This is a genomic window from Microvirga puerhi, from assembly GCF_020089865.1.
In the GTDB taxonomy this organism is placed as follows: domain Bacteria; phylum Pseudomonadota; class Alphaproteobacteria; order Rhizobiales; family Beijerinckiaceae; genus Microvirga; species Microvirga puerhi.
Genome location: NZ_JAIRBM010000013.1, coordinates 55,926 through 112,124 on the forward strand (window position 1 = coordinate 55,926; position 56,199 = coordinate 112,124).

At 63.1% G+C, this 56,199-nt stretch carries 50 protein-coding genes and 2 riboswitches (1 of these 52 cut by a window edge); of the genes, 24 read left to right on the top strand and 26 right to left on the bottom strand.

Going from position 1 to position 56,199, the window contains the following annotated elements:
* The 3 genes from K9B37_RS16650 to K9B37_RS16660 all read right to left on the bottom strand — a co-directional run.
* Window positions 1–69 carry the beginning of an aldehyde dehydrogenase family protein gene (locus K9B37_RS16650; protein ID WP_439651742.1) on the bottom strand. It extends 1,404 nt beyond the left edge of the window, so the window shows 69 of its 1,473 coding nt (coding positions 1–69); the start codon lies at window positions 67–69; its stop codon lies beyond the left edge, outside the window.
* 14 nt (window positions 70–83) lie between these two features.
* On the bottom strand, window positions 84–1,697 hold the full coding sequence (locus K9B37_RS16655) for an ABC transporter ATP-binding protein (protein WP_224314665.1): 1,614 nt from the start codon (window positions 1,695–1,697) through the stop codon (window positions 84–86).
* A 125-nt stretch (window positions 1,698–1,822) separates the two neighbouring features.
* Window positions 1,823–3,862: a sensor histidine kinase gene (locus K9B37_RS16660; RefSeq protein WP_224314666.1), complete on the bottom strand. Its 2,040-nt coding sequence runs from the start codon at window positions 3,860–3,862 to the stop codon at window positions 1,823–1,825.
* 112 nt (window positions 3,863–3,974) lie between these two features.
* Here K9B37_RS16660 and K9B37_RS16665 point away from each other — a divergent pair, with 112 nt between their 5' ends.
* Complete coding sequence (locus K9B37_RS16665) at window positions 3,975–5,786, top strand: ABC-F family ATP-binding cassette domain-containing protein (RefSeq protein WP_224314667.1); 1,812 nt, start codon at window positions 3,975–3,977, stop codon at window positions 5,784–5,786.
* Between the two features lie 97 nt (window positions 5,787–5,883).
* Here the strand turns inward: K9B37_RS16665 and K9B37_RS16670 are convergent, their stop codons facing one another.
* From K9B37_RS16670 to K9B37_RS16680, 3 genes are all read right to left on the bottom strand, one after another.
* Window positions 5,884–6,645 carry a tellurite resistance TerB family protein gene (locus K9B37_RS16670; RefSeq protein WP_224314668.1) on the bottom strand — a complete coding sequence of 254 codons (762 nt, stop codon included), beginning with the start codon at window positions 6,643–6,645 and terminating at the stop codon, window positions 5,884–5,886.
* Window positions 6,646–6,738: 93 nt separating this feature from the next.
* On the bottom strand, window positions 6,739–7,104 hold the full coding sequence (locus K9B37_RS16675; RefSeq protein ID WP_224314669.1) for a VOC family protein: 366 nt from the start codon (window positions 7,102–7,104) through the stop codon (window positions 6,739–6,741).
* Entirely contained in the window at window positions 7,101–8,120 is a 1,020-nt protein-coding gene (locus tag K9B37_RS16680) for a fumarylacetoacetate hydrolase family protein (protein ID WP_224314670.1), read from the bottom strand. The genes K9B37_RS16675 and K9B37_RS16680 overlap by 4 nt, the downstream gene beginning before the upstream one ends.
* Window positions 8,121–8,199: 79 nt before the next feature.
* On the opposite strand from K9B37_RS16680, the gene K9B37_RS16685 reads away from it, so the two are divergent.
* Entirely contained in the window at window positions 8,200–9,288 is a 1,089-nt protein-coding gene (locus K9B37_RS16685) for a TRAP transporter substrate-binding protein (RefSeq protein WP_224314671.1), read from the top strand.
* Between the two features lie 200 nt (window positions 9,289–9,488).
* Here K9B37_RS16685 and hmgA read toward each other — a convergent pair whose 3' ends face one another.
* A complete protein-coding gene (gene hmgA, locus K9B37_RS16690) occupies window positions 9,489–10,856 on the bottom strand; it encodes a homogentisate 1,2-dioxygenase (protein ID WP_224314672.1) in 1,368 nt (455 codons plus the stop codon).
* A gap of 116 nt (window positions 10,857–10,972) precedes the next feature.
* Between hmgA and K9B37_RS16695 the strand changes: the two genes are divergently transcribed.
* From K9B37_RS16695 to K9B37_RS16710, 4 genes are all read left to right on the top strand, one after another.
* Entirely contained in the window at window positions 10,973–11,473 is a 501-nt protein-coding gene (locus tag K9B37_RS16695) for a MarR family winged helix-turn-helix transcriptional regulator (protein ID WP_224314673.1), read from the top strand.
* Complete coding sequence (maiA, locus tag K9B37_RS16700) at window positions 11,470–12,096, top strand: maleylacetoacetate isomerase (RefSeq protein WP_224314674.1); 627 nt, start codon at window positions 11,470–11,472, stop codon at window positions 12,094–12,096. The genes K9B37_RS16695 and maiA overlap by 4 nt, the downstream gene beginning before the upstream one ends.
* 80 nt (window positions 12,097–12,176) lie before the next feature.
* The gene (gene hppD / locus K9B37_RS16705; protein WP_224314675.1) at window positions 12,177–13,292 is read left to right on the top strand and encodes a 4-hydroxyphenylpyruvate dioxygenase; all 1,116 of its coding nucleotides are present in this window, start codon (window positions 12,177–12,179) and stop codon (window positions 13,290–13,292) included.
* A gap of 505 nt (window positions 13,293–13,797) precedes the next feature.
* Window positions 13,798–15,099 carry a porin gene (locus K9B37_RS16710; RefSeq protein ID WP_224314676.1) on the top strand — a complete coding sequence of 434 codons (1,302 nt, stop codon included), beginning with the start codon at window positions 13,798–13,800 and terminating at the stop codon, window positions 15,097–15,099.
* 253 nt (window positions 15,100–15,352) lie between these two features.
* Here K9B37_RS16710 and K9B37_RS16715 read toward each other — a convergent pair whose 3' ends face one another.
* On the bottom strand, window positions 15,353–16,246 hold the full coding sequence (locus K9B37_RS16715; RefSeq protein ID WP_224314677.1) for an alpha/beta fold hydrolase: 894 nt from the start codon (window positions 16,244–16,246) through the stop codon (window positions 15,353–15,355).
* A 41-nt stretch (window positions 16,247–16,287) separates the two neighbouring features.
* A complete protein-coding gene (locus tag K9B37_RS16720; RefSeq protein WP_224314678.1) occupies window positions 16,288–18,399 on the bottom strand; it encodes a lytic transglycosylase domain-containing protein in 2,112 nt (703 codons plus the stop codon).
* 176 nt (window positions 18,400–18,575) lie between these two features.
* Between K9B37_RS16720 and dapA the strand changes: the two genes are divergently transcribed.
* Both dapA and smpB read left to right on the top strand, forming a co-directional pair.
* Window positions 18,576–19,460 carry a 4-hydroxy-tetrahydrodipicolinate synthase gene (gene dapA / locus K9B37_RS16725; RefSeq protein WP_224314679.1) on the top strand — a complete coding sequence of 295 codons (885 nt, stop codon included), beginning with the start codon at window positions 18,576–18,578 and terminating at the stop codon, window positions 19,458–19,460.
* A gap of 4 nt (window positions 19,461–19,464) precedes the next feature.
* Entirely contained in the window at window positions 19,465–19,938 is a 474-nt protein-coding gene (gene smpB, locus K9B37_RS16730; protein WP_224314680.1) for an SsrA-binding protein SmpB, read from the top strand.
* Window positions 19,939–19,953: 15 nt separating this feature from the next.
* Here smpB and K9B37_RS16735 read toward each other — a convergent pair whose 3' ends face one another.
* The gene (locus K9B37_RS16735) at window positions 19,954–20,529 is read right to left on the bottom strand and encodes a TetR/AcrR family transcriptional regulator (protein WP_224314681.1); all 576 of its coding nucleotides are present in this window, start codon (window positions 20,527–20,529) and stop codon (window positions 19,954–19,956) included.
* Between the two features lie 91 nt (window positions 20,530–20,620).
* Between K9B37_RS16735 and K9B37_RS16740 the strand changes: the two genes are divergently transcribed.
* Complete coding sequence (locus K9B37_RS16740) at window positions 20,621–21,409, top strand: crotonase/enoyl-CoA hydratase family protein (protein ID WP_224314682.1); 789 nt, start codon at window positions 20,621–20,623, stop codon at window positions 21,407–21,409.
* 82 nt (window positions 21,410–21,491) lie between these two features.
* On the opposite strand, the gene K9B37_RS16745 is transcribed toward K9B37_RS16740, so the two are convergent.
* The 7 genes from K9B37_RS16745 to K9B37_RS16775 form a co-directional block, all read right to left on the bottom strand.
* Window positions 21,492–22,151, bottom strand: a complete 660-nt coding sequence (locus tag K9B37_RS16745; protein WP_224314683.1) for a LabA-like NYN domain-containing protein — start codon at window positions 22,149–22,151, stop codon at window positions 21,492–21,494.
* Window positions 22,152–22,393: 242 nt separating this feature from the next.
* Complete coding sequence (gene pyrE, locus K9B37_RS16750) at window positions 22,394–22,978, bottom strand: orotate phosphoribosyltransferase (protein ID WP_224314684.1); 585 nt, start codon at window positions 22,976–22,978, stop codon at window positions 22,394–22,396.
* 90 nt (window positions 22,979–23,068) lie between these two features.
* Window positions 23,069–24,397, bottom strand: coding sequence for a dicarboxylate/amino acid:cation symporter (locus K9B37_RS16755; RefSeq protein ID WP_224314685.1), 1,329 nt, complete (start codon window positions 24,395–24,397; stop codon window positions 23,069–23,071).
* A 235-nt stretch (window positions 24,398–24,632) separates the two neighbouring features.
* Window positions 24,633–25,370, bottom strand: a complete 738-nt coding sequence (locus tag K9B37_RS16760) for an energy-coupling factor transporter transmembrane component T family protein (RefSeq protein WP_224314686.1) — start codon at window positions 25,368–25,370, stop codon at window positions 24,633–24,635.
* Window positions 25,364–27,052 (bottom strand): ABC transporter ATP-binding protein, encoded by a 1,689-nt coding sequence (locus K9B37_RS16765; protein WP_224314687.1) that lies wholly within the window; start codon window positions 27,050–27,052, stop codon window positions 25,364–25,366. Before K9B37_RS16765 ends, K9B37_RS16760 begins: the two co-directional genes overlap by 7 nt.
* Window positions 27,027–27,611 carry an ECF transporter S component gene (locus K9B37_RS16770; RefSeq protein ID WP_224314688.1) on the bottom strand — a complete coding sequence of 195 codons (585 nt, stop codon included), beginning with the start codon at window positions 27,609–27,611 and terminating at the stop codon, window positions 27,027–27,029. The genes K9B37_RS16765 and K9B37_RS16770 overlap by 26 nt, the downstream gene beginning before the upstream one ends.
* Before the next feature lie 47 nt (window positions 27,612–27,658).
* Window positions 27,659–28,267: a YkoF family thiamine/hydroxymethylpyrimidine-binding protein gene (locus K9B37_RS16775; RefSeq protein ID WP_224314689.1), complete on the bottom strand. Its 609-nt coding sequence runs from the start codon at window positions 28,265–28,267 to the stop codon at window positions 27,659–27,661.
* Window positions 28,258–28,369: riboswitch (TPP riboswitch) on the bottom strand. (Overlaps the previous gene by 10 nt.)
* A 135-nt stretch (window positions 28,370–28,504) precedes the next feature.
* Here K9B37_RS16775 and K9B37_RS16780 point away from each other — a divergent pair.
* Both K9B37_RS16780 and K9B37_RS16785 read left to right on the top strand, forming a co-directional pair.
* Window positions 28,505–29,800 carry an SDR family oxidoreductase gene (locus tag K9B37_RS16780; protein WP_224314690.1) on the top strand — a complete coding sequence of 432 codons (1,296 nt, stop codon included), beginning with the start codon at window positions 28,505–28,507 and terminating at the stop codon, window positions 29,798–29,800.
* Entirely contained in the window at window positions 29,800–30,279 is a 480-nt protein-coding gene (locus K9B37_RS16785) for a DUF2269 family protein (RefSeq protein WP_224314691.1), read from the top strand. Before K9B37_RS16780 ends, K9B37_RS16785 begins: the two co-directional genes overlap by 1 nt.
* A 12-nt stretch (window positions 30,280–30,291) precedes the next feature.
* Here the strand turns inward: K9B37_RS16785 and K9B37_RS16790 are convergent, their stop codons facing one another.
* The 3 genes from K9B37_RS16790 to rpoZ all read right to left on the bottom strand — a co-directional run bounded on the left by K9B37_RS16790 (window position 30,292) and on the right by rpoZ (window position 33,759).
* Window positions 30,292–30,996: a gamma-glutamyl-gamma-aminobutyrate hydrolase family protein gene (locus tag K9B37_RS16790; protein ID WP_224314692.1), complete on the bottom strand. Its 705-nt coding sequence runs from the start codon at window positions 30,994–30,996 to the stop codon at window positions 30,292–30,294.
* Window positions 30,997–31,006: 10 nt separating this feature from the next.
* Entirely contained in the window at window positions 31,007–33,187 is a 2,181-nt protein-coding gene (locus K9B37_RS16795) for a RelA/SpoT family protein (RefSeq protein WP_224314693.1), read from the bottom strand.
* Window positions 33,188–33,348: 161 nt separating this feature from the next.
* The gene (gene rpoZ, locus K9B37_RS16800) at window positions 33,349–33,759 is read right to left on the bottom strand and encodes a DNA-directed RNA polymerase subunit omega (protein ID WP_224314694.1); all 411 of its coding nucleotides are present in this window, start codon (window positions 33,757–33,759) and stop codon (window positions 33,349–33,351) included.
* Window positions 33,760–34,148: 389 nt separating this feature from the next.
* Between rpoZ and fabD the strand changes: the two genes are divergently transcribed.
* From fabD to K9B37_RS16840, 8 genes are all read left to right on the top strand, one after another.
* Entirely contained in the window at window positions 34,149–35,096 is a 948-nt protein-coding gene (gene fabD / locus K9B37_RS16805) for an ACP S-malonyltransferase (RefSeq protein ID WP_224314695.1), read from the top strand.
* A 10-nt stretch (window positions 35,097–35,106) separates the two neighbouring features.
* The gene (fabG, locus tag K9B37_RS16810) at window positions 35,107–35,844 is read left to right on the top strand and encodes a 3-oxoacyl-[acyl-carrier-protein] reductase (RefSeq protein ID WP_224314696.1); all 738 of its coding nucleotides are present in this window, start codon (window positions 35,107–35,109) and stop codon (window positions 35,842–35,844) included.
* Window positions 35,845–36,078: 234 nt separating this feature from the next.
* Entirely contained in the window at window positions 36,079–36,315 is a 237-nt protein-coding gene (locus K9B37_RS16815) for an acyl carrier protein (RefSeq protein WP_109597860.1), read from the top strand.
* Window positions 36,316–36,381: 66 nt separating this feature from the next.
* On the top strand, window positions 36,382–37,644 hold the full coding sequence (gene fabF / locus K9B37_RS16820) for a beta-ketoacyl-ACP synthase II (protein WP_224314697.1): 1,263 nt from the start codon (window positions 36,382–36,384) through the stop codon (window positions 37,642–37,644).
* Between the two features lie 91 nt (window positions 37,645–37,735).
* Complete coding sequence (gene mltG, locus K9B37_RS16825; RefSeq protein WP_224314698.1) at window positions 37,736–39,061, top strand: endolytic transglycosylase MltG; 1,326 nt, start codon at window positions 37,736–37,738, stop codon at window positions 39,059–39,061.
* A gap of 77 nt (window positions 39,062–39,138) precedes the next feature.
* Window positions 39,139–40,026 carry a YicC/YloC family endoribonuclease gene (locus K9B37_RS16830; protein ID WP_224314699.1) on the top strand — a complete coding sequence of 296 codons (888 nt, stop codon included), beginning with the start codon at window positions 39,139–39,141 and terminating at the stop codon, window positions 40,024–40,026.
* Window positions 40,023–40,679 carry a guanylate kinase gene (gene gmk, locus K9B37_RS16835; RefSeq protein WP_224314700.1) on the top strand — a complete coding sequence of 219 codons (657 nt, stop codon included), beginning with the start codon at window positions 40,023–40,025 and terminating at the stop codon, window positions 40,677–40,679. Before K9B37_RS16830 ends, gmk begins: the two co-directional genes overlap by 4 nt.
* 128 nt (window positions 40,680–40,807) lie before the next feature.
* Window positions 40,808–40,959: riboswitch (FMN riboswitch) on the top strand.
* An 84-nt stretch (window positions 40,960–41,043) separates the two neighbouring features.
* Entirely contained in the window at window positions 41,044–41,562 is a 519-nt protein-coding gene (locus tag K9B37_RS16840) for a 6,7-dimethyl-8-ribityllumazine synthase (RefSeq protein WP_224314701.1), read from the top strand.
* A 48-nt stretch (window positions 41,563–41,610) separates the two neighbouring features.
* Here K9B37_RS16840 and rsmA read toward each other — a convergent pair whose 3' ends face one another.
* From rsmA to lptF, 5 genes are read right to left on the bottom strand one after another with little or no spacing between them, the layout of a single operon-like run.
* Entirely contained in the window at window positions 41,611–42,495 is an 885-nt protein-coding gene (gene rsmA, locus K9B37_RS16845) for a 16S rRNA (adenine(1518)-N(6)/adenine(1519)-N(6))-dimethyltransferase RsmA (RefSeq protein WP_224314702.1), read from the bottom strand.
* A complete protein-coding gene (gene pdxA, locus K9B37_RS16850; protein WP_224314703.1) occupies window positions 42,492–43,511 on the bottom strand; it encodes a 4-hydroxythreonine-4-phosphate dehydrogenase PdxA in 1,020 nt (339 codons plus the stop codon). The genes rsmA and pdxA overlap by 4 nt, the downstream gene beginning before the upstream one ends.
* A complete protein-coding gene (locus K9B37_RS16855; protein WP_439651746.1) occupies window positions 43,508–46,057 on the bottom strand; it encodes an LPS-assembly protein LptD in 2,550 nt (849 codons plus the stop codon). The genes pdxA and K9B37_RS16855 overlap by 4 nt, the downstream gene beginning before the upstream one ends.
* Window positions 46,058–46,089: 32 nt before the next feature.
* Window positions 46,090–47,175, bottom strand: coding sequence for an LPS export ABC transporter permease LptG (gene lptG / locus K9B37_RS16860; RefSeq protein WP_224314705.1), 1,086 nt, complete (start codon window positions 47,173–47,175; stop codon window positions 46,090–46,092).
* A gap of 2 nt (window positions 47,176–47,177) precedes the next feature.
* Window positions 47,178–48,338 carry an LPS export ABC transporter permease LptF gene (gene lptF, locus K9B37_RS16865; protein WP_224314706.1) on the bottom strand — a complete coding sequence of 387 codons (1,161 nt, stop codon included), beginning with the start codon at window positions 48,336–48,338 and terminating at the stop codon, window positions 47,178–47,180.
* A gap of 203 nt (window positions 48,339–48,541) precedes the next feature.
* Between lptF and K9B37_RS16870 the strand changes: the two genes are divergently transcribed.
* Genes K9B37_RS16870 through K9B37_RS16885 form a run of 4 tightly spaced genes read left to right on the top strand, consistent with a single transcriptional unit; the run spans window position 48,542 to window position 52,537 of the window.
* On the top strand, window positions 48,542–50,032 hold the full coding sequence (locus tag K9B37_RS16870; RefSeq protein ID WP_224314707.1) for a leucyl aminopeptidase: 1,491 nt from the start codon (window positions 48,542–48,544) through the stop codon (window positions 50,030–50,032).
* Window positions 50,033–50,090: 58 nt separating this feature from the next.
* Window positions 50,091–50,543 (top strand): DNA polymerase III subunit chi, encoded by a 453-nt coding sequence (locus K9B37_RS16875; RefSeq protein WP_224314708.1) that lies wholly within the window; start codon window positions 50,091–50,093, stop codon window positions 50,541–50,543.
* 55 nt (window positions 50,544–50,598) lie between these two features.
* Complete coding sequence (locus K9B37_RS16880) at window positions 50,599–52,155, top strand: S10 family peptidase (RefSeq protein ID WP_224314709.1); 1,557 nt, start codon at window positions 50,599–50,601, stop codon at window positions 52,153–52,155.
* A gap of 7 nt (window positions 52,156–52,162) precedes the next feature.
* A complete protein-coding gene (locus K9B37_RS16885) occupies window positions 52,163–52,537 on the top strand; it encodes a hypothetical protein (RefSeq protein WP_224314710.1) in 375 nt (124 codons plus the stop codon).
* A 168-nt stretch (window positions 52,538–52,705) separates the two neighbouring features.
* Here the strand turns inward: K9B37_RS16885 and K9B37_RS16890 are convergent, their stop codons facing one another.
* Complete coding sequence (locus tag K9B37_RS16890; RefSeq protein ID WP_224314711.1) at window positions 52,706–54,583, bottom strand: ABC-F family ATP-binding cassette domain-containing protein; 1,878 nt, start codon at window positions 54,581–54,583, stop codon at window positions 52,706–52,708.
* A 231-nt stretch (window positions 54,584–54,814) separates the two neighbouring features.
* On the opposite strand from K9B37_RS16890, the gene K9B37_RS16895 reads away from it, so the two are divergent.
* Window positions 54,815–56,179, top strand: a complete 1,365-nt coding sequence (locus K9B37_RS16895) for a nucleotide sugar dehydrogenase (RefSeq protein WP_224314712.1) — start codon at window positions 54,815–54,817, stop codon at window positions 56,177–56,179.
* The last annotated feature ends 20 nt before the right edge of the window (window positions 56,180–56,199 follow it).

Consider the following 56,199-nt stretch of genomic DNA (forward strand, 5'->3'; position numbering starts at 1 on the left):
CGAGCGGCCGCCGATGAGATGGTGATGCACCATGTTCGGTGCGACGTTGGCGCTGACCTGATCGTTCACGTCGGCATTCCTCCTCAAGTCATTCTCTGCAGACCCGGCACGGCGGCCAGGAGCTGGCGTGTATAGGGATTCTGGGGGGCGGCAAACAGTTGCGCAGTTTCCGCCAATTCGACAATCCGGCCTTTTTGCATGACTGCCACGCGATCGCAGATCTGCGCGGCCACCCGCAGATCGTGCGTGATGAACAGGATCGCGAGACCCAGTTCTTTTTGCAGGCCGCGGATCAGCTTGAGAATGTCGGCCTGAACCGAAACGTCGAGAGCGGAGACCGCCTCGTCGGCCACCAGTACGTCCGGTCGCATGGCAAGGGCCCGGGCGATTCCGATGCGTTGGCGCTGGCCGCCGGAGAATTCATGCGGATACCGCTCGGCGGCCTGCTCGGGCAGTCCCACCGTCGCGAGAAGCGCCCGGGTCCGGGCCAGCGCGTCCTCCGGCTTTTCTCCCTGCATGATCGGTCCCTCTGAGACGATATGACCGACCGTGCGACGGGGATTGAGAGAGGTGAACGGGTCCTGGAAGACGATCTGGATCTTGCGGCGGTGAGGCCGCAGCGCTCTTTGGGACAGATCGCTGAAAGGCAGGTCGCCGATGGTAATGCGACCGCCGTCCGGTTCGATCAGCCGCAGGACACATCGCCCAACGGTCGATTTGCCGGAGCCGGATTCGCCGACGAGGCCCAGGGTCTCGCCGCGCCGGATGTCGAAGCTGACCGCGTCCGCCGCCTGAACCTCGCGGCTGTTCCTGAACCAGCCGCGCCCGCCATATGTCTTCGTCAGGGCGTCGACCTTGAGCAGGATCGGCTCGCCGGCGAGGGGCTTCGGCGGGGGAGGGATGAGAGAAGGAACCGCGGCGAGGAGGCGCTTTGTATAGGGGTGCTGCGGTCGCGTCAGGACATCCTGCACGGGCCCTTGCTCCACGAGTCTTCCCTGCTGGAGCACAGCGACCCGATCCGCGATCTCGGCGACGACGCCGAAATCATGAGTGATGAACAGAACGGCTGTGCCCTTCTTCCGGCGCAGGTTGTCCATGAGCTTGAGAACCTGTGCCTGCGTCGTCACGTCGAGGGCCGTCGTCGGTTCGTCCGCGATCAGGAGCTTGGGTTCCAGCGCCAGAGCCATGGCGATCATGACCCGCTGGCGCTGGCCGCCGGACAATTCGTGCGGATAGGCGCGGGCGATCAGCTCGGGATGGGGAAGATTGACTTCGGAAAGAAGCTCCAACGTGCGCTTTTCGCGCTCGGCCTGAGTGAGAACCCCATGCGCGCGGAATGTCTCGGCAATCTGATCCGCGATCCGCATGACGGGGTTCAGGGAGGTCATGGGTTCCTGGAACACGGTTCCCACATCCCGGCCCCTCACGTCGCACCAACCGGCTTCGGTCAGCGACAGAAGGTCGGTTCCAGCCAGCTTGATCGATCCGGACAGGATCTCGACTCCGTTCGGCAGGAGACCGATCGTTGCCATCGCGGTCATCGACTTGCCCGATCCGGATTCCCCGACGACGCAGAGCGTTTCGCCCGGCGCGATGGAAAGCGAGAGATCCTGGATCGCGTATTGACGGTCGGCGAGCCGTGGCAATCCGATGGAGAGGTTCTCGATCGACAGCACGGGGAGGCCGTCCGTTGTCATGCATCATCCTTCCTGAATGGGCCGTCGGGTTTTGGTGCGATCAATGGGATGCCCATCCTCGCCATATGGGCGCTCTCGTCAATCCGTTCTCGCTGATGCGCTCCGGTCTTCACGCGTTGCAGAGATCACTCGAGCGGAATGAGAAAATCATAGACCACCCCTGACGGTTCGAAGGCGACGACCATCCGACCGGCCATCTCTCCCTCGATGCTGCGCTGGATGAGACGTGAACCGAACCCTTTACGCTTTGGCGTCTCTGCCGGAGGACCGCCCCGTTCCCTCCAGTGAAAACTGAGAAGGGGCCGCTGCAGGTCGTCCATGATGATCGTCCATTTCAGTTCGACGATTCCCGTCGGGCTGGAGAGCGACCCGTATTTCACCGCGTTCGTCACGAGTTCGTGCAGCACCAGGCCGAAATTGATGGCATAGCGCGCCGAAAGCTTCACGCTGGGGCCTTCAATCAAGACCCGCTCGTCGCCTTTTCGGCGATAGGGCTCCAGTTCCTGCTCGACAATGTCGCGAAGATCCGCTTCGCGCCAGGAACTAAGCGTCAGCAGATCATGGGTTTTCGAGAGTGCCAGGAGTCGCCCCTCGAATGCCTCCTTGAAGGCAGGCAGATTGGGAGACGAACGCACAGTCTGGCTGGCGATGGATTGCACTGTCGCCAGCGTGTTCTTCACTCTGTGATTCAATTCGCCGAGGAGGAATCTCTGCTGGCTCTCCGCACGCTTGCGCCCCGTTACGTCGTGGAAGATTCCGACAAAGGTGATGGGGCGTCTCTCCTTGTCGAAGAAGACACGGCCTCTCGCGTTGAACCAGCGTGTCTCTCCGGCGGGCGTTATGATCCGATACTCGTCCTCGTAATTGCCATCCCCCCTGACGGCGTCCCGCATTTTCTTGAGGACCCGCTCCGCATTCTCGGGATGCATGGCGTCCTGCCATTCTGCGAGGGTGATAGCCGTCTTATGGGCCGGCAGGCCAAGCAGCAAGGCGGCCTGGGCGGATAGGCCGCCGATGCCCGTCGCATGATCGTACCACCATGTTCCCATATGGCCTGCCTCGAGAGCCAGACGGGCTTGTTCCTCGCTGGCTTGCAGGGCTCGCTGACGCTCGGCGACATCATCCATCAGGTCGTTGAAAGCCTCGGCAAGAATGCGCAGTTCGGCCGGTGCGCCTTGAGGATTGATCCGCGCTTGATAATTTCCACGCCGCCAGGAGCGGACAGCGCCGGTCATCGCCTCGAAGGGCTTGGTGATGAAGGCCCGGCTGGTCAGGGCAGAGAGAGACAGCGCCAGAACAAGGGCTGCGGCGATCAGCAGGAAGCCGCGCTTGGCCGCTTGATTGATGGCGTTGAAGGCGGGTTTCCAGGGCAAGCCGAGGGCGATGTACATATCTCGCGGCGGTGCTTCTACAGTCGCATATCCGACGATTTGCTTGATCTCGTCCCGTGTCGCCGTCTCCACCGCCTCCGTTCCGCCGCGACGCACATGAGCAAGGAAGTTTTCCGAGATCTTCTTGCCGACATACTGGGCATGCGACGGTTCCCGGGCGAGGATCGTTCCGTTGGAGTCCGCGATGGTCAGGGATCCCCCTGGGGGGAGGGCGCGGACCTTCAGGTTTTGATCGAGCCAATCGAGATCAAGGGCTGTGGCAAGTACCCCGATGACCTGCCCATCATCATCTATGATCGGAAGGGCAAAGGGGAGAACCGGATGCGTATGGACGTCCCCTTCCGGAAAGTTCGGTGCATGATGCCCGACGACGAATTGTCGCGTCGCCAACGCGTCCTGAAAATAATCGCGATGGGTAAAGGTCCGGCTCGTCGGGATCTCCGAATCCTGGCAGCGAACGGCGCCGTTGAGATCGAGGGCCACGATAGCGAGGAGATGGGGCACCTTCAGCTGCAGGGACTGCAGGTAACTGTTGCAGATCGGTTGCTGGAAGCGTCGCAACGAAGGTGTCTCATCGACGGCGATCAGGAGACTGTGAATTCCATCGAAGACCCGTTCGAGTTCGGACCCTGCCAGCTTTGCCTGGCGAACGACCAGTTCGCTGATCTCGGCTTCGCGGGCGCGGCGAAGGGATACTTCCGTGTAGGTCCAAATTACGATCGCCGGCAAAACAGAAATCAACGCCAGAAGGAGCAATCGCCTCGTCAGAGTCATGCACAGGTCCAGCCAATCAACGGCAGGGGATCATAAAGATCCCGAAGCGTCCACCCTGCGTTCCCCTTCTTCTGATCTTGCATCCGTCGTTCGGAGGTGTCACGGAGCGGAAATGGCTCCTCCCCTTCTTACCCTTCAGGACATTGCTCTCACGTTCGGCGGCACGCCCCTCATCGAGAGCGCGGACCTTTCGGTCGCCCCCGGCGAACGGACCTGCCTCGTCGGCCGCAACGGGTCCGGCAAGTCGACCCTTCTCAGGATCGCCGCCGGTTTGATCGAGCCGGACCGCGGCAAGCGCTTCGTGCAGCCCGGCGCCACGATCCGCTATCTGGCCCAGGAACCGGATCTGACCGCCTATGCCACGACCCTGGCCTATGTCGAGGCAGGACTGAGCGCGAGCGATGACCCCTATCGGGCCCGCTATCTGCTTGAACAATTGGGGCTTTCCGGCGAAGAGCGGCCTTCCGAACTATCCGGCGGCGAGGCGCGGCGCGCGGCGCTGGCGCATGTCCTCGCTCCGTCTCCGGATATCCTGCTGCTCGACGAGCCGACAAACCACCTCGACCTTCCGATCATCGAATGGCTCGAAGGCGAGCTGAAGGGCATCAGATCGGCGCTGATCCTCATCAGCCACGATCGCAGGTTCCTGGAAAACCTGTCCCAGGCGACGATTTGGCTCGATCGCGGCATCACGCGGCGCATGGACAGGAGCTTCGCCTTCTTCGAGGCATGGCGCGACGAGGTCTTGGAGCAGGAGGAGCAGGAGCGTCACAAGCTCGACCGGAAGCTGGCAGCTGAGGCGGACTGGCTGCGCTACGGAGTCACAGCCCGACGCAAGCGCAACGTCCGGCGGCTCGGCAATCTCTATGCGCTCCGTCAGCAGCGTCGCGACCAGACGCGGGCTGTCGGCACCGTATCCATGACGCTCGCGGAGGCCGAGCAGTCCGGAACGCTGGTCGTGGAGGCGGAGAAGATCTCCAAATCCTTCGGGGATCGGCCGATCGTCACGGATCTGTCGCTGCGAATCCTCCGTGGCGACCGCCTCGGCATCGTCGGGCCGAATGGCGCCGGCAAGACGACGCTGATCAATCTTCTCACCGGAATCCTGCCGCCGGACGAGGGGAGGGTGCGTCTCGGGTCCAATCTGCAGATGGTCACGCTCGATCAGCGCCGCATGAGCCTCGATCCCAATTCCACCGTCGCCGAAACCCTGACGGGCGGCCGCGGCGATACGGTGACGATCGGCGGGCAGACCAAGCATGTGATCGGCTACATGAAGGATTTCCTCTTCTCACCGGAACAGGCCCGGACATCGGTCGGCGTGCTCTCCGGCGGTGAGCGCAACAGGCTCATGTTGGCGCGGGCTCTGGCACAGCCCTCGAACCTGCTGGTGCTCGACGAGCCGACCAACGATCTCGATCTCGAAACGCTGGATCTTCTCCAGGAGATGATCACCGATTATTCCGGCACCGTGATCCTGGTCAGCCACGATCGTGACTTCCTCGACCGGACGGTCAGCTCTGTCCTCATGTCGGAGGGGAATGGCCGCTGGGTGGAATATGCCGGTGGCTATGCGGACATGGTGGCGCAGCGCGGGGAGGGCGTGCAGGCACGCGCTGTCGAGAGGGAGGCGAAGCCCAAGGCGGAGAAGGTTGCCGCCACACCGCAAGCCGCTCCGGCGTCCAAGCGAAAGCTGAGCTTCAATGAACAGCACGATCTGAAGACCTTGCCGCGTCGCCTTGAGGAGCTGGAGGCCAAGATTGCCAAGGTGCAGGAGATTCTGGCCGATCCGGATCTCTATGCCCGCGACCCCGCCCGATTCCAGAAGGCCATGGAGACGCTTGCGGCCCTGCAGAGCGACCTCGGTACTGCAGAGGAGCGCTGGCTCGAACTGGAAATGCTGCGGGAAGAGCTGGAAGGATAGCGGGTACTGACCGCTCATCCGGCCTTGCGGGCAGCCGAGAAGGATCGCCGGTCCCTGGAGCAGGACCGGCGGAAGCGATGTTCCGCTACGCGAGCGCTCAGGCCGTCCCCTGCAGGGCGCCCTGGCGCAGGGCTCCGGCCTGCGCGTCGATATGCGCGACGAGATCCGGCGGCAGCTGCATGTTGGCCGCAAGCTGCTGGAGATAGGTTCTTTCCTCAGGCGTGTCCGCGTCTCCGATAGCCATGATGGAGGCGACGTAGAGCTGTGTGGCCTGAGTCTGGGTTCCGGCGAGACGTGCAATGGCCACCGCGTCGGCCGGCTTGCCCATGGCGTCCATCAGGAAGCCTTTCTCCTCGGCGCCGAGTCCTAGCTTCTGGATCTGATCCTGAATGCGGGAACTCTCCTGGCCGTCGAGATGTCCATCGGATTTCGCGGCCGAGATCATGGCCTGAACGACGGCGACGCCGAATTCGCGACCGCTGCTGTCCGTCTCCTCGCCGAGATGGAAGCCGCTGCCAGGCGGAATCTGCGTCGGCAGATTGGCCGGGCCCGCATTGACGCCGGGAGCCTGGCGGTTCTGCCAGTCCTGGTAGGCTTTCATCGCGACTGCCGAGAGAACCGCGAGCCCGCCAGCCTTGAGCAGCGATCCGCCTGCGGAACGCCCGGCATTCGAACCCAGGATCATCGAAAGAAGGGCACCGCCGGCTAGGCCGCCCAGGCCGCCGGGAATCCGGGAGGCAAGATCGCCGGGAAGGTTGCCGAAGTTTCCCTGCTGTTGTTGCTCGATATCGGGAGGCAACTGACCCTGCGCTCCGCCCTGGCTGTTCATAAGACCGTCGAGAATGCTGCCCAAATTCATGTTCGTCCTCCCCTCCGTGCGCTGACATTCGATGCGTCAAGCCAACACGCCCGAAACCGTTCCACGAGGAGATCCCGGCGGGTGCCATTCGGATCAGGGAATGCCCTCGCTCATGAATTCGAGCCTGTTGCCGCATGGGTCTGCCACGTAGAAGCGGCGAATTCCGGGCAGGGCATCGTCCCATTCCGGATGATGTCCGGCATCGGCAAGAACGCTCGCCAGCCGATCGACGTCTTCGGCAACGAATCCGGGATGCGCCTTTCGTGCCGGATGGAAATCTGCCTCGACGCCGAGATGAATCTGCACGTCGCCGCGGCGGAGCCAGAGTCCGCCGCGTGAAGCGAGAGATTCCGGCTTGGGCACCTCGTCCATGCCGAGGAGGCCGATGTAGAAATGCCGGCAGGCATCCTCCGCGCCTGCCGGAATGGCCAGCTGAACGTGATCGAGCCGACGAATCACGGCGCCTCGCCCGGCGCCGTCACGATCTGCTCGATGGCTCCGAAGAGCGAGTGGCCATCCCGATTCTTCATCTCGATGCGGATTTTGTCGCCAACGCGGAGGAATGGAGTCCTGGGCGCGCCGGTGAGGATCGTCTCGACGGTGCGCTGCTCCGCGATGCAGGAATAGCCGACGCCCCCTTTTTCGATCGGGCGTCCCGGGCTGCCGTCAGCGTCTCTGTTCGACACCGTACCCGAGCCGACGATCGTACCGGCCCCCAGCGGCCTCGTCTTCGCCGCATGGGCGATCAGCGTCGGGAAGTCGAAGGTCATATCGATTCCCGCATTGGGCTTTCCGAATGGTTGCTCGTTCAGACTCGAGAGCAGGGGCAGGTGAATCTTCCCGTCCTTCCAGGCATCGCCCAGTTCGTCCGGCGTCACGGCGATGGGCGAAAAGGCGGAGGATGGCTTGGACTGGAAGAAGCCGAAGCCCTTGGCGAGTTCCGCTGGGATGAGGTTTCGTAAGGATACGTCGTTCACCAGCATGACGAGGCGGATCGCTTCGGCAGCCTCCTCGTGTGAGGCGCCCATGGGCACATCGCCCGTCACGACGGCCACCTCCGCCTCGAAGTCGATTCCCTGAGCCTCGTCCATGGCGGGAATCGGATCGCGAGGGCCGAGAAACGCATCCGATCCGCCCTGATACATGAGCGGATCAGTCCAGAACGAGGCCGGCATCTCCGCCCCGCGGGCCTTTCGAACCAGTTCGACGTGGTTCACATAGGCCGAGCCGTCCGCCCATTGATAGGCGCGGGGCAGGGGCGAGGCGCAATCGTGCTCGTGAAAGCGGATCGATGGAACCGAGCCGTGCTCCAGCTGCTCGGCCAGATCCTGCAACCGGGGCGCATACCTCTCCCACTCGTCGAGGGCTTGCTGCAATGTCGGAACGATGAAAAAAGCGTCCGTTGCACGAGTGAGATCTCTGGAGACCACGACGAGACGGCCGTCACGGCCTTGCTTTAGGGAAGAGAGCTTCATAGTCACCGACCAGGTTGTTATGGTTCACTTAAGTTGCAACGAAATGACTTGCGGGGAAACGCTTATGACGACGACCACGATGAAAAGAAGAACCTTCCTGGCCGGAGCCGGCCTCGCGGCCGCGGCCGGAACGGTGGCGGCGCCTGCGATCGCGCAGTCCTCGCCCGAGATCCGCTGGCGTCTGACATCGAGCTTCCCCAAGTCGCTGGATACGATCTTTGGGACGGCTCAGACTTTCGCCAAGTACATGGCCGAGGCGACAGACAACAAGTTTCAGATCCAGGTCTTCGGGCCGGGCGAAATCGTCGGAGGGCTGCAGGCTCTGGACGCGGTCCAGAACGGCTCCGTCGAATGTGCCCACACACCGATCTATTACTATATCGGCAAGGAGCCGGCCCTCGGGATCGGTACGGGATTGCCCTTCAGCCTGAACGCGCGGCAACAGCAGGCCTGGTGGCATTTCGCCGGTGGCAAGGAAATCATCAACGACGTGCTTGCGCGCTACGACGTCACGTCCCTGGTCTGCGGCAATTCCGGCGCGCAGATGGGTGGCTTCTTCCGCAAGGAGATCAACACGGTCGACGACCTGAAGGGTCTCAAGTTCCGTATCGGCGGCCTCGGCGGCATGGTACTCGCGAAACTCGGCGTGGTGCCGCAGCAGATCGCGCCCGGCGACGTTTATCCGGCGCTCGAGCGCGGCACGCTGGACGCGGCCGAATTCGTCGGCCCCTACGATGACGAGAAGCTCGGATTCCTGAAGGTCGCGAAGTACTATTATGCACCCGGCTGGTGGGAAGGCGGCGCGATGCTGCACCTCGTCATCAACCAGCAGAAATGGAACGAGCTGCCCAAGACCTATCAGGCCATCATGGCCCAGGCGTCGGAGGCCGCCAACAACTGGATGCTTGGCAAGTACGATGCCGTGAACGGTCCGGCCCTGCGGCGGATGGTGGCCAACGGTGCCGAATTGCGGACATTCTCGCAGCCTATCATGGAGGCTTCCCTGAAGGCGTCGAACGAGCTCTACGCGGAACTGTCCGCCAAGAGCCCCGACTTCAAGAAGGGTTACGATTCGATGGTGGCCTATCGTAACGACGTCCTGCCCTGGTGGCAGCTCAACGAATACGCCTTCGACACCTTCATGATCCGCACCCGCGGCCGGTCGTGATGCATCACCGTCATTCCGGGATGGTCCGAAGGACCAAGCCCGGAATCCATAGCCGCTGACGCCGCAGGATAAAGCGCAACGATAGTTGCAGCATTTTGTCTTGAAGCCTTGGCGTTTATGGGTTCCGGGCTCCGCTATGCGGCCCGGGAATGACGGCGAGCAACTATCTTTGAGCAGTTGACGTTGGGTTGTCGGCCGCCTCACTTCGGCTCCCGCCGGTTCGGATCGAAGTGTTTCTTCAGATCGCGCCAGCAGGCAATGTAGTCTTTCTGCAGAGCGGCCGACTCCGCCGCAAATTTCGTCACACGCTGCGGGAAGCGCGTCTCGAACATGAAGGCGAGGGTGCCTTCGAGCTTCACGGGTTTCAGTTCGACATTGCTCGCGTGTTCGAATGCCATGGCGTCGGGGCCATGCGGCAGCATCTGGTTGTGCAGCGACATGCCGCCCGGCACGAAACCTTCCGGCTTGGCATCGTACACGCCGTAGACCAGCCCCATGAATTCCGACATCAGGTTGCGGTGATACCAGGGCGGGCGGAAGGTGTTCTCCGCCACCGCCCAGCGTTCAGGAAAGATCACGAAATCGACATTGGCCGTGCCAGGCGTTTCGGACGGTGCGGTGAGAACCGTGAAGATCGACGGGTCCGGGTGATCGAACAGGACCGCGTTCACGGGGGAAAAATGCCGGAGGTCGTATTTGTACGGCGCGTAATTTCCGTGCCATGCCACGACGTCGAGCGGCGATTGGCCTATCTCCGTGCGATATAATTCGCCGCCCCATTTCGCGAAGAGCGATGAGGGCTCTTCCTTGTCCTCGTATGCCGCAACGGGCGTATGGAAATCGCGGGGATTGGCGAGGCAATTGGCACCGATGGGGCCGCGATCGGGAAGGGTGAAGGCGCCGCCATAATTCTCGCACACATAGGCGCGCGCAGGTCCGGCCGGCAGTTCGAGTTTGAAGATGACGCCGCGCGGGATCACGGCGATCTCGCCGGGCTCGATGTCGATGATGCCGAACTCCGTCCGGAAGCGCAGGGAGTTCTCCTGCGCGACGATCAGATACTCACCGTCCGCGTTGAAGAAGTACGCGTTGTCCATCGATCGCGTGGCGAGCAGGACATGGGCCGCCATGCCGACCTGCGTGTCCGAGTCGCCCGCCGTCGTGATGGTGAAAAGTCCGGTGACGAAAGTGGTGTCGTGCGTGGGAAACGGCATCGGATCCCAGCGCAGCTGGCCGATAGGCAGATCGCTTTCATCTTTCGCGGCAGGTGCCGTTCGCATCAGCGCCTTGTCGACCTTCACGAAGCGGCCGGAATGTTTCACCGACGGGCGGATGCGGTAGAGCCAGGTCCGCTGGTTGGTGGCCTGCGGCGCCGTGAACGGCGAGCCTGAAAGCTGCTCGGCATAGAGGCCGTAATTGATCTTCTGCGGAGAGTTGCGCCCGATCGGCAGGGCGCCTTCCAGGGCCTCGGTTTCGAAGGAATTGCCGAAGCCGGACATATAGCCCGGCAGGATCGCGCTCCTGCGCCTGTCGGGGGAGTGAAAACCGGAGACGCTCTGAACGTTCATCGCTTCCTCCTCGATGCTGTCCGCCGTCCCGCTCCGGGCCCAGTAGACCGAGCCCGAGGGTGGTTGCGTTTGCAACCAATATGGCTTATTAGTTGCATGAGCAACGGATTGTGTCAATGACGGCATCAGGTTCCACCGCCCGCGAAGAGGCCTTCGAGCCGCAATTGGTGCTGGAGCGATTTCTGCCTTACCGGCTCAACGTTCTCGCCAGCCTGACCTCCAATGCTTTGGCCCAGATCTATGCTGAGCGGTTCGGCCTCTCGATTCCCGCTTGGCGGGTCGTTGCCACCCTCGGCCAGTACGATGTGCGGACCGCCCGTGATATCGCCGCACATGGGGTGATGCATAAATCTACCGTCTCGCGGGCCGTCTCGGCGCTGGAACAGCGCGGCCTGATCCAACGGCGCCCCAACGACGAGGACCGACGGGAAGCGTGGCTGGCGCTGACGGAAGAAGGACGGCGGATCTATGAATCCATCGTGCCGGAAGCGCTTGGCTTCGAGAGCAGGGTGATTTCCGTTCTGACGCCACAGGAACAGATCCTCTTCGGCAACCTTGTCGACCGCTTGACCGCCAGCGCCAGGTCCCTGGCGCCGGAGGGGGAGGTAGAAGCGTGAAGCTCTATACCTATTTCCGCTCCTCGGCCGCCTATCGGGTGCGCATTGCGCTGAAGCTGAAGGGAGTCCGGTACGAGTCGATCCCGATCAATCTTCTCAAGGGCGAGCAGCTGGAGGCGCCCTATCGGGAGGTCAATCCGCAGGGGCGGGTGCCGGCTCTTGATCTTGGCGAAGACGTTTTGATCCAGTCTCCGGCTCTCTTGGAATATCTCGACGAGGTCTATCCGGAGCCGCCGCTGCTGCCTTTCGGAGCCGTGCCGCGGGCGAAGGTGCGCGCGGTCGCCAGCATCATCGCGTGTGATATCCATCCGCTCAACAATTCGGGAACGCTCGCCTATCTCAAGACGCAACTTGGTCACGGGAAGGCCGAGCTGGATGCCTGGTACGGGCATTGGGTCCGCGAAGGCTTCGACGCCATCGAGAAGCTGATCGCGCCAGAACCTTATGCGTTCGGCAACCGGATCACACTCGCGGATCTCTATCTCGTGCCGCAGGTCTTCAACGCGCGGCGCTTCAACATTCCGCTCGACGACTACCCGAAGATCCGGGCCGTGGACGAGGCCTGCTCCCGCCACGACGCCTTTCGCGATGCCGCTCCGGGCAACCAGCCCGACGCGGTCTGAGACCCCGTGCCCTGTCCACGGACAGGGCGTTCTTGCAACAGCCGGTCTTTCATCGGCCGGGAGATCGAAGGAGGAAAGCCATGGGACCGTTCCCGCACGACGCACCGCCCCCCGCCATCTCGGACGAGAACCCGATGGGCACCGACGGCTTCGAATTCGTGGAGTTCTGCCATCCGAAACCGGAAGAACTCGATCGCCTCTTCAAGATGATGGGCTTTTCCCTCGTGGCGAAGCATCGCTCGAAGAACGTGCTGCTCTATCGCCAGGGCGATATCAACTTCGTCGTCAATGCCCATCCCGGCTCGTTCGCCGAGCGCTTCGCCAGCCAGCATGGCCCCAGCGCTCCCGCCATGGCCTTCCGGGTCGTCGATGCGAAATATGCCTATGACCGCGCCCTGTCTCTCGGGGCGAAGCCAGTGCAGACGCAGACAGGTCCGAACGAACTCGAGATCCCCGCCATCGAGGGAATCGGCGGATTGCAGATCTATCTGGTCGACCGCTACGGCGCGAAGGGCTCGATCTACGATGTCGACTTCGAATGGATCGGCGAGAAGGATCCGAAGCCCGAAGGCGTCGGTCTCTATTATGTCGATCATCTGACGCACAACGTTTATCGCGGCCGTCTCAGCGAATGGGCCGGATTCTACGAAAAACTCTTCAACTTCCGGCAGATCCGCTATTTCGACATTGAGGGAAAGCTTACGGGGCTGCATTCCCGCGCCATGACGAGCCCGGACGGCAAGATCCGCATTCCGATCAACGAGGATGCGGGCGAGAGCGGCCAGATCGAGGAGTATCTGCAGGAGTACAAGGGCGAAGGCATCCAGCACGTCGCCCTCGGCTCCCTCGATCTCTATGATTCCATCGAGAAGCTGCTGGCGAACGGCGTCGACTTCATGCCCGCGCCGAACGAGATCTACTATTCCCGCGTCGACAAGCGCCTGCCGAGCCATGAGGAGCCCATCGAGCGGCTCAGGAAGAACGGCATTCTCATCGACGGCGAGGGAGTCGTAGAAGGCGGCTTCACCAAGGTCCTGCTCCAGCGCTTCGGCAAGACCGCTATCGGGCCGATCTTTTTCGAGTTCATCCAGCGCAAGGGCGATGAAGGCTTCGGGGAGGGCAACTTCAAGGCTCTCTTCGAATCCATCGAGGAGGATCAGATCCGTCGAGGCGTGCTCAAGCCGAAAGTAGCCTGATCGTCGCAAAGATCGGCCGTAACGAATCGAGGGGGCCGGGATTCACCCGGCCTCTTTCACGTCCGGTAAGAGGACGATGTCCACAGGCCTGCGCCGGATTTCCCACACATTGTTCCCTGGCGTCATAGATTAGAATCCACCTGCTCGGGGCGAGATACGTTATATTTCTTGCAAGAAAGTCCTTTATTATTAAGGATTTGTTAGGAAATGGCCGCAAACCTTTCCGATCCGTAAACGGCACCCCGCCAGATCGTTGCCTTTGTGCAACATGCCTATGAAAAGCCCCCACTTCGGCCCGTTTTGCGCCTTCATTCGGTTGCTTGGCCGACCGGTCTCGGTAATGTGACCACAGCGACGGGGGCACCCCAGTCGTGATTTGTCGGCCCCAACACAAGGGTGGGGTTGCCAGGTCTCTAGGGGAAAAGGGACGTGTTTTAGGCTTCGTAGAAGCTGTCGAGGCACAAAACCGGCCCCCCAGGGTCTCGAAAACTTTGGAGGTCAACCAATGAAGCTCGTTAAGAGCCTTATGCTCGGATCGGTCGCGGGTCTCGCTGCCGTTGCCGGCGCTCAAGCTGCCGATCTTCCCGCGAAGAAGGCCGCTCCTGTTGAGTACGTTCGCGTCTGCTCCACCTACGGCGCAGGCTTCTTCTACATCCCCGGCACGGAAACCTGCCTTCGCGTTGGTGGCCGCGTTCGCGCTGACTACCTGTACGGCGAGCCGCTGACCCGCGCTCAGGATGCCATCGGCTTCCGCGCTCGTGGTCGTATCCAGCTCGATGCTCGTACGGCGACCGCTTACGGCCTGCTCCGTACGTTCGTCCGCTTCGAGATCACCCGCTCGTCCGGTACGCCGTTCGGCCTCGCCAACACGGGCAACATCAGCACGTCTCCGAACGTTGCTGAAGCCTTCGTGCAGTTCGGTGGCCTGACCGCCGGTCGCGTCGTTTCGTTCTTCTCGAACGGCGACCTGCCCACCGGTCACATGGGTACGCTGCGCTTCGACGACGCTCCCGACGTCGACCTGTTGGCCTACACCTTCACGTTCGGCAACGGCTTCTCGGCCACGATCTCGGTGGAAGATGGCCTCGAGCGTCGTGAAGGCCTCCGCTTCGGCGACACCTGGGCTGTTGCTCAGTACGGTGGCCAGCGCGCTCCGGACCTCGTCGGTAACATCAAGTACACCGGCACCTGGGGTACCGCTCAGCTCTCCGGCGCGATCCACCAGGTTCGCAGCAACAACCTGATCACGGTTGGCACGCCGTTCGGCCCGGTCTCCGACTATCCGGATACCGAGTACGGCTTCGCAGTGGCTGCTTACGTCGGCGTGAACCTGCCGCAGCTCGCCCCCGGCGATGCTCTGTGGTTGGCCGCGACCTTCGCTGACGGCGCTCCGGCTTACCTCGACGGCGGCAACGCCGGCACGGTCATCACTCCGTTCGCGGCTTTCGAGAATGGCACCCCGACCCTGGTCGACGCTGCTATCGATCCGTTCACGGGTGACCTGAAGAAGACCCGCGCTTGGTCGATCGCCGGTGGTCTGCGTCACTACTGGACCCCGACCATCCGTTCGAACTTCTTCGGTTCGTACCTGAGCTCTGACAGCCGTCAGACGTTCAACACCCCGGCTGACTTCCGCGAGTACCGCCTCGGCGCCAACATCTTCTGGCAGCCGGTGTCGGGCCTCGACCTCGGTGTGGAAGTGATCTACGCCAACACGGATCTGCGTGGCGTCAACCCGACGACGGGCCTTGGCTTCCGCAACTCCAATGGCTGGGAAGGCCGCTTCCGCGTTCAGCGCGACTTCTAATCGGTTCAATCCGATTGGTGAGAAGAACCCCGGTGGCAACACCGGGGTTTTTCTTTGGTCCGAACCATTGCATGCTGTCTCGGCACGCAAACAGTGCCGACATCTTGGAATCGGGAGTTTGCGTTCCTTGCGCAGTCTTCTCGAAATGAGGTGCTGCCTGGGTGTCGGGTCCTTGAGCCCGCTCCGAGAGGCTCATGGAGGCCTTCCACATTCGCTTTCGGGAGATGATCGACGCCGATCTTGCCAAGCGGTGCTAGGCAGGAACGGAGAGGGCTGCCTCCGCGTCCGTCACGAATCCTTCGATGGCGTCAATGAGGTCTCCTTCCAGAGCCGGGGCGTGGCCCTGATCGGGTACCGTGATGGCTTTCAGGCGCGGGTGTCTTTCCTGCATGGCCTGCAGGGTCTTGGCGCTCAGCAGATCGGAATTTGCACCGCGAATCGCCAGGATGGGGATCGATTTCAGCCCGTCGAACAGAGGCCACAGATCCGGCAGAGGCATCTCGAGATCGAGCGCCTCGAGCGATTTCATGAGCTGGGGATCGTAGCGGAGCACGAGGCGTCCATTGTCCTCGCGCCAGGTCCCGCTTGCCTGCTTGAGCCATTGCTCTGCGGTTAGACGCGGAAAATGGGAATCTGCCATCCGCTTCAGAAGATCCGCACCTTCGGCGAGGGTGCGCGGCACCGGCAGCTTGCCCACATAGCCGCGGATCCGTATCAGGCCCTTGCCTTCGATCTGTGGACCGACGTCGTTGAGGACGGCAGCGGCCAGCACGGTCGGATGGAGGGCGCCGAGAGCCATGGTGATCAAGCCGCCGCGCGACGTTCCGACGAAAGCCGCCTTGCGGATTCCTGCGGCGGTCAGAACCTGGAGAACGTCATTGGCTTCGATCCTGACGTCGTAATTGTGCCAGTCCTTGTCCCATTCCGACCGACCGCGTCCGCGATAATCGAGGGCAAGGACACGCCGGGGCCGGGATGGGTTCTGGCTGAGGTGGAGGGCAAGGTCGTGAAAGTCTTCCGATGTGCGGGCGAGCCCGGGCAGGCACACGACGGGCAGCGCCTCGCCGAGGTCAGGGCCGTAGTCCCGCGTATAAAGGCGCAGACCGTCCGACGCCGACACGAAGAGGTCCCGATAATGGTCGTTCATCCAAGGCTCCGAATCCACGCGTGAAAGGCCGCCATCCTGCTTCAATCCACCGGCCGTGTCGCTTCCGCCGTCCGGTCGCTGGGAGGTCGGGCGGGGTCGACGGGTTCCGGAGGCTTCATGCGCAGGCGATAGACGTTGAGGTTTTCGAGCACGCGCTGAACGTAGTTCCGGGTCTCGGTGAAGGGAATCCGTTCCACCCAGTCAATGGCATCGACATCGCGGTCGCGCGGATCGCCATAGGCCTTGATCCATTTCTGCACGTTTCCGCCGCCGGCATTGTAGGAGGCGAAAGCGAGGATGTGGGACCCTCGCCAATTGTCCATGAGTTCGCCCAAGTGGGCGGAGCCGAGCTTCGCGTTATAGGAGGGATCGGCCAGCAGTTTGTTGAGATCGAAGCCGAGGCCGAAGCGCCGCGCCGTCTCCTTGGCGGTTGCCGGCATCAGCTGCATCAGACCTCGGGCTCCGGCGCTTGAAACGGCGCGCGGATTGAAGGCGCTTTCCTGGCGGGCAATTGCGTAGACCATCGCCGGCTCCACATCCTCACCGACCGGCTCGAAATCGGGAACGGCTGCCAGCGGATAGGCATGCATGTCGAGCGGGAAGCCGCGCTGCGAGGCCAATTTTCCAACGAGCAGGACGGCGCGCGGATTCTTCCTTTCAGCTGCGAGGGATGCCAGCGCATCGAGCTTCCCGGAATCGGCAAAGGACTGGGCAAGGTCGGTATAGAGCCCGAGAGTGAGTTCAGGCTCGTCGAGCTTCTGCACCGCTTCCAGGGCCTGAACGGGAAGGAGGTTCTGAAAGGCTTGCCGCTCGTCTGCCGAAAGCGGCTCGACCATCCGCAGAGCAATCGGCTGTCCGAGCCGGGACCGTGCAAGCTGACCGTAATAGGTGGTCGAGCGTTCCGCGGCCCGTTCGTAATAGAGTTGCGCATCCTGCTCGGATCCTGCCGCCTCGGCCGTGCGGGCGCGCCAATAGGCGACCCGCGCCTGAGAGATCGGTGTCGTCGCCGCCTTCTCGGCCGCCGCGAAATGGGGAGCCGCGAGCGCCGGATCCTTCAGGAACCGTAAGGCGATCCACCCGGCATGGAACGACGCCTCGATCTGCTGGGCGGGCGATTTCGGAGTGGCCTGGCTTGTCAGCTGGTAGGCGGTCTTGGCATCTCCCTTGTCCAGGAACGCCCTCGCCATGAGCCGGCGCTCGGACCACCACTCGTCTCCATCGACCAGAAGGGCCGGATCTCGCGGCGCCGCGGCCATGGCAGCGGCTGCTTCCGGCAATTTGTTGGCGCGGCGCAGGTACAGGGCGCGGGAGAAGAGATAGGAGGCATCCTTCCGAAGCGCGGCAGGAACCGCCGCGAAGGCTTTCTCGGCTTTCTTCTTGCCCTGATAGATCCCCATCCTTGCCTTGACGAGGCTCTCATAATCCTTGCCCGCTTGGTTTGCTGCCCGAAGGGCCGCGCCCCAGCTTTCCTTGAACAGCAGCCGCTCCATGCGGAAGCGATGATCTGCCTGCTCCAGGGTGCCTGAGAATCGGTCGAGAATCCGGCTCTCCCATTCCGGCCCGAAGGAATCTTCCCGCCAGACGTCGCGGATCAGTGCATTGGCCTCGCTATCGAGCCCATCCGCCTTCAAGGCGAAGGCGAGGGTGATCCTGCCGCCGGCGGTGATGGGCTTCTGCTCTGCGAAAAAGGAGCGCACCTGGGCGGTCGGTCGACGTTCCGCAACGAGAGCTTCTTCTGCCCGCCGGCGGAACTGCGCGGTCTGCGGCCATTCGGGATAGGTCTTCCGGAACCCCACGATCCGGTCGAAGTCCATGGAAACGCCGCTGCGGATCGCGAACCATTCCGCAAGCGCGGCGGAGGCGGGCTCGGTCAGCTTCGTCTGGAGAATGACCGCCTCGGTCCAGTCGCCGCTACGGTATGCCTTGAAGATGAGGGGGAGATAATCCGGGTCGCGGAGGGGAGGAATCGGCGGAACGTAACCATAGCCGTCCACCGAGCCGGTGGTTTCAGGCTCGAGAAGGGGTGATGCAGAAGGCTGAGGAGAGGGGAGCTGCGGTTCCTTGGGCAGAATTGAAGCTATGGCGGCATAGGACAGCGGGATGAGAACAGCCGACGCCAGAAGACGCCGCAGGAGATGGAACTTGAGGCTCATAACGATCCCCTTGTTGTCGCCCCATGCCCTGATTTGGCGACGTTAGGCTTGAGGAAACACCAAGTGGCAGTCTAGGACAACTCTCGGAACGGGCGTTTGCGCGGATGCGCCGCAGGCCCTATGTAGGGCCTTAACCCTGAATTCCCCACCGAACGCTGCTCTGAGCGAGGAAGAACATGAAGCAATTCAAAGGCTCCATCACGGCTCTCGTGACCCCCTTCAAAGACGGGGCCGTGGATGAGGCGGCGTTCCGTGGCTTCATCAACTGGCAGATCGAGAACGGCACGCACGGCCTCGTCCCGGTGGGAACCACGGGCGAGAGCCCCACGCTCAGCCACAAGGAACACGACCGGGTCATCCAGGTCTGCGTCGAGGAGGTGAAGGGCCGGGTTCCGGTCATCGCCGGGGCCGGATCCAACAGCACCGAGGAAGCCATTGGCTTCTCCAAGCATGCCGAAAAGGTCGGTGCGGATGCCGTGCTGATCGTGACGCCCTATTACAACAAGCCGACCCAGGAAGGGCTTTATCAGCACTTCAAGGCCATCAACGATGCGATCGGCATCCCGATCATCATCTATAACATCCCCGCCCGATCGGTGATCGACATGTCCGTGGACACGATGGCCCGGCTCTTCGAGCTGAAGAACATCGTCGGCGTGAAGGATGCGACCGCGAACATCGCCCGCGTCAGCCAGCAGCGCCAGGCAATGGGGCCGGACTTCATCCAGCTTTCCGGCGAGGATGCGACTGCCCTGGGCTTCATGGCCCATGGTGGGCACGGCTGCATCTCCGTCACGGCCAATGTGGCCCCGCGGCTCTGCGCCGAGCTTCAGACGGCCTGCCTGAAGGGCGATTATGCGGCGGCCCTCAAGGTCCAGGACCGGCTGATGCCTCTGCACGAATCCATGTTCATCGAAACCAACCCGTCGCCTGTGAAGTACGCCGCCTCCGTGCTCGGCCTCATGGGTGACGACGTGCGCCTGCCCATGCTCCCAGTCTCCGACGGCACCAAGAAGCGTGTGCGTGAGGCCATGGTGCATGCGGGCCTGATCAACGCGTGAGACAATGAAAAGCGACCCGAAGACCGCGCATCGCATCGTCGCCGACAATCGCAAGGCGCGGTTCAACTACGAGATCATCGACACTTACGAGGCCGGCATCGCTTTGACCGGCACGGAGGTGAAATCGTTGCGCCAGGGAAAAGCGACCATCGGCGAGGCCTATGCCGGTCCGTCGGGCGAAGAGTTCTTTCTCTTTAACGCTTATATTCCCGAGTACCTGCAGGCCAACCGGTTCAACCATGAAACGCGCCGTCCGCGGCGGCTGCTCCTGCACAAGCGGCAGATCAACAAACTGATCGGCGCCACGCAGCGGGAAGGCTTCACGGTCATCCCGCTCAAGGTCTATTTCAACGACCGGGGCAGGGCGAAGGTCGAGCTCGGTCTCGGGCGCGGCAAGAAGCTGCACGACAAGCGCGAGACGGAGAAGGAGCGGACCTGGAATCGCGAGAAGGCGCGCCTCATGCGCGAGAAAGGCTGAACGTAGGCCGCGCGCTCAGCGCGCCGTCAAGGCGCTCTCGATAAGGGTCACGGCGGCCTCGCCCGCCGTCTCCATGTAGGATGGGTCCCGATGCAGCAGGACCACTGCGAAGGACCCGTCCAGCAAGAGGATGATCTGCCTTGCGAGCGACAGGCTGTTCGCGATGCCCTCGACCTCGAACGTGTCGCGCAGCCACGCCTCAAACTTCTTCTTGTGCGCGGCGCCGATCTTCATCGCGGGATGGCCGGGCATGTTGGCGAGTTCCGCCGACGTCCGTAAGAATCCGCAGCCCTTCCATTTCGGGTGCCTCGCCGAGCGGGCGAGGTTCTGGAAGATGCTCTGAACTTTTCGCGCCAGCCCACCGTCGGTCTCCGCAAACCAGCGTTGGAACAGAGCGAGATTGGGTTGGTCGCGTGCTGTCAGATAGGCCGCGATCAGCTCGTCCTTGCTCTCGAAATGGTAGTACAGCGTGCGCTTGGTGACGCCCGCCTTCTCGGCAACCGCGTCCATGCTCACGCTCCTGATCCCCTCGCCATAGAACAGCTTGATGGCCGCCGAGATGATGCGCTCGCGGGTTGGGTTCTCTGTCATCGCGGCCTCACGTATACCGACCAGTGAGTATACATAGATCGCGTTTTCGCCATAGCCTCTTCCAACATCCACATGTCGGGAGAAAACGAAGATGTCCGAGACCGTGCTTCTGAAGATCGAGGACCGGGTCGCCTGGCTCACCTTGAACCGGCCCCACAAGCTCAACGCCCTGAACTACGAGACCATTGATCGGTTGTTGGAGCTCTTGGGCGATATGGAGGCGATGGAGGATTTGCGTGTCGTGGTCCTCACGGGAGCGGGACGGGCCTTCTCAGCCGGCGGCGACATTCCTGAATTCGCCCGGAGCGTCGGAAGGGGAACGGCCACGGCCCTGCGCGACTTCGTGCGTCACGGACAGGCATTGACGGCGCGTCTGGAGACGTTCCCCAAGCCGGTCATCGCCGCCGTCAACGGGCTCGCCTATGGCGGCGGGTGCGAGATCACGGAGGCGGTGCATCTCGCCATCGCCAGCGAACGGGCCTCGTTTGCCAAGCCGGAGATTGCGCTCGGCATGCCACCGACCTTCGGTGGGACTCAGCGCCTTCCTCGGCTTGCAGGGCGCAAGCGTGCCCTCGAATTGCTGCTGACGGGGGATCCGTTCTCACCCGAACGGGCGCTGGAACTCGGATTGATCAACGGGGTCGTGCCGCATGAGGCGCTTCTTTCCACCGCCCGGAACCTGGCCGAGCGGATCATGCGCCATTCGCCCCAGGCGACCCGCAGCGTCGTCACTGCCGTGACGCGGGGCCTGAATATGGGGATTGGTGAGGGGCTTCAGGTGGAAAGCGAGCAATTCGCCAGCCTGATTCCGACGCACGATCTGCCGGAAGGGCTCACGGCCTGGATCGAGCGTCGCATGCCCAATTACGCTGGGCGATAAGGATTTGGAACGGCGGACCTTTCAAAGAAGTCCGCCGTATCGATTGCTTGAGATGGCGACACGCTGAGGAGATGTGCGCCGGTCAGACCTCGAAATCGTCTTCCTGATTCTGGCGAATGCCGTAGCGCCGCTCGAGTCCGCCGTTTTGTGGCGGCGAATGGCGGGCAGGGCGCTCCGGACGCTCTCCTCCTTCGCCCATGACGCGCGGAGCACGTTCCGTCGGGTCGCGGCCGATCTTGGAAGCGAGCTGGGCCAAATCCAGGAATTCGTCGGCCTGGCGGCGCAACTCGTCCGCGACCATCGGCGGCTGGGTCGTCACCGTCGAGGCGACGGAAACCCGTACACCGCGGCGCTGCATGGCTTCCACGAGCGAGCGGAAGTCGCCGTCGCCGGAGAACAGAACCATCTGGTCGATGTAAGGGGCGAGTTCGAGCGCGTCGATGGCGAGCTCGATGTCCATGTTGCCCTTGACCTTCCGGCGCCCGGCCGAATCGACGAATTCCTTCGTCGGCTTCGTCACGACCCGGTAACCGTTATAGTCAAGCCAGTCGATCAGCGGGCGGATGGAAGAATACTCTTGGTCTTCGACAAGCGCTGTATAATAAAACGCGCGAAGAAGGGTTCCCCTGCTCTGAAATTCTTTCAGCAGGCGCTTGTAATCGATGTCAAAGCCAAGTGTTTTTGTCGTAGCGTAAAGATTGGCGCCATCGATGAAGAGGGCGATCCGTTGCTGGCCTGCCATTCGTAATCTCTTGCTTGATCCGGCTGGGCCGTCAAAACAACTTGCTTAGCAAAGCGACATCAAATTTTCCGCGCTTCAAATACAATCACGCGACCATTTGCGACTTGCCTGGAAACAGGCTGTTTTAAAAACCCATCAGATGAGTAAAAATCTTAATCTATAATATTAAAGCGTTATGGCTTCTTCGTGTCAAGGTAATGCTGCAAAAATGCCTTAATTCCCCCTTTGGAATCAAGGGCCTGCTACGTTGTGATATTTCTGCTGCCGGGTTTCGTAGCCGGCAACGCGGCGAGTGAAGGCGGCAGCTGATCGGCCGGGTAGGCCGGGATGTCGAGCTGGATCAGGGAAACGAGCGGAACGCCGAGATCGGCCTTCCCGCCTGAACGGTCGATGAGGCACGCAGCCCCGAGAAGCTGGCCGGGATGTTCGCGCAAGGCGGCCAGGCATTCCCGCGAGGACAGTCCGGTGGTCACGATGTCTTCGACCATGACGATCCGCGCGCCCTCCGGAATCGCGAAGCCGCGGCGCAGGGCGAAGGTGCCGTTCTCACGCTCGACGAAGATCGCCTTGCAGCCCAGGTGCCGAGCCGTCTCGTAACCCGGAACGATGCCGCCGATGGCCGGCGACACGACGTAATCGACCGGCCCATAGGCGTCCCTGATTCGGTTGGCGAGGGCGCGGCAGACTCGTTCCGTGCGCGCCGGATCCTGGAAGACGAACATCTTCTGCAGGAAGACAGGGCTGTGCAGGCCCGAGGACAGGATGAAGTGACCTTCCAGAAGCGCGCCGGCGGAACGGAATTCTTCGAGGACGTCGTCTGGGGTCATGCCTGTATCTCCTGAACAGGCGCTCTTTGGCAGGCGTCGTAACGAGAGGCAAGGGGGAACCGCGCAGATCCGCACTCAGAGGGGGCCGCGTCAGTCGGTCGTGACGGCGGTCTGGATGTCGGAAGGATCGACCTGCCGGCTCAAGGCGGCATTGAGCTTGGCACGGTCGAGCTCACCCTCCCAGGCGGAGACCACGACGGTCGCGACACCGTTGCCGATGATGTTCGTCAGGGCGCGGACCTCGCTCATGAACTTGTCGATTCCGAGGAGGATCGCCATGCCGGGAACAAGCGCCGGATTGACGACCGCCAGCGTGGCCGCGAGCGTGATGAAGCCGGCGCCCGTGACGCCGCTCGCCCCCTTGGACGTGAGCAGGGCGACCAGGAGGATCGTGGCCTGCTGGCCCCAGGTGAGATCGTATCCGAGCGCCTGGGCGACGAAGAGCGTCGCCAGGGTCATGTAGATGTTGGTCCCGTCGAGGTTGAAGGAATAGCCCGTGGGAACCACGAGACCGACGACGGATTTGGAGCAGCCGAGGCGTTCCAGTTTCTCCATCAGCTGCGGCAGCGCGCTCTCGGACGAGCTGGTGCCGAGAACGATCAGAAGCTCGTCCTTGATGTAGGCAAGGAAGCGGAAAATGCTGAAGCCGACGGCCCGTGCGATGACACCGAGAACGATGACGACGAAAAGCGCCGCCGTCGCGTAGAAGGTCGCGATGAGACCGAGCAGGTTGCCGAGCGCCTGTGGCCCGAAGCGGCCGATCGTATAGGCCATAGCTCCGAAGGCGCCGACGGGGGCTGCGCGCATGACGATGGCGATTACGCCGAACATGCCGTGGGTTGCCTCGTCGATGACCCGGCGCAGCGTCGGAGCGCGATCGCCGAGCACGAGCAGAGAGAAGCCGAACAAAATGGCAAACAGCAGCACCTGGAGAATATCGCCTTGTGCGAAGGCGCCGACGGCGCTGTCGGGGATGATGTGCAGGATGAAATCGACAGGCTTCTGCTCGCTCGCCTGCTTGACGTAGGTCGCAACCGCAGTGGGATCGGGTGTTCCGGCAAAGCCGGCCCCCGGCTTCACGATGTTGCCGATCAGAAGTCCGATGATGAGCGCAAAGCTCGAGACGACCTCGAAATAGACCAGCGTCTTCACGCCGACCCGCCCGACCTTCTTGGCGTCATGGATATGCGCAATGCCGGATACGACCGTGCAGAAGATGATTGGTGCGATCACCATGCGGATCAGCTTGATGAAGCCGTCGCCCAGCGCCTTGACCCAGTCGCTCCTGGCGAGGTCCGGGAACAGCCAGCCAACGAGGGCGCCCAGCACGATGGCGATGAGAACTTGGATGTAGAGCACGCGGTACCAGGGCTTGCGGGCGCGGATGACGCCTGTGCCGTTCATGGTCGCGCTTGTCATGGCGCTCTCCCTCGCCTTACGTTCCAGATCGAGGGCGTTCCGATCTGTTACGTCCGCCGGGGCGGCATCGTGGTTTTCCTCGGTACAGGAACGATCGCGGGTCCGAGCGGAGAGAGGCTCCTCAGGCTCCCGGAGGGTCGTCTCCCGGCTGCACCGGGGAGATCTCCAATGTTCGTGCTTTTGCTGCGCGATAGACACTAAAGCGGCTTTGCGGCGAAGGTTCCATGCCGCGCGATCAGAACCTGAGCGGGAGCAGGCCGCAAAGGCAAAGGAGGATGAAGGCGGCCCCGGCAAAGACAAGATCGTTTTGCCCGAAGCCAGGTGCGTTCATGATCGTTCGGGGCGTTGTCGGCGAGAGGCCGCGCGCCTCCATGGCGATGGCCGTGCGTCCCGCGCGCCGGATGGCAAAGGCCAAGAGCGGAATGACCAGGCTGAAGAGTTCGGCAGGGCCGGGGATCCGCCGCGGCGGGCGGCCGGCCCGCATGGCGCGGGCGATGCGCATCTGCTGCGCCTCCGCTGCCAGATCCGGCGCGAGTTGCATCGCGGCAAAGAGGGAGTAACCGACACGCGCCGGAAGGTTCAGCGACACCATGAGCGAGCGCACCGCCCTGTTGGGATCGGTGGTCAGCGCGAAGAACACCGAGATCATTCCGCAGGCGACGGCGCGCAGAAACAGGACGATGCCGGCCGAGAAGGCCGGCGTGGCGATGAGAGATTCACCCGCCATCTGCAAGGCAAACTCGCTCTCCTTCCGGAACAGGACGGACGTGGTCAGGAATCCGAAGCCGAACAGACAGAACGGAATCATCAGGGCGAGCAGAAGCAGGGGCGATGTCCGGTTGAGGAGCACGAGCGCAAGAGCGGGCACCAGGATGCAGGCCGCTTGAAACCGCGGATCGAAAACGAGCATGGCGGCGCCAAGCCACAGAAAACAAACCGCGAGCTTGGTGATCGGGTTGATGGACCTCAGCATGATGCGACCCGCTCCAGCCAGCGTCGCGCCGGTGCACAGGACGGTTCGGCCAATCTTGCGCGCTTCATGAGTTCGCGGTCGAACAGCACGGCATCGGGAGCCCCTTCGGCGAGGATGCGTCCCTCGCCGACGATGATGCAGCGCGTGCAGAGGCGTAAGGCGAAATCCATCTCGTGGGTGATGAGCGCAATGGCGCGATCCTTTCGTCGAAGCGCCGCGATTTCCTCCGTCAGTCGCGACACGCCATGCGCATCCAGGCCCGCTGTCGGCTCATCGAGCACGAGAAGGGGCCATGTCTCGCCGGCCGTCAGCGTCGCAAGAGCAAGGCGTCGCTTCTGGCCTTGCGACAGCGTGAAGGGATGCTGGCTCTCAAGCCCCGCAAGTTGCCACGTTGCAATGGCGTCCGACGCCCGGCGCAGCTTCTCCGGCGCCGGCATGGGCTTCGGAAGCGCGGTCAGGATTTCCTCTCTGACGCTACCGGTGAGGAACTGGTTTTCCGGGCGCTGGAAGGCCAATCCTCCGGTGGGGCCGCTCCTCGAGCCGCCTTTGAGTGGGAGCAGGCCTGCGAGGCAGGCGCCGAGGGTCGATTTGCCCGCGCCGTTGGCGCCGAGAATTCCCAAGACTTCGCCCTCACGGATCGCAACGTCGATGCCATGCAGAACGACAGGTCCGAGAAACGGCGCGCAATCCGCCTGTTTCAGTTCGGCCAGCGGTCGACTGCCGCCCTCTGGAGGCGCCGGTTCGGCCTGGCGCTTCGCAACGAAGGCCTCGATCGCGGGCTTGGCCTTGGCGATGGCATCCGGAGGCGCCGTTGCGGGATCGAGATGCGCGAGCGCTTCCGTCACCGAAAGCGGTGCGCGCGGAGGTACGACCCCTGCATCGCCAAGCGCCCTGTCGAGTTCGCTGCTGACCGGACGCCAGATCCCGTGCGCGGCGAGAAGATCCCGCTTCTCCCGGAACACGGATCGAGGCTCGCCTTCGGCAATCACGGTTCCGTCCGGTCCGAGAACCGCCACACGATCGACGGAGCCGACGAGGCCGTCGAGCCGGTGGTCGACGATCAGGATGCTGTGATCGGGCCTCTTTTCCATGAGCAGGCGATGGAGACGCTCCGCCGCTTCCGGCGAAAGGTGCGCGGTCGGCTCGTCGGCGACGAAGAGCGGCGCGTCCTGCACGAGCGTCGCGGCCAGGGCGACGAGTTGGCGCTCGCCGCCCGACAAGGTCGTCGACCGACGTGCGCGCCATTCATCCGGCAGCCCGACACGTGCCATGACAGCGGCGACGCTGTCCGCAATGAGATGCGGAGGAAGAGCGCGATTTTCGAGGGCGAAGGCGATCTCGTCCTCGACGCGCATTCCGCACAGGGTCTGATCCGCATCCTGGAAATACTGCGCGACATCCTTCGCCCAAGCCCAGGGCTCACGCTTCGCGGCGTCGGTTCCGTAGAGCCTGACGTTACCGCCGACCTCCGCCGGGATGCTGCGTGGGATCAGCCCGGTCAGCGTCAGGAGCAGCGTCGACTTGCCGGATCCTGATGGGCCGAGGAGCAGAAGGCGCTCGCCCGGCCGAATGTGAAGGGTGACCGGTCCGACCGCATCCCGCTGCTCATAGGGATACCGGACGCGAGCGTCCTGCCATTCCGCGACCGGCGTCACATCAGGCGAGCGCGGATCGCTTGTCATGATCGATGGCGAGGCCCGCGAGAGCGCCGGTCTTGTACAGAGCCTCGACGATCACATGGCCGAGCCATCCTCCGAGCACGGCGCCGCTCAGGCAGCGAAGCGCGAACATGGCGATGAGCACGGTGGGCTCCAGGGCGCCGTAGTTGAACCGGACCCAGGTATAGGCGAAGGAGAAGATCGCCGCGCCGACGCCAGCGGCCATAAGAACCGGAAGCGAATAGTTCCGCCACCGCGTCGCCGCGAAGACCACTTCCGCACCCGCGCCCTGGATCGCGCCGGAGAGAATGAGAATCAGCCCGCCCGGGCTGCCGAGGAGAATTTCGACGCCCGCGGCCAGGACTTCGGATGCGATGGCGACGCCCGGCTTGCGGACGATGGCTGCTGCGACGATCGACACGACGAACCAGAAGCCCATGACCACGTCCATGGTCACCGATCCAAATACGGCCTGGGCAATCAGCCAGACCTGCACCCAGCCCATGTAAAGCACGGCGAAAACTGCGCCGAGAACGGTGACGATGAGGGTTTCCTTGAGAGTCCAGCCTCGGGATTGAGACATGTGCGTGGCTCCGGATTCTAATTTTTAAAAGAAGGAAGAATGCGCGCTCAGGCCTTGGTCGGGCTGTTCGCCGAAACCTTGACATCGAGTGCCACATGGCCCTCTGGCGCGCCGAAGCGCAGGAAGGCTTCGCTCAACGTCGCGAAGACCTGTCCCGCATCGCCGCGCAGCTTGGTGCAGAAATTCTTCGATCGGTCGAAGACGCCGGACTGCTTGAGAAAATCGATGCAGCCGTAGATCTCGTCCATGTGATGGCCGCTGCCGAGCGGATAGAGCGAGAATTGCGCCGCCACGTTCTGCCCGGTCTTCGGCGCGCTCTGCACTTTCTCCAAGGCCGCCGCGATCCGCTCGGCGAGTGGGCGGTCATGTCGGCTTCCTGCAATGGGTGTGCAGATCGGATCGTCAGGCTCGCCAGGGCACCCCCGCGACGCCGTCGCGGCGAGGACGCAATGGATGCCGCCGCCTGCCGCCGAGACGAAGAGATCGCGCATGGCCGGAAAGAGCTGCTCCGGCGGGCCGACGATGAGGGTGGAGATATCGTCCGTCTCGATCCGGAAGTGTGGACGATAGGGTTCCAGGGCGCCGATCGCGCCGAGGATCACGCGGACGAAATCGTCCGTCATGGGGTAAAGGGAAATCTGTGCGCCGGAAAACATGCTCGCCTCGCTCCGCTGGTATTATCCAGATCAGCTTGAGGGTCCGTCGGCATCGCGCCGTCATCTCAGCCCCGGCAATACGGAGCACCCCTGTCGAATGGGTGAGCTTTAGCACCTTTCCTTTGGGAAATGCAATCGCAACTGCGCGATGAGCTGGATCGGCTGGCAAAGCAATGGCGCGGTTGACATTGGATGGGAAAATGTCCTCCCGTGCGGCGGCCGGAAGAGGGGCGGGGGATGCGGATTCTCGTATTGGGCGGCTATGGTCTGATTGGATTTCCGGTGGTCCAGCGGCTTTTGGCTGCCGGGCATCGGGTGACCGGTCTGGGACGGTCCGTTGCGGCGGCTCGAAGATCGTGCCCGGAGGCAAGCTGGCTCGAGCATGACATCGCACAGCTGGTGCGGGCGTCCGATTGGCTTCCCATCCTCTCCGGCTTCGATGCGGTCCTGAACTGCTCGGGAGCCCTTCAGGACAGCCCGCGCGACAACCTTCAGGCGCTTCAGGCCGACGCCATGAAGGCTCTCTTCGAAGCTTGCCGGATGGCCGGAGTCACGCGCGTCGTCCAAGTGTCGGCCGTCGGCGTGTCACCCGGTTCGAATACGGCCTTCTTCCGAACCAAAGCCGAGGCCGATGCTGCATTGTTACGGTCGGATCTCTCCTGGATTATTCTCAGGCCGGGTCTCGTGCTCGCACCGGCGGCATACGGAGGAACCGCGCTGCTTCGTGGACTTGCGTCATTCCCAGTCTTCGTTCCGATCATTGGCGGCAGCCAAGCCATCCAGACAGTAAGCATCGACGATGTCGCCGATACAGTCCGCGATGCGCTGGGAGGGCGGCTGCCGGCCAATCGCATTTACGACCTGGTGGAAGAGCGCGCCCATACCCTCCGACAAGTCGTATCGGCATATCGGGAATGGCTTGGCCTCCCGCCCGCTCGAATCCTGTCCATTCCCCCTTGGATCGGCTCGCTCGCAGCTTGTGTCGGCGATGGGTTGGCCCATCTCGGATGGCGCTCGCCGCTGCGCACGACAGCTCTCCTGCAACTCGACCATGGGGTGGTCGGCGATCCGAAGCCATGGATCGCCGCTTGCGGCCGAACGCCTCAAGATCTCAAGACGACGTTGCGAAGCCGCCCCGCCACGATTCAGGAGCGCTGGTTCGCGCGACTGTGGCTGTTGAAATCTCTCGTGTCGGCAATCCTGGCATTGTTCTGGATCATGTCGGGGGTCGTTGGACTGGCGAAATTGGACGCGGCCGTCGCGATCCTGACGCAACATGGGATGTCCTTCGTTGTCGCGGAAGCGTCCATCGTCGGAGGAAGCGTACTCGACATTTTGCTTGGGGTGCTGCTGCTCATCCGCCGGTTTCATCGTGTCGCGGCACTCGGCATGATTGCGACGTCCCTGATGTATTTGGCTCTTGCTACCATTGTGACGCCGGATCTCTGGCTTGACCCATTGGGACCCCTTGTGAAGTCCATTCCAGCCGCCGTGCTGGCCCTCGTGGCTTTGGCCATCGCGGATGAACGCTGATGGAACTTGTCGATCTCCTTCGCTGGCTTCACGTGATCGGCGCGACAGTGCTTCTTGGCACCGGCGCCTGTATCGCCTTCTTCATGATGATGGCGCACCGCACCCGCGATCCTGCCTTGATTGCCCATGTGGCGGGAACAGTCGTCGTGGCCGATCTGGTTTTTACAGCGACGGCGGTGGTGATGCAGCCGCTGACGGGGGCTGCTCTTGCTTCCGCGATCGGCTGGCCGCTGACCGAGGGATGGATCGTGCTGTCCCTCGGCCTCTACGTCTTCACGGGCCTGTTCTGGCTGCCGGTGGTCTGGATTCAACTGCGGCTGCGTGATCTCGCTCGCGTCGCGGAGAAAAGCGGGGAGCCGTTGCCTATGGCGTACCGTAGGTTGTTTCGGATCTGGTTCCTGTGCGGAATTCCCGCATTCCTGGCAGTGTTGAGCATTATTTGGCTGATGCTTGCCAAGCCTGCGGTGGCGCTTTTCTGAGACTATTTCTGATCAGCGCTGAGACCCACGCGCCGCATCGACAAACGCCTCGAAGACCCGATGGCCGCGGTGATCGGTCGACATGGCTTCGGGGTGCCATTGCAGGCCGATGGCGAAGCGGTAGGCGGGAATTTCGATGGCTTCCACGACGCCGTCCGGCGCATGGGCGCCGACGATGGCCCGGTCCGAGACTTCGACGACGGCTTCCCGGTGGAAAGTGTTTACGTCGATGCGATCGGCTCCGATGATGCGTGCAAGTGCTGTGCCGGGAACGAGGGCAGCTTCGTGCACCATGTCGTCGTCGCCGTCATGCTGCAGGATGTCCGGTCGCGTGGCGCGGATCTCGGAAACCATGCGGCAGCCATGGAGGCAGGCGAGCATCTGCATGCCGTTGCAGATCCCGAGCACCGGCTTGTCCCGTTCGAGGAAGGCCTCCATCAGCGCCTGATCGACGGCAAGACGGTCCGAAAGGGGAAACTTCGACGCGTCGCCATCCACGTACCAGCTCTGCGGAAAATTGATCCGTCCTCCGACGCTGATGAAGCCGTCGAACTCGTCCGCCACGGGTTTCACGAGATCGGCTACATAGGGAATGCCGAAGGGCAGGCCGCCCGCGCGGGCGACGGCATTGAAATAGCCCTTCGTCGTGTCGTAGCGGGTGCCGCCGGCGCTGGTGTTCTCGCTGAGGATGATGGCGATGCGAGGCTGAGATGTCATGGCTGCTTTCTTATCCGTTCACTCTGTCGACGCGGCTCACCACCGGTTTGGTGCGCAGTTCCGCGATGATGGCGTTGAGATGCTTCAGGTCCCATACGGCGAGATCGATGGTGACATCCGTGAAGTCCTGCGTCCGGCGCTTCATGGCCACGTTGTCGATGTTTCCGTCATGGTCGGCGATGACCTGCGTAATCTGGGCCAGCGAGCCGGGCTCGTTGATCGATTGCAGCTTGATGCGCGCCGGGAAACGCTGTGGGTCGTCGGGTTCCACATCCCAGCGCACGTCGATCCAGCGGTCCGGCTCGTTGTCGAAGGCAGCGAGCGACGGTGACTGGATCGGATAGATGGTCACGCCTTCGCCAGGAGTCAGAATGCCGACGATACGGTCGCCGGGCACCGCTCCACCCTCCGGTGCGAAGCGCACCGGCATGTCGGCATTGAGACCGCGGATCGGAATCGCATTGGCGCCCTGCTCGCCGAATTCCTTCGCCGGTGTGCTGCTCTTTTTCTCGCTCTGGACGGCGCCATCGCCTCCGACACCACGGCGCTCCTCCTTGTAGTCGGGATAGACGGCGCGGACCACGTCCCCGGAGAACATCTCGCCGCGCCCGACCGCCGCCAGCACATCCTCGATGGAGATGCGGGCCAGACGGGGCAGGGCGCCCTTGAGCTTCTCGTCGGAAAACGTCCGATGGGCGCGCTCGAAGGCACGCTCGAGGATCTGGCGACCGAGACCGGTATATTGCTGGCGCACGGCCGCCCGCGTGGCGCGGCGGATCGAGGCCCGGGCCTTGCCGGTCACCACCAGGGATTCCCACGCAGCCGGGGGAGTCTGGCCCGCAGCGCGGACGATCTCGACCTCGTCGCCGTTCTGAAGCTCCGTGAGAAGCGGCGCCATCCGGCCATTGATCTTGCAGCCGACGGCGGTATTGCCGACATCCGTGTGGACCGCATAGGCGAAATCGATCGGCGTGGCGCCGCGGGGCAGGGCGATCAGGCGGCCCTTCGGCGTGAAGCAGAACACCTGATCGTGGAAGAGCTCGAGCTTGGTGTGCTCCAGGAATTCCTCGGGCGTGTCGCCCTCGGCCAGCAGGTCGATCGTGCGGCGCAGCCACTGATAGGCGCGGCTCTCCGTGGCAAGGCGGGAATTGTCGTTGACGCCTTCCTTGTAGAGGGCATGGGCGGCGATGCCGTATTCCGCCACCTCGTCCATGGCAATGGTCCGGATCTGCAACTCGACGCGCTGGCTGCCCGGTCCGATCACCGTGGTGTGGATCGACTTGTAGTCGTTCTGCTTCGGCGTCGAGATGTAATCCTTGTAGCGGCCGGGCACCATCGGCCAGCTCGTGTGAACCACCCCGAGCGCGCGATAGCATTCGTCGACAGTGCCGACGATGACCCGGAAACCGAAGATGTCGGAGAGCTGCTCGAAGGAGACCGATTTACGCTCCATCTTGCGCCAGATCGAATAGGGCCGCTTCTGGCGGCCCGTGACCATCGCCTGGATGCCCTGGGCCTTGAGCTTGGCGGTCAGATCCCGCTCGATCTCCTCGACCAGCTTCTCGCTCTTGGCGGTGACTTCCCGTAAGTGACGGCTGATCGCCTCGTAGGCCTCCGCGTCGAGATTCTGAAAGGCCAGCTCCTCCAGCTCCTCGCGCATCTCCTGGATACCCATGCGTCCGGCGAGCGGCGCATAGATGTCGAGGGTCTCCTCGGCGATGCGCTTGCGCTTCTCCGGCGGCATGAACTGGAGCGTGCGCATGTTGTGCAGCCGGTCCGCCAGCTTGACCAGCAGCACCCGCACGTCGTCGGCGATGGCCAGGAGAAGCTTGCGGAAATTCTCGCCCTGGGCTGCCTGCTTCGACACCAGGTCGAGGCGCTTGATCTTGGTCAGGCCGTCGACCAGCGCGCCGATCTGCGGCCCGAAGGCCTTGTTGATCTCTTCCAACGTCGCCTGGGTGTCTTCCACCGTATCGTGGAGTACGGCGGCGGCGATGGTGGCGTCGTCGAGCTTGAGGTCCGTCAGGATCGCAGCGACCTCGAGCGGATGGCCGAAGAACAGGTCGCCGGAAGCCCGCTTCTGGTTGCCATGGGCCATCATGGCATACACGTAAGCGCGGTTGAGAAGCGCCTCATCGGTCGAGGGGTTGTAGCGCTTGACCCGCTCGACAAGTTCGTATTGGCGCATCATCCGGTGGCCATCTCCTTTACGCATCCGGTGTAGCTGGCTGAAGTTAAAAGGATATTGTGGAAGGGCCGGCAACCGCAAGGCTCGCTGTCGCCAAATGTACTGGACATGAAAAAGCCCGGCTCGGGGCCGGGCTTTTGTAAATTTTAGGGTCGGAGCGCAACTTACTCGCGCTCGTCGTCGTCCGCGCTGTTGTTGCTCGGGGGAACGAGGCCTTCCAGGCCGCGGAGCAGATCTTCTTCGCTCATCCGGTCGAACTGGACGTCCGTATCGTTGTCGCTGCGGGCGGTTGCGGCAGCGGCGGTGTTGCCGAGCAGCGGAACGGCCTCGGCCTCCGGCTCGTCCACCTCGACGTATTTCTGCATCGAGTGGATAAGCTGTTCCTTCAGATCGTCCGGAGCGATGGTCTCGTCGGCGATCTCGCGGAGAGCCACGACGGGGTTTTTGTCACGGTCGCGGTCGATCGTGAGCGGCGAACCCGAGGAAATCAGGCGGGCGCGATGGCTGGCCAGCAGCACGAGCTCAAACCGGTTGTCGACCTTGTCGATGCAGTCTTCGACGGTCACACGAGCCATGAAGAGGCTCCTTCTCAAGGTTTGGGAATATCGGAAGGAGCACCCGTTACACCGGATAGGGGTGAAAAACAAGATATCTGTCCACCGCTCAGCCTGTGCGGGGCCGCACGCCGGGACGGAACGTAAATGTTACGTTACGGTATCCTCGGAGGGCTCGCAGGTGATGGCACAGCCGATTGGTCTCGTCTTACTCACATTTCTGATGCTAGGAGCCCTGTTGTGGGCCTGGGCCACATTCACCGAATCCGGCCAGATCGCCGTCTGTCTGGATGATGGCGGACACTGGAGCTTTGAACAGCGCAAGTGTGAGGGCGTCCGCTCCACACCTTGACTTGGCCGCGTCACAGTGCGAGTCCCGCCCGGATTTTCTTGAATAAGGGCGGTTTCTCATGAAGCGCGCGTTCATCTTTCCCGGACAGGGAAGCCAGGCGGTCGGGATGGGCAAGGCCCTGGCCGACGCTTTTCCGCAGGCAAAGGCCGTCTTCGACGAGGTGGACGACGCGCTGTCCCAGAAGCTCTCCACCCTGATATGGGAAGGTCCTGCGGATGAGCTGACCCTCACCGCCAATACGCAGCCGGCTCTCATGGCGGTGAGTTTGGCGGCGATCCGGGTTCTCGAAGCCGAGGCCGGCCTCGATCTGAAGTCCCGTGCGGCCTTCGTGGCCGGGCATTCCCTCGGCGAATATTCAGCTCTCGCAGCGGCCGGGAGCCTCTCCATTGCCGATACGGCGCGCCTCCTGCGGATTCGCGGCAATGCCATGCAGAGCGCCGTCCCGGTGGGGCAGGGCGCCATGGCGGCGCTTCTCGGCCTGGAATATGACGCTGCCCTAGAGGTCGCCCGCGAGGCAGCTCAGGGCGAGGTCTGCGATGCCGCCAACGACAACGGCGGAGCCCAGGTGGTGGTCTCGGGACATAAGGCGGCGGTCGAGCGCGCGGTTGCCATCGCCCAGGGCAAGGGCGCCAAGCGGGCCGTGATGCTCAATGTCTCCGCTCCCTTCCATAGCGCCCTCATGGCTCCGGCGGCCGATGCCATGCGCGAGGCCCTGGCTCAGGTAGCGGTGCAGGCTCCCGCGATTCCCCTCGTCGCCAACGTGACGGCGGCGCCTGTGACCGACCCCGCGGCCATTCGCGATGGGCTCGTCCGTCAGGTGACGGGCACGGTCCGCTGGCGCGAGTCCGTCGCCTTCATGGCGGCACAAGGCGTCGAGGCCTTCGTGGAGGTCGGTTCCGGCAAGGTCCTGACCGGTCTCGTGAAGCGTATCGCTTCCGGCGCAACGGGCACCGCCATCGGCACGCCCGAGGACGTCGCCGCCTTCAAAGCAACCCTGCAAGGATAAGGAGAGCCCCATGTTCGATCTCACCGGCCGCAAGGCTCTCATCACCGGCGCCACAGGCGGTATCGGCGGGGCCATTGCCCGCGCCCTTCATGCCCAGGGCGCGACCGTCGCGTTGTCCGGCACCCGGCGCTCGGCCTTGGACGAACTGGCTGCGGCCCTGGGCAGCCGTGTTCACGTGGTCGAAGCGAACCTCTCCGACAAGGATTCCGTCGAAGCCCTTGTTCCCGCTGCCGAAACGGCCATGGATGGGCTCGATATCCTGGTCAATAACGCGGGCGTCACCCGCGACAATCTCTTCCTGCGCATGAAGGACGAGGAATGGGAGACGGTGATCGCCGTCAACCTGACCGCCTCCTTCCGCCTGTCCCGCGCGGCGGTCAAAGGCATGATGCGCCGCCGCTACGGCCGGATCGTCAATATCGGCTCGGTCGTCGGATCCACCGGTAATCCGGGTCAGGGCAACTACGCCGCCTCGAAGGCCGGCCTCGTCGGCATGACCAAGGCGCTGGCCGCGGAAGTCGCAAGCCGCAACATCACGGTCAACTGCGTGGCTCCCGGCTTCATCGAATCTCCCATGACGGACGCCCTGAACGAGAAGCAGAAGGAAGCGATCCTCGGCACGATTCCTATGGGTCGACTCGGCCAGGGTGATGAAATTGCCTCTTCGGTGGTGTATCTCGCCTCTTCGGAAGCGGCTTACGTCACAGGCCAAACCTTGCATGTGAACGGCGGAATGGCGATGTTCTAGAGCCTTTTAGGGCTTGCGCCGGAATCTGTTTGTGAGCAAAGACCAACCCCTCGCCAGACCCGATAAGCTTGTGTTAAGCATGAAATCGTTCGGGTCGGAGGGGTTGACCGACGCTGAAAAATGCGGCTTTCCACCACACAAGGCAGTCGTTTCGGCGTTGCAGCTGAACAGCTGATCTGAGTTTCAATTTCAATCCGCCCAGTACCTGAGGCGGCAGCCACTGAGGAAAAAACGATGAGTGACGTCGCTGATCGCGTGAAGAAGATCGTTGTCGAGCACCTGGGCGTCGACGCCGAGAAGGTGACCGACAATGCCAACTTCATCGACGACCTGGGCGCCGACAGCCTTGATACCGTCGAGCTCGTCATGGCCTTCGAGGAAGAGTTCAATGTCGAGATCCCGGACGATGCGGCCGAGACCATCGTGACGGTGGGCGACGCGATCCGCTTCCTCGAGAAGAATGCGGCCTAAGAAGGCTTTCGGGCGTCGGACGATTTCATCCGACGCCCAATTTTTGTTTGAAGGGCAGGAAACGGCATGAGGCGCGTCGTCATCACGGGACTTGGCATGGTCACTCCGCTTGGATGCGGGGTCGAGACCACATGGGCACGGATCCTGAAGGGCGAGAGCGGTGCCGGACGGATCGAAGGGTTCGAGATCGATGATCTCGCCTGTCAGATCGCCTGCCAGCTTCCCACCGGCGACGGCTCCGACGGCACCTTCAATCCGGATCAATGGATGGAGCCGAAGGAGCAGCGCAAGGTCGATCCCTTCATCATCTATGCCATGGCGGCTGCGACCCAGGCTCTCGACGATGCCGGCTGGAAGCCGACGTCTTACGAGGATCAATGCGCCTCCGGCGTTCTGATCGGATCGGGCATCGGCGGCATCGGCGGCATCTACGAGGCCTCTCAGACCCTGATCGAGCGGGGCCCGCGCCGCATCTCTCCATTCTTCATTCCCGGCCGCCTCATCAATCTGGCGGGCGGCTACGTCTCCATCGCCCATGGGCTGAAGGGGCCGAACAACGCGGTCGTCACGGCCTGCTCCACCGGCTCCCATGCCATCGGCGACGCGGCGCGCCTGATCGCCTTGGGCGATGCGGAAGTCATGGTGGCTGGTGGCACGGAATCACCGATCAACCGCCTGTCGATCGCTGGCTTCGCCGCCTGCCGGGCGCTGTCGACGAATTTCAACAACGATCCGACGCGGGCGTCGCGTCCCTACGACAAGGACCGTGACGGCTTCGTCATGGGCGAGGGGGCAGGTGTGGTGGTGCTCGAGGAATACGAGCATGCCAAGGCGCGCGGCGCCAAGATCTACGGTGAGGTGATCGGCTACGGCCTCTCGGGCGATGCCTACCACATCACCTCTCCCTCCGAGGACGGAGACGGCGCCTATCGCTGCATGGCGGCCGCGATCAAGCGCGCGGGCATCTCGGCCTCCGAGATCGATTACATCAACGCCCATGGCACCTCGACCCCGCTCGGCGACGAACTGGAACTGAAGGCGGTGGAACGGATTGTCGGTAATGCGGCCGGCAAACTCGCCATGTCCTCGACCAAGTCGGCCATCGGCCATCTCCTCGGAGCGGCCGGCGCTGTCGAAGCGATCTTCTCCATTCTGGCTATGCGGGATGGAATCGTGCCGCCGACCCTCAACCTCGACAATCCCTCCGTCGAGACGGCCATCGACCTCGTGCCCCATAAGGCGAAGAAGAAGGAGATCAACGTGGCTCTTTCGAATTCCTTCGGCTTTGGCGGCACCAACGCTTCTCTGGTCTTCCGTCGCGCAGCCTAAGCCGCGCGACGGCGTTACGGCTTTTCGCCATAATCCCCACTAGGGTGTTCTGTGGGCCGGAAATGCCGGCAGGCACCAGAAAAGCGACGTGATGTTCGGCAGAAAAAAGCACAATCTTCCCCCGGCTGACGCGGCACCCCAGGACGCCCAGCAGCCCCGCGTCGCGCCCCGCTCTCCGAGCGAAGCCATCAAGCCGATGGCGGCGCCTCCGCCTCCGCCACGGATCCGCCGCCGGCGTGGCGGCATGCTGTCCGTGTTCAGCGGTCTGCTGACGCTGTTCATTGCCGTTGCGCTTGCTGCCATCGTCGGCTTCGGCGCCATCGAGCGTGAGGTTACGGCCAAGGGTCCGCTCCAGAGCGACAAGATCGTCCTGATTCCGAAGAATACCGGCACCAACGAGATTGCAGACATCCTGAAGCAGGAAGGCGTGATCACCCAGCCGCTCCTGTTCGAGATCTATGCCCTGGTCAACCGGCAGCGCGGACAGCTCAAGGCAGGCGAGTTTCAGTTCAAGGCAGGAACCAGCATCGAGGACGCCATCGATACCCTCGTCCAAGGCAAGGCGATCCTCCATTCGGTGACGCTTCCCGAGGGCCTGACGAGCCAGCAGATCGTTGGCCGCCTATATGAGAACGACATCCTGAGCGGTGACATTCTCGAAACGCCGCGCGAGGGGACGCTGCTTCCGGACACCTACAAGTTCGAGCGCGGCACCACACGCCAGCAGATCATCAATTCGATGCAGACGGCGCATCGACAGGCTCTCACCCAGATCTGGCAGCGCCGCTCCTCCGACCTGCCTGTCAAGACGCCTCAGGAACTCGTCATCCTCGCGTCCATCGTCGAGAAGGAGACGGGCCGCGCCGACGAACGTCCGCGTGTCGCCGGCGTTTTCATCAACCGCCTCATGAAGCGGATGAAGCTGCAGTCGGATCCGACCATCGTGTACGGCCTCGTCGGCGGCAAGGGCACTCTTGGCCGTGGCATCATGAAGAACGAGATCGAGACCGCGACGCCCTACAATACTTACGTCATCGAGGGTCTGCCTCCGGGTCCCATCGCCAACCCCGGCAAGGCGGCCCTCGAGGCGGTCGCCAATCCCTCGCGGACCAAGGAACTCTACTTCGTGGCCGACGGTTCGGGTGGCCACGCCTTCGCCGATAGCTATGACCAGCATCAGCGCAACGTGACGCGCTGGCGCCAGCTCGAGAAGGCCCGTGCTGCGGAGCCCGATGTCGACCGTGTCGATCCGGATGCGGATATGCGCGGCTCGATCACGCCACCCGCAACCGGCGCTCCTGACGGGAAACGCAGCAAGGCGTTCGATGCCAGCGAAGGCACGGACAAGGATCCGCTCAAGAACAAGACCTTCGATCTGAACAGCTCCAAGACGGTTCCGGTTCTGAGCCAGCCCTGACGGCTTCGCCGCTTGTGGCGCGCCGCGGCGGCGATTATGGTCGCGCCAATTTTCAAGACGCGCCTGAGGTTCACTGCATGTCCATTGCGAGCATGACCGGCTTCGCCCGCGAAGCCGGCATTACCGGTCCTTATCAATGGGTCTGGGAGATCAAGACCGTCAACGGCCGGGGGCTCGAGGTGCGCGTGCGGACACCGGCCGGCCTCGACGCCATCGGGGAGGAGGCGCGGAGCCAGATCCTCAAGGCGCTGACTCGTGGCCAGGGACAGCTGAACCTGAGCCTCTCCCGCGCTTCGACGACGCCGAAGTTGCGGGTCAATCAGGAGGCGCTGCAATCCCTCGTGAACGCCATAGGCCAGCTCTCCCTGCCGGAGACGGTGAAGCCGGCATCCCTCGACGGTCTTTTGGCCATACGGGGTGTGGTCGAGGTCGATGAGGGTGCGACCGAACCGGGGCAGGATGAGACACTCCTTCCCGCGCTTAAGAGCGCCGTGGCGGGTCTGATCGAATCCTTGAAGACGGCGCGGCTCCAGGAGGGGCAGGCGCTCGCCGGCATTCTGCAGCAGCAGCTCGATCTGATTTCGGGCCTTGTGGACCAGGCGGAGGCGGCTCCGGCGCGTCGGCCCGAGGCGATCAGGGCGCGACTGGAGACTCAGATCGCGCAGATCCTGGAGACCGCCTCCGCGCTCGACGCGGCGCGTCTGCATCAGGAGGCCGTGCTCATCGCGGCGCGCGCCGATATCCGGGAGGAGCTCGACCGGCTGCGCGCCCATGTGGACGCCGCGCGTAGCCTAATCTCCGAAGGCGGCGCGGTCGGCCGGAGACTCGATTTTCTTGCCCAGGAATTCGGCCGCGAGGCGAACACGCTCTGTGCCAAGGCCAATGATGTGTCGCTGTCGCGGATCGGCCTTGAATTGAAGGCCGTGATCGAGCAGTTCCGCGAGCAGGTTCAGAACGTGGAATGACGGAGTTGAAAGTGATTGACCTCAAGCGACGCGGCCTGTTGCTGATCCTGTCCTCTCCATCCGGCGCCGGGAAATCGACACTGACGCGCAACCTCGTGCGTGAGGATCGGGGCATCCGTCTCTCGATCTCCGTGACGACCCGCGCCAAGCGTCCCTCCGAGATCAACGGCGTGCATTACCATTTCATCGACAGCATTCCCGATTTCGAGGAAATGCGCGATCGGAGCGATCTGCTCGAATGGGCGCAGGTGCACGGCAATTACTACGGCACGCCGCGCAAGCCGGTGGAGCAGGCTCTCGCCCGCGGCGAGGACGTGATGTTCGACATCGACTGGCAGGGCACCAAGCAGATCGTCGAGAAGATGCGCTCCGACGTGGTCAGCGTCTTCATCCTGCCGCCCTCCATGGCCGAACTGAAGGCGCGGCTGGAGCGCCGCGCGGAGGACACGCCGGAAGTGATCGCCCGGCGCTTGCGTAACGCGCGCGAAGAGATCGCTCAGTGGGGGGCCTACGATTATGTGCTCGTCAACGACGATCTCGATCGCACCTTCGGCGATCTGAAGGCGATCCTGGCAGCTGAACGTCTGCGCCGCGAGCGTCAAGTGGAACTCGGCGGCTTCATCGACGATCTGCTCGCCGCGCCTGTCGAGTAAGCGACAGCTCGCTGCTCTTTCTCGGCCCTCGCGAAGGATCGCGCCTGCGAGCGTTGATCATGCAGAACAGAATCGTTGCCAAGGAAGCGACGACGTTCTTTACTCCGTGGGCTCGCACATGATGCGAGTGATGATCTCAGGGCGGGGTGAAAGTCCCCACCGGCGGTAAATGGGGGAAGCTCCACAAGCCCGCGAGCGCTCTTCATCGATGATGAGGAGGTCAGCAGATTCGGTGCGATTCCGAAGCCGACGGTCATAGTCCGGATGAAAGAGATCGGTTGTTGCGACGGCTGCCGAAAGACGCGGCCGTATCGCCGCTTCCGCATGCCCTGATTCATGTCTCAGGCCATGAAAGGAAGCCAACATGAATCAGTCTGTCCAAACCCGAACCGCAGGTGCCCGCAATTCCACCGAGGAGGGATTGCCTCTTCCGATGCGACGGGTCGCCTTCATCCAATCCTGCTGGCACAAGGATATTGTCGACCGCTGTCGGGACGCATTCCTCCTCGCCATGGAAGAGGGTGGCCTGAATCGCGATTCCATCGATCTCTACGAAGTGCCGGGCGCTTTCGAGATTCCTCTCCTGGTCAAGAAGCTGGCGGCCAGCAGGCACTACGATGCCGTCGTGGCATCAGGTTTCGTGGTGAATGGTGGCATCTATCGCCACGAATTCGTGGCTGATGCGGTCATCTCGGGTCTGATGCGTGTCCAACTCGACACGGATATCCCCGTCTTGTCCGCAGTGCTCACGCCGCATCATTTCCATGAACACGATGCGCATCAGGCATTTTTCGCGGGCCACTTCGAGGTCAAGGGGCGCGAAGCGGCGGCTGCCTGCCTTGCCGTGATGAATCCATCATATGGGGAGCCTGTGGCGCGCTAGTGAAGCTGGGATGGCTGCGGATTCTCGCGGCCATCCTCTCAGCGATCGCTACTCTTGCGGAGGCTGTGAAGAACGGCCGCCTGAGCCCCGCACGGCATCGAGAGAGTTCGCCAGCGCGACATAGCCTGCGATCGGTACGTTCTCGGCCCTGATCGTTTCATCCAGCCCGGCGGCGGCGATGAGGGCGCTCGGGTCCGGCAGCAAAGACTTCAGGCTCTGGCGAAGCATCTTCCGACGCTGACCGAAGGCGGCTCGCGTGACGGCCTCCAGGCTCTGGACGCGGCACGGCAGGGGGGCTTGGCGCGGTGTGAGGTGGACGATGCTCGACGTGATCTTGGGAGGAGGCACGAAGGCGGAGGGCGGGACGTCGAAGAGGATCCGCGCTTCGGTCCGCCAGCCACAGAGAACGCCCAGGCGACCGTAATCCTTCGGATTCTTCTCGGTGGCGACGATCCGTTCTGCGACCTCACGCTGAAACATCAGGGTCAGCGAGGTCCACCAGGGCGGCCAGGCCTCGCCCGTGAGCCATCCGATCAGAAGGGCCGTCCCGACATTGTAGGGCAGGTTGGAGATGATCCGGACGGTGCCGTCGCCAACCAGAGGCCTCGGATCGAAGGCGAGTGCATCTGCCTCGACCACATCGAGCCGGCCCGGATAATGGGCCGCAATCTCTGCCAGGGCCGGAAGGCAGCGCGCATCCCGCTCGATGGCGATGAGCTTATGGGCCCCCGCCGCCAGAATCGCACGGGTCAGGCCGCCCGGGCCGGGACCGACTTCGATCACGGTCGCGTTCTCCAAAGGCCCCGCGGAGCGCGCGATGCGGCTCGTCAGGTTGAGATCGAACAGGAAGTTCTGCCCGAGGGACTTCTTCGCCATTAATCCATGGGCATGGACCACCTCGCGAAGCGGTGGCAGATCGTCGATCCGGCTCATCGCTCGTGCGCTCCCGCGGAGAGGTGAGCCGCAAGGCCAAGGGCCGCCATGAGGCTGTCCGGCCGCGCAAGACCCTTTCCGGCGATATCGAAGGCGGTGCCGTGATCGGGCGAGGTCCGCACGAAGGGAAGCCCCAGGGTCACGTTGACGGCGTCGTCGAAGGCGATGGTCTTGATCGGGATCAGGGCCTGATCGTGATACATGGCGAGCGCCGCATCGTAGCGGCTGCGGGCCCGTGCGTGGAACATGGTGTCCGCAGGCAGGGGCCCCGTTGCTTCGATGCCCTCCGCGCGCAGGGCCGCGATAGCGGGGGCGACGATGTCGTCGTCCTCGCGTCCCATGGTGCCGTTCTCGCCGGCATGGGGATTGAGCCCGGCCAGGGCGAGCCGCGGATGGGCGATACCGAACCGGCTCCGGAGATCACGCGCAACGATCCGCCCGGTGCGGACGATCAGGTCCGTCGTCAGGGCCATCGGAACCGATGCGAGGGGAATATGGACGGTCACGGGCACCACGGCGAGGGTCTCGCTCCACAGCATCATCACCGGATGAGGCGTATCCCCACCGTCGGACGCCAATGAGGCAAGAAACTCCGTATGACCGGGATGAGTGAACCCGGCTTGGTAGAGGACGTGCTTCGCGATCGGGTTCGTGACAACGGCGGCGCCGGCTCCGTTCCTCACCAAAGTAACGGCGGTCTCGATGGATTCGATGATTGACCGGGCGTTTGACGGGTCGGGCTTTCCGGAGTTGGCCGAAACATTCGCCAGGAGGGGGATGACCGGAAGGGCCGTGTCGAAAACCGAAACCGCTTCCTCCGGTGCGACGCTCTGAATCGGCACGTCCCAGCCGAAGGTCTCGGCGACGCGGGTCAGGAAAACGGGATCGGTGAGGATTGCGAAGGGAGGCAGGCGTGCCTCCTTACGCTGGAGCCACGCCTTCAAGGTCAGTTCGGGGCCGATGCCGGCGGGATCACCTTGCGTCAGGAGAAGCGGGCGAGACGCCGTGGCGGTCACTGGGCCGCAATGCCGTCTTGCGAAGAGGAACCGCCGTTGAGGGTCTGATTGAACGACACCTCGCCTAGGGTCTTAAGCTCGAGCCGGAGCAGAACTGTGTGATTGCGGTCCTTCTCACCCGAGGTGAGCGACACATCGCGCGGCGACACGGAATAGCTTACCGAGAAGGTCGTGCATTCGTCGATATAGCCGAGACCCAGGGACATGGAGCTGACATAGACGGAATTCTGGCGGTTGTAGACGGCCGTTGCCGGATTGACCGCAAACTGCGTCGCAAAATTGTCGCGGGCCAGGAGGTAGCGATCGAGATCGAGAAGCAGCGAGCCTGTCACGTACCAGTTCGGCGTGATGTTCCATGTTCCCGAGGTCAGGATGCCTTCGCGCCGGTGATCGAAGCCGATCTCGGGCTGAGCCGCATAGCGAGCATAGGTCAGGCTTGCCGAGAATGGGATGTACGGGTTGAAGTTCGCCGTAATGCCCGCCTCGAGGCGATTGAGATCGAAGTTGTCCTTGTCAAAGCGACCGCGCGTCACGAACGTGAAGTTCTTGTTGGGCGAGAGCTGGAACCGGCCCACATAGTCGGAGACGCGGGTGTCGAGACCGGACTCGAGGCCGGTATTCACCAGGTCTGGCTTGGCGAAGGAGTTCGTGCCGGCAAGCTGATAGGACTGGCCGAACAGGATGTTGGCGTAAAAGTCGTTCGCTCCGGTGACCGTGTACTGGATGCCTACATTGGCCCGCGTTCCGCCTTCCGCACGGTCGTAGCCGGAGAACTTGTCCCAATCGAAGAGGGACGTGTCCTCGAAGACGAGGCTCTGTGCATCCTCGTTCGGCAGTGTGCCGATCCGGGTTTCGCTCGGGCGAGCGATGATCTGGGCGATCGGTTCGATCACCTGCTTGCCCGAGGTACCCAAGCTGGCGACGAACGGGAAGCGGTATTCCAGACCGATGGCCGGCATGCCGCGGAAGGCGTAATTCTCTTCACCGCTGATGAAGTTCGGCAGCTCGTTATTCTGGAAGCCGGTGATGTCCGGCGAAACCCGGAACGCATCGCCTCGCAGGTAAGTGAAGGGCGTCCAGACCTGGCCGACGGGATCGATGAACTCACGCCGCCACGACAGGTTCAGCGACGCACGGGTCGTCGTTCCGCTGATGCCGCGCACCAGGCAGGAGCTTTTGTCGAAGATCGCGCAGGTTTCATAAAGGCCGAAGAGGAATGTGGTCGCCTTCGGAATCTGCTGATATTGAGCCGCCTGCCGCGTCAGGCTCGTGACATTGGCATCGATCGTCAGCTCGCCACCGATGCCGGCGGGCGTGATGCGCTTGTTGTAGTCGACGACCGGGGCAACGACAGGCTGCTGCTTCTGCCAGTCGGTGCTCGACAGGCCCTGGAAGTAATAGCCGCGCATGTCGAAGAACGAGCGATCTCCGAGCCCCTGAAGGTAGAGCGTCGAGATCGACTCCTTTACGTAAACCGTATTGAGGCTCTCGCTGCGGACGCGATAGTTCGTGAGGAACCACTTGTCGGACAGGAGCGCGACATCCCAGCCCCACTTCCAGCGCTCGTTGATGTAGAAGAGGCCGGTGGATTCCAGCGACCCTCGCTCCGTCCGGTCGCCCGGACCGCTGGGAGAGGGCAGGAAGGCGCCAGGATCCTGCTGAGAAATCCCCGTGGCGCGGATGTTGTAGAAGCCGTTGTCGAGTCGATGGCGCCATTCCACCTGGCCGAGGAAGCCCTGCCGGCTCAGATAGGTGGGCGTGAAGGTGAGGTCGTAGTTCGGAGCGAGGTTCCAGAAGAACGGAATCGACGCACCGTATCCGAGCGCGCTCGAATAGACGTAACGGGGCGACAGGAAGCCGGTCTTGCGCTTGACCGTCGGATCCGGCGTCCAGAAATACGGCAGATAGGCGACCGGAATTCCATAAATCTCAAGCGTCGCATCCTCGTAGTAGATGGTCTGCTCGCTGTTGTTGTGAATGATCTTCGCGGCCTTCACCTGCCAGAGCGGCGGCTTTTCCGGATTCTCCTTGCAGGGCTCGCAGGCCGTATAGGTGCCGCGCTCGAAAACGGTGGTCTCGCCCTCGGCCCGTTCGGCACGGGGGGAGGAGAAGCGAGTCGTGATCGGCACGCCGTTCTGGACGGTCTTCTGCACCACACGCAGCGAATCGATGAACCCGTTCTTGAAATCGTCCGTGAGCTCGAATCGAGATCCCGTGGTGATACCGCCATGCTCATCGGTCAGGCGGGCATTGCCTTCCGCATAGACGCGGCCGGTGTTCCGATCATAGGTGACGCGATCGGCCTGAAGGGTCCGGCCCTGGTAGTTCAGCTGGACGTCGCCGGAGGCCGAGATCGTGTTCTTGTCGTTGTTGTAGATGATTTCCTTGGCATCGACCAGGAGACGGTCGTTGCCGGAGCCGGACTGGGCCGGGCTCCCGAAGCGCTCATTCAAGGTCTGGGCAACAACAGGGGTCGACACGACGGCACAGAGAAGCGCCATCGCGACCGCAGAGATTGCGATCGTTGTCTTGACCCGAGCCATCATCACTCCTTGCAAGGCCTGTCCCTCGAGGGCCGTCAACCGTCCTCTTGGTACAATAAGGCGAGCGTCCCCAACAAGCTGCCCACGACAGCAGGGAGCCAGGCGGCGACCATCGTACTGATGATTCCGGAGGCACCAAGCTCCGCCATAAGCTCCGTGGCGACATAAAGCACGAAGCCAGCGGCGACGCCACCCAGAACCATCATCGCCACACCACCAAATCGAAAGAATCTTAACGAAACGGATGCCGCTACGAAAACCATGGCGATGAAGAGCAGCGGACGGGCCAGAAGCACATCATAATGGAGCCTGTAGGCCGTGGTGTTGAGGTCGGCTTTCTGGAGCCGGTCAATGGTCTCCTTGAGCTTCCAGAAAGGCACCGCGTCCGGATCGGTAAAGCTTTGCCGGACCTGGGACGGCTGCAAATTCGAGGCGATCATATAGCGCTCGTAGACGTGGGGCTCCTCGACAGCGGAGAGAACCCGCGCGTCCTTGATCTCCCAGTAACCCTCATGGAGCGTCGCCTCGCTCGCCTCGATTCGCTGGCTGAAGGCACCCGTATTATCGAAGGTGTAGATCGTCACCCCGGTGAGTGTCGCCGAATCGGCGAGCGATCCCTCCGCCCGGAAGATCGCCTGCCCGTCGATGCTTTTCTGGCGCAGCCACAGGGCCTTTCCGTTGGGCTGGAAGGCCTTTGCGAAGACTTTCGCCTCGATATTGGTGGCCCGCTGCTTGAGGACGGCCGAAACGGGATTGTAGACCGTGATCGACAGGACGCCGATCAGAAGGGCAACGAAGAGGCCCGGCTGCAGGAACTGCCAGGCCGAGACGCCGGCCGCGCGGGCCACCACGAGCTCGAGCTTGCGGCTGAGCTGAAGAAGGCTTGCCATGCTGCCGAAAAGGATCGCGAAAGGCATGATCTGCTCGGCAATCGCCGGGGTCCGGAAGAGGGCGAGCTGCGCCATCAGGGCCGGGGTCGCCCCCTCGGTCTCGCCCGCCCGACGCATGAGTTCGACGAAATCCAGCGTATAGGCGAGGGCAAAGACCGTAGCGAAGACGAGAAAGATCATCTTCAGGAACTGCCGGGAGAAATAGCCCCCGAGCGTCGCGCCGATCAGCATGCTCAAGCCTTCTGGAGTTTGGTGAGCCGGGAGGGGAGAAGCGCCCGGAAGAGGGCGTTCGTTCTTGCCCGGACGGCCCGCAGCGCCGATCCCTGGAAAATCAGCAGCAATGAGGTGGCGATGGCGAACAGAGGGGCGCCGTAAACGCCGATCACGGCCAAGGGCGAGCGAACGACGGCGCTGGAGGCGGCAAAGCCGGCAATGCGCAGCGCAACGACCGCCAGCACCGCGGAGGCCATGGCAAGACCACGCCCCTGACGGGTCGTGCGCGCCTCTCCGAGGGCCGCGAAGGCGATGGTCATCATGGCCAGCGGATAGAGCCAGGCCGAAAGCCGATCATGAAGCTCGGCCCTGAAGCGACCTTCCTGATATTGATAGAGAAATTCGCTCGTATCGGGAAACAGCAGCTGGGTCGTGCTGCGCTCGCGCGGCTTGTAGACGATGTCGCCGTTCTCTTCGTTGAAGGCTGCGAGATCGACCGCGTAACGTTCGAACGCCACGATCGAGGAATCGCGGCTGTTCGGCTCCTTGCGCTGAACGCTGCCTTTTTCGAGCACGAGATAGGCTTGGCCGTTCGACTCGACCGTCTGCCCGCGTTCGGCCAGATAGACGACGGCTTTGTCCTTGACCCGTTGGTCCTGCATGAAGATGCCGAGAAGCGCGTCGCCCGACCGCTCGCGATAATGGAAGGTGATTCCGTTATCGAGCGTGATGAACTGCCCTTCCTTCGCCATCGTGGCCACGAAATCGGCGCGAATCTTGGTGACGAGGTTGCGCAGTTCCTGAAAGCTTGCCGGCATCAGATAGACCGTGATGATCCCGACGACGAAGCACACGAACGCGGCGAGGACCAGAAACGGCCGGAGAAGGCGCCGCGGCGGCATGCCGGCGGCGCTCATGACGATCAGCTCCGAATCGCCGTTGAGCTTGTTCAGCGCGTAGAGGGTGGCAAGGAAAAGGGCCACCGGCGAGATCACGTTGATCAGGGCCGGCAGCGACAGGCCCGTCACCGTGAAAAAGATGAACAGGGTCTGGCCCTTGCCGGTCAGAAGATCGAGCTCGCGCAGCGCCTGCGTGATCCAGATCACGCCTGTCAGGGCGATGAGGCACGCGGCGAAGGCCGAGAAAGTGATCTTGAGAATATAGCGTTCGAGGAGTGTCATGAAGCCCATCGCGGCAGGCGCCTGGATCCTGGGTACTCTGTCACATGCCCAAAAGGCAAGTCTGGCGCATTCCAACAGCTTGAGATTGCGCCGCTTTCGCGGCAAAGCTGGGTGATCCCGAAGGCGAAATGCGTTATGTCGCCAAAGGTCGCAGCCGTCCATACCGGCTGATGGTTCGCATCGGACGATTTCGAGAGGATTTCATGGCCGAAAACATCAAGATCGACTTCCAGGCGCCTTCTGCGGTCGACGGTGGCGACGTCGTCGTGTTCGTCGGCGAGGCTCTCAAGCCGTCCCCCGCCGTTGCCAAACTGCTGGGCCAGAAGGCGGTCGATCTGATCGCGAAGGTGGCCGCGGTCGAAAACTTCAAGGGCAAGGCCAAGTCCGCCATGGCCATCGTCGCGCCCTCGGCGCTCTCCGTGGATCGCCTCGTCGTTGTCGGCCTGGGCGGGGAAAAGGACCGTGCCAGCCTCGACTGGGCACAGCTCGGCGGCTTGGTGGCGAGCAAGACGTCCGCCAAAACAGCAACCGTGATGGCTGATTTTCCCGGTATCACGGCGACCCCGGAGAACATTGCCGACATGGCCTTGGGGATCCGGCTGCGGCGCTACAGCTTCGAGCGCTACAAGACCAAGAAGGACGACACCAAGACGGAAGGAACCAGCCGCTTCGTCTTTGCCGTTTCCGCCCCGGCCGAGGTCAAAAAGGCCGCCAAGACGGCCGACGGCATTGCGGCGGGTGTGACGATCGCACGCGAACTCGTGAACGAGCCGCCGAACGTGCTGGGTCCGAAGGAGTTCGCCGCCCGGGCGGAGGCGCTGACGAAGCTCGGCGTGGAGGTCGAGATTCTCGATGAAAAGGCCATGCAGAAGCTCGGCATGCGAGCCCTGCTCGGTGTCGGACAGGGCTCGACGCGGGGCAGCCGCGTCGCCGTCATGCGCTGGAACGGCGGCAAGGCGGGTGCCCAGCCCATCGCCTTCGTCGGCAAGGGCGTGGTGTTCGATTCCGGCGGCATCTCGATCAAGCCCGGCGCGGGCATGGAGGACATGAAGGGCGACATGGCTGGTGCGGCCTGCGTCGTCGGCCTCATGCATGCGCTGGCGAGCCGCAAGGCGAAGGCGAACGTAGTCGGCGCCATCGGTCTCGTCGAGAACATGCCCGACGGCAGCGCCCAGCGCCCCGGCGACATCGTCACCACCATGTCCGGCCAGACCATCGAGATCATCAATACCGACGCTGAAGGCCGGCTCGTCCTGGCCGACGTGCTCTGGTATGTCCAGGACCGCTTCAAGCCGAAATTCATGATCGATCTGGCCACCCTGACCGGCGCGATTCTCGTGGCGCTGGCGCAGGAATATGCAGGGCTGTTCTCGAACAATGACGAGCTGGCACAGCGCATCGCCGCGGCCGGGCAGGCGACGGGCGAGCGCGTGTGGCGCATGCCGGTAGGCCCCGAATTCGACAAGATGATCGAGTCGAAATTCGCCGACATGAAGAACTCCGCCGGCCGGCAGGGCGGATCGAGCACCGCGGCGGCGCTGCTCCAGAAATTCGTCAACGACGTTCCCTGGGCGCATCTCGATATCGCAGGCACGGCCATGGGTTCGCCGCAGACGGAGATCAACCGCGGATGGAGCTCCGGCTGGGGCGTGCGCCTGCTCGACCGCCTCGTACGCGATCACTACGAGGGCTAAGGCGAGTGGAGCCGGAAAAGGGTTTTGCGGTTATCGTTGGAACCTCGTGCAGGAGCACATGACCGAGATCCTTTTCTATCATCTCCAGCAGCAGCCTCTCGAAGCGGTGTTGCCGACCCTGCTCCAGAAGACCCTGGAGCGCGGTTGGCGCGCCGTGGTGCAGGCGACGACGGAGGAGCGCCTCTCGGCTCTCGACGATCACCTGTGGACGTTCACCGACGAGAGCTTCCTGCCTCATGGGACGGACCGGGAGGCCCACGCGGCCGACCAGCCCGTCCTGATTACGCTGAGCGGCGGCAATCCCAACGGATCGCAGATCCGCTTTCTCGTCGAGGGTGCGGACCTGCCGGAGGATCTGACTGCCTATCAGCGCATCGCGATCCTGTTCGACGGCAACGACGTACAGGCTCTCGCCCTGGCGCGCGATCATTGGCGGGCCGTGAAGGAGGCGGGACATGACGCTACCTATTGGCAACAGGACGAACGCGGGCGCTGGCAGCGGAAGGCCTGACCGCCGGGAACGGAGAGTGTCTTCTTCCGTTCACCGAACTCTTCGAGGATGGATCATGATGTCTCGCAATCTGCGCCTGTCCCTGCTCGCCGCTCTGTGTTTGCCACTCCTGGCCTCGGGCATGTCCTATGCTCAGGAGCGACCAGGGCAGGGGGCTCAGGCGCCACAGGAGCAGCGGCAGCGGCCGCCAGCCGATGCGCAACGGCTTCCGCCGGAATCCGTCACCCATCATACGATCGAGCTTCCGGGCCGGACGATCCGGCTGACGGCGACGGCCGGCAGCCTGACCCTGACCGATCCGCAAGGGGCCCCTCAAGCGGAGATCGGCTTCATCGCCTATACGCAGGACGACGCGGATTCCGCGACACGCCCGGTGACCTTTGCGGTGAATGGCGGGCCGGGCGCATCCTCGGCCTATCTCAACCTTCTGGCCATCGGACCCTGGCGGCTCGCGCTTGACGGTCCGTCCATCAGCCCTTCGGCGTCTCCTACTCTGGTCCCGAATGCCGAAACATGGCTCGATTTCACCGATCTGGTGTTCATCGACCCGCCGGGCACGGGCTACAGCCGCGTCCTCGGCAATGACCAGGTGCGCGAGCGCTTCAATTCCGTGCAGGGAGATATCGACGGTCTCGCCGCCTTCGTCATGCGCTGGCTGAAGGAGAAGGGTCGCTTGCGGTCTCCGAAGTTCTTCGTCGGTGAGAGCTATGGCGGTTTCCGCGGGCCTCTCCTCGCTCACAAGCTCCAGAACGATCAGGGGATCGGATTAAACGCGCTGGTGCTCGTCTCGCCGGTCCTCGATTTCGGCTGGCTCAATCAGCGCTCGGGCGCTCCCTGGGCGGAGGCTGGCCTCCTTCCATCCTTCGCGGCATCGGTGCGCGCGCAGCGGGGGCCCGTGACCCGCGAGACCATGCAGGATGTCGAGCGCTATGCATCGGGCGAGTACATGACCGATCTCATGCGCGGCCTGCAGGATCGGGAGGCAGTCGACCGGGTCAGCCGCCGCGTCGCGGAGCTGACCGGATTGAGCCCCGACCTGACCCGGCGGCTTGCCGGCCGGATCGATGCGCGGACCTTCCAGAGGGAGTTGCGGCGTCAATCGAACGAGGTGGTGAGCGCCTACGACGCCAATGTCTACACGGCGGATCCCGAGCCCAATGCGAATGGCGCCCGGTTCGAGGACCCGGTTCTGTCCGCCATGACGGCGCCCCTGACGAGCGCGATCATCGATCATCTGACCCGGACCCTCAACTACAAGGCCGAGGGTCGGTACAATCTCCTCAACGAGAGTGTCGCCCGTGGGTGGCGCTGGGGCGGGGGACGAGACGCGCCGGAGAACACGGATGAGCTGAAGAGCGCGATGGCGCTCGATGGCTCCATGCAGGTGCTCGTCGCCCATGGCTTCACGGATCTCGTCACGCCCTATTACGCGACTCAGCTCCAGTTGAGCCAGATTCCCGATCTCGGACCTGTGCGTCGCCTGTCCCTCAAGGTTTACGACGGCGGTCACATGTTCTATTCGCGCAATGCATCGCGGCGGGCGTTCCGGGACGACGTGCAGGCGCTTTTCGACAAGGCGTTGCAGGCGCAGACCGCCGTCAAAAAGGACTGAGAACAGCATGCGCATCACGCTTGTTTCCACGCTGGTCGCCACGGCCTTCTCTCTGGGCGCCTGCAACAGCAGCCGGACCGAGTCTCCCGTCGTCGCCGCTGCGCCGGCCGCTTTGGCTCCGGTGCCGGCCGCGCTGGCCTATTCGGGCCCGGTTCTCGGTCCCGACGGTCAATGCCAGGGAGGCGCGACCGGAACGGCAACGGCAATCGAGCCGGGAATCGGCGAGTGCGATCTCGTGCGCCTCAAGGGCAAGACGCCGACCGACGTCCTCGTGGGCGAAAGCGGCAAGGGCCAGCGTGAGGTGCAGGTGCTCTATTCCGAACCTGGCGGCCGTGAACTCTACTTCTTCGTCAACAACCGCCTTGATCGGGTCGTGAAATAAGGCCTGTTACTATTATTCCGTCATTCCGGATTGCCGTCAGGCAAGTCCGGAATCCATAACCGCTGGCGGAGTAGGATAGAGTGCAGCCGAAGCCGTAGCTTCTCATCCTGAAGGGGCTGTTGTTTATGGGTTCCGGGCTCTCGCTCTCGCTCGCCCCGGAATGACGGGCTATGCCGTCGCCGCTTCGATTTCACCGCTGACACTCAGCCATTCCTCTTCGACGGCGATGAGCGTCTCGGCGGCCTCGGCCCGCATCTTGGACAGTTCCGTGGCCTTGGCAGCGTCCTTCTGGAAGGCCGTGCCGTCGGCGAGCGCCGCATCGACCTTTCCGATCACGTCGGTGAGCTTGGCCATCCGGGCTTCGAGCGTCTCGAGCTTCTTTCGTAAGGGAGCCAGCGCCACCCGCAGTTCGGCTGCCGCACGGCGCTCATCGGTGCGGGAGGGCGCAGCGCTCTGCTCCCGATCGCCCCGCCGTTCCGGCTCCAGATCGCCGGAAAGCACGAGCTGCCGGTAATCGTCCATGTCGCCGTCGAAGGGTTTCACGGTGCCGTTGCCAACGACCCACAGGCGGTCGGCGCAGGCCTCGATGAGGAAGCGATCGTGGCTGACCAAGATGACGGCGCCCGTATAGTCGTTGATCGCCTCCATCAGCGCCGTCCGGCTGTCGATGTCCAGGTGGTTCGTCGGCTCGTCGAGAATGAGCAGATGTGGGCCTTGGAAGGCCGCCAATCCCATGAGAAGGCGCGCTTTCTCGCCTCCCGACAAGGCCGAGACGGGAGTGTCCGCTTTGGCGCCCGGGAAGCCGAAGCGGGCGGCCCTGGCGCGCGCCTTGGCAACCGGCACGTCGGGCATCAGGGCCGCCACGTGCTCGTAGGCGGTGGCGGAGGGGTTCAGCTCATCCACCTGATGCTGGGCGAAATAAGCCACCTCCATTTTGGTCGGCCAGCGAATGTCGCCCTTGAGAGGAGGGAGCCGTCCGCCCACGAGCTTACAGAAGGTCGACTTACCGTTGCCGTTGGCCCCGAGCAGAGCGATCCGGTCGTCCGGCTGGATGGTGAGGTTCAGGCGGTCGAGGATCGTCCGCTCCCCATAACCGACGGCGACGCTCTCGACCGCGATGAGCGGCGGAGCGACAGGCCGCTCCGGACCTGGCAGGTCGAAGGGAAGAACCTCGTCTTCGACAATCGTCGTCACCGGTTCGAGCTTGGCTAATCTCTTGACCCGGGACTGTGCCTGGCGGGCCTTGGAGGCCTTAGCCTTGAAACGGTCGATGAAGGACTGGAGATGCTTGCGCTCTGCATCCTGTTTCGCCTTCATCTTGGCGGTCAGCTCGCGCTTCTCGGCGAGCTGCTTTGCAAACGAGGTGTAGCCGCCGCGATAGATCGTGAGCTTCCCGCGGTCGAGATGAAGGATGTGGTTCACGGAGGTGTCGAGCAGCTCCCGGTCGTGGCTGATGACCAGGACCGTATGGGGATAGCGCCCCAGATAATCATAGAGCCAGAGCGTCCCTTCGAGGTCGAGATAGTTCGTTGGCTCGTCGAGGAGCAGCAGGTCCGGGGCGGCGAACAGCACGGCGGCCAGGGCGACGCGCATGCGCCAGCCGCCCGAGAAGGACGAACAGGGACGATTCTGGGCCTCCGCATCGAAGCCGAGGCCATGGAGGATTGCGGCTGCGCGGGCCGGAGCGGAATAGGCGTCGATGTCCATCAGGCGCGTTTCGATCTCGGCGCGCCTCAGCCCGTCGGCGGTCTCGGCTTCAGCCAGAAGGGTCGTCCGCTCCTTGTCGGCGGCCAGGACGACCTCGATGAGAGTCTCGGGGCCGCCCGGAGCCTCCTGGGCCACGGCGCCGATTCTCACTCCCCGCGGGAGGGAGATCTCTCCGCTCTCGGGAGCGACCTCTCCCTGCACGATGCGAAAGAGGGTGGTCTTGCCTGCGCCATTGCGTCCCACGAGGCCGACCTTGCTGCCTGAGGGGAGGGCGAAGGTGGCCTTGTCGAGAATGATCCGGTCGCCGATGCGATAGGTCAGGTCGTTGACGTGAAGCATGGGGCCTTTTGGCTCGGAGACGCTTCCGGCGCAAGGCGGGACTTTCAGACGAGCCCGTCAAACGCCGACCAAAAGCTGAAGCTGGGCCATGGCTTTCTCTTGACTTTGATGGGTAATGCCATCACAGACACCGCCAAAATAAGGACGCTGTCTTTACCCGCTCCGCGACCGGCGGATAGTTTCGATTTCGTGGGCCAGAGGCTGCGTAAGGGGTTAGTCAGGAGCCTGAAAATGCATGCAAATCGCGCGGTGAAGACCGATGCGTCGCCCGTGAATGTTGCTGAGCTGGTTGCGAGCTTCAAGGCCCGTAAGGCACGAATCGGCATCGTCGGCCTGGGTTACGTTGGTATTCCCTTGGCCCTGGCGGCCACGAAGGCGGGCTTCACCGTCCTCGGCTTCGACATCGACGCTCCCCGCGTCGATCAGCTGAATCGGGGCGAGAGCTTCATCAAACACATTCCGGCTGCCACGATCGGCGAGGCCGTGAACAGCGGCAAGTTCCAGGCAACAGCCGATTTCGACCGCCTGGCCGAGCCGGACGCCATCCTGATCGCCGTCCCCACCCCCCTGACCCGCCACCGCGAGCCTGATCTCTCCTATGTGGAGAACACCGCGCGGGCCATCGCGCCGCGTCTGCGGAAGGGGCAGCTCGTCGTTCTCGAGTCCACCACCTATCCGGGCACGACCGACGAAGTGATCAAGCCGATCTTCGAGGCGACGGGCCTGAAGAGCGGCGAGGACTTCTTCCTGGCCTTCTCGCCCGAGCGTGAGGACCCGGGCAATCCGGATTTCGGCACCTCGACGATCCCGAAGGTCGTGGGCGGCGACGGAGCGGATGCCCTGGCCCTGGCCGAGGCGCTCTACAGCCAGCTCATCGTGAAGACCGTTCCCGTCTCGTCGGCCGCGACCGCCGAGGCCGTGAAGCTGACGGAAAACATCTTCCGTGCCGTCAATATCGCCCTCGTGAACGAGCTGAAGGTGGTCTATGCCGCCATGGGCATCGACGTGTGGGAGGTGATCGACGCCGCCAAGACCAAGCCGTTCGGCTTCATGCCGTTCTATCCCGGCCCGGGTCTCGGTGGTCACTGCATCCCGATCGACCCCTTCTATCTGACCTGGAAGGCGCGCGAGTACGATATCGCGACCCGCTTCATCGAGCTCGCCGGCCAGATCAACACCCGGATGCCGTACTACGTGGTCAACAAGCTCGCCGAGGCTGTCGATCGCAGCGGCAAGGCCTTCACCGGTTCGAAAATTCTGCTCCTCGGCATCGCCTATAAGAAGAACGTCGATGACATGCGCGAGAGCCCGTCGCTGAAGCTCATCGAGCTGATCGAAGGCCGTGGCGCGCACGTCGATTACTACGACCCCTACATTCCGGTCATTCCGCCGACCCGCGAGCACGCGGAGCTGGCCGGCCGCAAGTCGACCGCCCTCGATGCGAAGACGCTTGCAGGATACGACGCGGTCCTGATCGCAACGGATCACGACAACGTCGACTACAAGCTGGTGGTCGATCACGCCAAGGTCGTCGTGGACACACGCAATGCCTGCGTCCGCGCCGGCATCCCGGAAGGTCGGGTCATCAAGGCCTGACCTCTTTCATTTTCAAGAAA

What these genes read in the sequence shown, in the direction of transcription:
- K9B37_RS16655 (WP_224314665.1), bottom strand. Translation starts at nt 1,697, where the DNA reads ATGACAACGGACGGCCTCCCCGTGCTGTCGATCGAGAACCTCTCCATC.
- K9B37_RS16660 (WP_224314666.1), bottom strand. Translation starts at nt 3,862, where the DNA reads ATGACTCTGACGAGGCGATTGCTCCTTCTGGCGTTGATTTCTGTTTTG.
- K9B37_RS16665 (WP_224314667.1), top strand. Translation starts at nt 3,975, where the DNA reads ATGGCTCCTCCCCTTCTTACCCTTCAGGACATTGCTCTCACGTTCGGC.
- K9B37_RS16670 (WP_224314668.1), bottom strand. Translation starts at nt 6,645, where the DNA reads ATGAATTTGGGCAGCATTCTCGACGGTCTTATGAACAGCCAGGGCGGA.
- K9B37_RS16680 (WP_224314670.1), bottom strand. Translation starts at nt 8,120, where the DNA reads ATGAAGCTCTCTTCCCTAAAGCAAGGCCGTGACGGCCGTCTCGTCGTG.
- K9B37_RS16685 (WP_224314671.1), top strand. Translation starts at nt 8,200, where the DNA reads ATGAAAAGAAGAACCTTCCTGGCCGGAGCCGGCCTCGCGGCCGCGGCC.
- hmgA (WP_224314672.1), bottom strand. Translation starts at nt 10,856, where the DNA reads ATGAACGTTCAGAGCGTCTCCGGTTTTCACTCCCCCGACAGGCGCAGG.
- K9B37_RS16695 (WP_224314673.1), top strand. Translation starts at nt 10,973, where the DNA reads ATGACGGCATCAGGTTCCACCGCCCGCGAAGAGGCCTTCGAGCCGCAA.
- hppD (WP_224314675.1), top strand. Translation starts at nt 12,177, where the DNA reads ATGGGACCGTTCCCGCACGACGCACCGCCCCCCGCCATCTCGGACGAG.
- K9B37_RS16710 (WP_224314676.1), top strand. Translation starts at nt 13,798, where the DNA reads ATGAAGCTCGTTAAGAGCCTTATGCTCGGATCGGTCGCGGGTCTCGCT.
- K9B37_RS16715 (WP_224314677.1), bottom strand. Translation starts at nt 16,246, where the DNA reads ATGAACGACCATTATCGGGACCTCTTCGTGTCGGCGTCGGACGGTCTG.
- K9B37_RS16720 (WP_224314678.1), bottom strand. Translation starts at nt 18,399, where the DNA reads ATGAGCCTCAAGTTCCATCTCCTGCGGCGTCTTCTGGCGTCGGCTGTT.
- dapA (WP_224314679.1), top strand. Translation starts at nt 18,576, where the DNA reads ATGAAGCAATTCAAAGGCTCCATCACGGCTCTCGTGACCCCCTTCAAA.
- smpB (WP_224314680.1), top strand. Translation starts at nt 19,465, where the DNA reads ATGAAAAGCGACCCGAAGACCGCGCATCGCATCGTCGCCGACAATCGC.
- K9B37_RS16735 (WP_224314681.1), bottom strand. Translation starts at nt 20,529, where the DNA reads ATGACAGAGAACCCAACCCGCGAGCGCATCATCTCGGCGGCCATCAAG.
- K9B37_RS16740 (WP_224314682.1), top strand. Translation starts at nt 20,621, where the DNA reads ATGTCCGAGACCGTGCTTCTGAAGATCGAGGACCGGGTCGCCTGGCTC.
- K9B37_RS16745 (WP_224314683.1), bottom strand. Translation starts at nt 22,151, where the DNA reads ATGGCAGGCCAGCAACGGATCGCCCTCTTCATCGATGGCGCCAATCTT.
- pyrE (WP_224314684.1), bottom strand. Translation starts at nt 22,978, where the DNA reads ATGACCCCAGACGACGTCCTCGAAGAATTCCGTTCCGCCGGCGCGCTT.
- K9B37_RS16755 (WP_224314685.1), bottom strand. Translation starts at nt 24,397, where the DNA reads ATGACAAGCGCGACCATGAACGGCACAGGCGTCATCCGCGCCCGCAAG.
- K9B37_RS16760 (WP_224314686.1), bottom strand. Translation starts at nt 25,370, where the DNA reads ATGCTGAGGTCCATCAACCCGATCACCAAGCTCGCGGTTTGTTTTCTG.
- K9B37_RS16765 (WP_224314687.1), bottom strand. Translation starts at nt 27,052, where the DNA reads ATGACAAGCGATCCGCGCTCGCCTGATGTGACGCCGGTCGCGGAATGG.
- K9B37_RS16770 (WP_224314688.1), bottom strand. Translation starts at nt 27,611, where the DNA reads ATGTCTCAATCCCGAGGCTGGACTCTCAAGGAAACCCTCATCGTCACC.
- K9B37_RS16775 (WP_224314689.1), bottom strand. Translation starts at nt 28,267, where the DNA reads ATGTTTTCCGGCGCACAGATTTCCCTTTACCCCATGACGGACGATTTC.
- K9B37_RS16780 (WP_224314690.1), top strand. Translation starts at nt 28,505, where the DNA reads ATGCGGATTCTCGTATTGGGCGGCTATGGTCTGATTGGATTTCCGGTG.
- K9B37_RS16785 (WP_224314691.1), top strand. Translation starts at nt 29,800, where the DNA reads ATGGAACTTGTCGATCTCCTTCGCTGGCTTCACGTGATCGGCGCGACA.
- K9B37_RS16790 (WP_224314692.1), bottom strand. Translation starts at nt 30,996, where the DNA reads ATGACATCTCAGCCTCGCATCGCCATCATCCTCAGCGAGAACACCAGC.
- K9B37_RS16795 (WP_224314693.1), bottom strand. Translation starts at nt 33,187, where the DNA reads ATGATGCGCCAATACGAACTTGTCGAGCGGGTCAAGCGCTACAACCCC.
- rpoZ (WP_224314694.1), bottom strand. Translation starts at nt 33,759, where the DNA reads ATGGCTCGTGTGACCGTCGAAGACTGCATCGACAAGGTCGACAACCGG.
- fabD (WP_224314695.1), top strand. Translation starts at nt 34,149, where the DNA reads ATGAAGCGCGCGTTCATCTTTCCCGGACAGGGAAGCCAGGCGGTCGGG.
- fabG (WP_224314696.1), top strand. Translation starts at nt 35,107, where the DNA reads ATGTTCGATCTCACCGGCCGCAAGGCTCTCATCACCGGCGCCACAGGC.
- K9B37_RS16815 (WP_109597860.1), top strand. Translation starts at nt 36,079, where the DNA reads ATGAGTGACGTCGCTGATCGCGTGAAGAAGATCGTTGTCGAGCACCTG.
- fabF (WP_224314697.1), top strand. Translation starts at nt 36,382, where the DNA reads ATGAGGCGCGTCGTCATCACGGGACTTGGCATGGTCACTCCGCTTGGA.
- mltG (WP_224314698.1), top strand. Translation starts at nt 37,736, where the DNA reads ATGTTCGGCAGAAAAAAGCACAATCTTCCCCCGGCTGACGCGGCACCC.
- K9B37_RS16830 (WP_224314699.1), top strand. Translation starts at nt 39,139, where the DNA reads ATGTCCATTGCGAGCATGACCGGCTTCGCCCGCGAAGCCGGCATTACC.
- gmk (WP_224314700.1), top strand. Translation starts at nt 40,023, where the DNA reads ATGACGGAGTTGAAAGTGATTGACCTCAAGCGACGCGGCCTGTTGCTG.
- K9B37_RS16840 (WP_224314701.1), top strand. Translation starts at nt 41,044, where the DNA reads ATGAATCAGTCTGTCCAAACCCGAACCGCAGGTGCCCGCAATTCCACC.
- rsmA (WP_224314702.1), bottom strand. Translation starts at nt 42,495, where the DNA reads ATGAGCCGGATCGACGATCTGCCACCGCTTCGCGAGGTGGTCCATGCC.
- K9B37_RS16855 (WP_439651746.1), bottom strand. Translation starts at nt 46,057, where the DNA reads ATGATGGCTCGGGTCAAGACAACGATCGCAATCTCTGCGGTCGCGATG.
- lptG (WP_224314705.1), bottom strand. Translation starts at nt 47,175, where the DNA reads ATGCTGATCGGCGCGACGCTCGGGGGCTATTTCTCCCGGCAGTTCCTG.
- lptF (WP_224314706.1), bottom strand. Translation starts at nt 48,338, where the DNA reads ATGACACTCCTCGAACGCTATATTCTCAAGATCACTTTCTCGGCCTTC.
- K9B37_RS16870 (WP_224314707.1), top strand. Translation starts at nt 48,542, where the DNA reads ATGGCCGAAAACATCAAGATCGACTTCCAGGCGCCTTCTGCGGTCGAC.
- K9B37_RS16875 (WP_224314708.1), top strand. Translation starts at nt 50,091, where the DNA reads ATGACCGAGATCCTTTTCTATCATCTCCAGCAGCAGCCTCTCGAAGCG.
- K9B37_RS16880 (WP_224314709.1), top strand. Translation starts at nt 50,599, where the DNA reads ATGATGTCTCGCAATCTGCGCCTGTCCCTGCTCGCCGCTCTGTGTTTG.
- K9B37_RS16885 (WP_224314710.1), top strand. Translation starts at nt 52,163, where the DNA reads ATGCGCATCACGCTTGTTTCCACGCTGGTCGCCACGGCCTTCTCTCTG.
- K9B37_RS16890 (WP_224314711.1), bottom strand. Translation starts at nt 54,583, where the DNA reads ATGCTTCACGTCAACGACCTGACCTATCGCATCGGCGACCGGATCATT.
- K9B37_RS16895 (WP_224314712.1), top strand. Translation starts at nt 54,815, where the DNA reads ATGCATGCAAATCGCGCGGTGAAGACCGATGCGTCGCCCGTGAATGTT.